This is a genomic window from Lysinibacillus sp. 10T31 (assembly GCF_056394365.1).
Genome location: NZ_JBFTHS010000001.1, coordinates 1 through 57671 on the forward strand (window position 1 = coordinate 1; position 57671 = coordinate 57671).

The 57671-nt window shown below is 37.1% G+C and carries 57 protein-coding genes, 4 tRNA genes and 1 pseudogene (1 of these 62 running past the window's edge); 14 read left to right on the plus strand and 48 right to left on the minus strand.

The window, feature by feature from the left end; translation table 11 throughout:
* Positions 1–214: 214 nt before the first annotated feature.
* The 17 genes from AC1DCY_RS00005 to acpS form a co-directional block, all read right to left on the minus strand.
* Positions 215–288, minus strand: a tRNA-Gly gene (locus AC1DCY_RS00005).
* Positions 289–310: 22 nt separating this feature from the next.
* Positions 311–387: transfer RNA gene (locus AC1DCY_RS00010), tRNA-Arg, on the minus strand.
* A gap of 26 nt (positions 388–413) precedes the next feature.
* Positions 414–499: transfer RNA gene (locus AC1DCY_RS00015), tRNA-Leu, on the minus strand.
* Positions 500–565: 66 nt separating this feature from the next.
* A tRNA-Lys gene (locus AC1DCY_RS00020) sits at positions 566–638 on the minus strand.
* Positions 639–833: 195 nt separating this feature from the next.
* Positions 834–1295, minus strand: a complete 462-nt coding sequence (locus AC1DCY_RS00025) for a SprT family protein (RefSeq protein WP_477346306.1) — start codon at positions 1293–1295, stop codon at positions 834–836.
* Positions 1296–1634: 339 nt separating this feature from the next.
* Positions 1635–3809 carry a Tex family protein gene (locus AC1DCY_RS00030; protein ID WP_477346308.1) on the minus strand — a complete coding sequence of 725 codons (2175 nt, stop codon included), beginning with the start codon at positions 3807–3809 and terminating at the stop codon, positions 1635–1637.
* A 148-nt stretch (positions 3810–3957) separates the two neighbouring features.
* Positions 3958–4743, minus strand: coding sequence for an RNA polymerase sigma factor SigB (gene sigB / locus AC1DCY_RS00035; protein ID WP_477346310.1), 786 nt, complete (start codon positions 4741–4743; stop codon positions 3958–3960).
* On the minus strand, positions 4721–5191 hold the full coding sequence (gene rsbW, locus AC1DCY_RS00040) for an anti-sigma B factor RsbW (protein ID WP_477346312.1): 471 nt from the start codon (positions 5189–5191) through the stop codon (positions 4721–4723). The genes sigB and rsbW overlap by 23 nt, the downstream gene beginning before the upstream one ends.
* Positions 5188–5523 (minus strand): anti-sigma factor antagonist, encoded by a 336-nt coding sequence (locus AC1DCY_RS00045; protein WP_477346314.1) that lies wholly within the window; start codon positions 5521–5523, stop codon positions 5188–5190. The genes rsbW and AC1DCY_RS00045 overlap by 4 nt, the downstream gene beginning before the upstream one ends.
* 65 nt (positions 5524–5588) lie before the next feature.
* On the minus strand, positions 5589–6584 hold the full coding sequence (locus AC1DCY_RS00050) for a SpoIIE family protein phosphatase (RefSeq protein ID WP_477346315.1): 996 nt from the start codon (positions 6582–6584) through the stop codon (positions 5589–5591).
* 12 nt (positions 6585–6596) lie between these two features.
* Positions 6597–6998: an anti-sigma regulatory factor gene (locus AC1DCY_RS00055; RefSeq protein ID WP_477346317.1), complete on the minus strand. Its 402-nt coding sequence runs from the start codon at positions 6996–6998 to the stop codon at positions 6597–6599.
* 218 nt (positions 6999–7216) lie between these two features.
* Positions 7217–7549: a hypothetical protein gene (locus AC1DCY_RS00060; RefSeq protein ID WP_477346319.1), complete on the minus strand. Its 333-nt coding sequence runs from the start codon at positions 7547–7549 to the stop codon at positions 7217–7219.
* 27 nt (positions 7550–7576) lie between these two features.
* Entirely contained in the window at positions 7577–7927 is a 351-nt protein-coding gene (locus AC1DCY_RS00065; RefSeq protein ID WP_049663446.1) for a type II toxin-antitoxin system PemK/MazF family toxin, read from the minus strand.
* Positions 7928–7931: 4 nt separating this feature from the next.
* Complete coding sequence (locus AC1DCY_RS00070; RefSeq protein ID WP_477346321.1) at positions 7932–8195, minus strand: hypothetical protein; 264 nt, start codon at positions 8193–8195, stop codon at positions 7932–7934.
* 596 nt (positions 8196–8791) lie between these two features.
* Positions 8792–9913, minus strand: a complete 1122-nt coding sequence (gene alr / locus AC1DCY_RS00075) for an alanine racemase (protein ID WP_477346323.1) — start codon at positions 9911–9913, stop codon at positions 8792–8794.
* A 220-nt stretch (positions 9914–10133) separates the two neighbouring features.
* Entirely contained in the window at positions 10134–11234 is a 1101-nt protein-coding gene (locus tag AC1DCY_RS00080) for a LolA family protein (RefSeq protein WP_477346325.1), read from the minus strand.
* A 373-nt stretch (positions 11235–11607) separates the two neighbouring features.
* Complete coding sequence (gene acpS, locus AC1DCY_RS00085) at positions 11608–11961, minus strand: holo-ACP synthase (protein WP_477346327.1); 354 nt, start codon at positions 11959–11961, stop codon at positions 11608–11610.
* Between the two features lie 64 nt (positions 11962–12025).
* Here acpS and AC1DCY_RS00090 point away from each other — a divergent pair, with 64 nt between their 5' ends.
* Positions 12026–12646 (plus strand): rhomboid family intramembrane serine protease, encoded by a 621-nt coding sequence (locus AC1DCY_RS00090; protein WP_477346329.1) that lies wholly within the window; start codon positions 12026–12028, stop codon positions 12644–12646.
* A 97-nt stretch (positions 12647–12743) separates the two neighbouring features.
* Here AC1DCY_RS00090 and AC1DCY_RS00095 read toward each other — a convergent pair whose 3' ends face one another.
* The 7 genes from AC1DCY_RS00095 to AC1DCY_RS00125 form a co-directional block, all read right to left on the minus strand.
* The gene (locus tag AC1DCY_RS00095; RefSeq protein WP_477346331.1) at positions 12744–13319 is read right to left on the minus strand and encodes a GNAT family N-acetyltransferase; all 576 of its coding nucleotides are present in this window, start codon (positions 13317–13319) and stop codon (positions 12744–12746) included.
* A 114-nt stretch (positions 13320–13433) separates the two neighbouring features.
* Entirely contained in the window at positions 13434–14900 is a 1467-nt protein-coding gene (locus AC1DCY_RS00100; protein WP_477346333.1) for a PH domain-containing protein, read from the minus strand.
* The gene (locus tag AC1DCY_RS00105; protein ID WP_477346335.1) at positions 14893–15372 is read right to left on the minus strand and encodes a PH domain-containing protein; all 480 of its coding nucleotides are present in this window, start codon (positions 15370–15372) and stop codon (positions 14893–14895) included. Before AC1DCY_RS00105 ends, AC1DCY_RS00100 begins: the two co-directional genes overlap by 8 nt.
* A 468-nt stretch (positions 15373–15840) precedes the next feature.
* On the minus strand, positions 15841–17367 hold the full coding sequence (gene cshA, locus AC1DCY_RS00110) for a degradosome RNA helicase CshA (protein ID WP_477346337.1): 1527 nt from the start codon (positions 17365–17367) through the stop codon (positions 15841–15843).
* Between the two features lie 351 nt (positions 17368–17718).
* Positions 17719–18411, minus strand: a complete 693-nt coding sequence (locus tag AC1DCY_RS00115) for an alpha/beta hydrolase (RefSeq protein ID WP_460014077.1) — start codon at positions 18409–18411, stop codon at positions 17719–17721.
* Positions 18412–18497: 86 nt separating this feature from the next.
* Complete coding sequence (locus AC1DCY_RS00120) at positions 18498–19865, minus strand: UDP-N-acetylmuramoyl-tripeptide--D-alanyl-D-alanine ligase (RefSeq protein ID WP_477346340.1); 1368 nt, start codon at positions 19863–19865, stop codon at positions 18498–18500.
* A gap of 11 nt (positions 19866–19876) precedes the next feature.
* Complete coding sequence (locus AC1DCY_RS00125; protein ID WP_477346342.1) at positions 19877–20956, minus strand: D-alanine--D-alanine ligase; 1080 nt, start codon at positions 20954–20956, stop codon at positions 19877–19879.
* Positions 20957–21353: 397 nt separating this feature from the next.
* Between AC1DCY_RS00125 and AC1DCY_RS00130 the strand changes: the two genes are divergently transcribed.
* Positions 21354–21521, plus strand: a complete 168-nt coding sequence (locus AC1DCY_RS00130) for a hypothetical protein (protein ID WP_477346343.1) — start codon at positions 21354–21356, stop codon at positions 21519–21521.
* On the opposite strand, the gene AC1DCY_RS00135 is transcribed toward AC1DCY_RS00130, so the two are convergent.
* Complete coding sequence (locus AC1DCY_RS00135; RefSeq protein WP_477346345.1) at positions 21518–22270, minus strand: hypothetical protein; 753 nt, start codon at positions 22268–22270, stop codon at positions 21518–21520. The genes AC1DCY_RS00130 and AC1DCY_RS00135 overlap by 4 nt on opposite strands.
* A 392-nt stretch (positions 22271–22662) precedes the next feature.
* On the opposite strand from AC1DCY_RS00135, the gene AC1DCY_RS00140 reads away from it, so the two are divergent.
* Positions 22663–23850 carry an FtsW/RodA/SpoVE family cell cycle protein gene (locus tag AC1DCY_RS00140; protein ID WP_477346347.1) on the plus strand — a complete coding sequence of 396 codons (1188 nt, stop codon included), beginning with the start codon at positions 22663–22665 and terminating at the stop codon, positions 23848–23850.
* Positions 23851–23913: 63 nt separating this feature from the next.
* Here the strand turns inward: AC1DCY_RS00140 and AC1DCY_RS00145 are convergent, their stop codons facing one another.
* On the minus strand, positions 23914–24051 hold the full coding sequence (locus AC1DCY_RS00145) for an Lmo0850 family protein (RefSeq protein ID WP_166672133.1): 138 nt from the start codon (positions 24049–24051) through the stop codon (positions 23914–23916).
* Between the two features lie 736 nt (positions 24052–24787).
* Here AC1DCY_RS00145 and AC1DCY_RS00150 point away from each other — a divergent pair.
* The 3 genes from AC1DCY_RS00150 to cls all read left to right on the plus strand — a co-directional run bounded on the left by AC1DCY_RS00150 (position 24788) and on the right by cls (position 28459).
* A complete protein-coding gene (locus AC1DCY_RS00150) occupies positions 24788–25948 on the plus strand; it encodes an MFS transporter (protein WP_477346349.1) in 1161 nt (386 codons plus the stop codon).
* Between the two features lie 89 nt (positions 25949–26037).
* Positions 26038–26829, plus strand: a complete 792-nt coding sequence (locus AC1DCY_RS00155; RefSeq protein WP_477346351.1) for a YwqG family protein — start codon at positions 26038–26040, stop codon at positions 26827–26829.
* 172 nt (positions 26830–27001) lie between these two features.
* Positions 27002–28459 (plus strand): cardiolipin synthase, encoded by a 1458-nt coding sequence (gene cls, locus AC1DCY_RS00160; protein WP_477346353.1) that lies wholly within the window; start codon positions 27002–27004, stop codon positions 28457–28459.
* Positions 28460–28516: 57 nt separating this feature from the next.
* Here the strand turns inward: cls and AC1DCY_RS00165 are convergent, their stop codons facing one another.
* Positions 28517–29293 (minus strand): M15 family metallopeptidase, encoded by a 777-nt coding sequence (locus AC1DCY_RS00165; protein ID WP_477346355.1) that lies wholly within the window; start codon positions 29291–29293, stop codon positions 28517–28519.
* 192 nt (positions 29294–29485) lie between these two features.
* Between AC1DCY_RS00165 and AC1DCY_RS00170 the strand changes: the two genes are divergently transcribed.
* Positions 29486–29827, plus strand: coding sequence for a hypothetical protein (locus tag AC1DCY_RS00170; RefSeq protein ID WP_477346357.1), 342 nt, complete (start codon positions 29486–29488; stop codon positions 29825–29827).
* A gap of 87 nt (positions 29828–29914) precedes the next feature.
* Here AC1DCY_RS00170 and AC1DCY_RS00175 read toward each other — a convergent pair whose 3' ends face one another.
* From AC1DCY_RS00175 to AC1DCY_RS00185, 3 genes are all read right to left on the minus strand, one after another.
* The gene (locus AC1DCY_RS00175; RefSeq protein WP_477346359.1) at positions 29915–30163 is read right to left on the minus strand and encodes a hypothetical protein; all 249 of its coding nucleotides are present in this window, start codon (positions 30161–30163) and stop codon (positions 29915–29917) included.
* Between the two features lie 55 nt (positions 30164–30218).
* Positions 30219–30980 (minus strand): membrane protein insertase YidC, encoded by a 762-nt coding sequence (gene yidC / locus AC1DCY_RS00180; RefSeq protein ID WP_477346360.1) that lies wholly within the window; start codon positions 30978–30980, stop codon positions 30219–30221.
* 189 nt (positions 30981–31169) lie between these two features.
* A complete protein-coding gene (locus AC1DCY_RS00185) occupies positions 31170–31964 on the minus strand; it encodes a helix-turn-helix transcriptional regulator (protein WP_477346362.1) in 795 nt (264 codons plus the stop codon).
* A 504-nt stretch (positions 31965–32468) separates the two neighbouring features.
* On the opposite strand from AC1DCY_RS00185, the gene AC1DCY_RS00190 reads away from it, so the two are divergent.
* The 3 genes from AC1DCY_RS00190 to AC1DCY_RS00200 all read left to right on the plus strand — a co-directional run bounded on the left by AC1DCY_RS00190 (position 32469) and on the right by AC1DCY_RS00200 (position 36303).
* Positions 32469–33119 carry a LytTR family DNA-binding domain-containing protein gene (locus AC1DCY_RS00190; protein WP_132361594.1) on the plus strand — a complete coding sequence of 217 codons (651 nt, stop codon included), beginning with the start codon at positions 32469–32471 and terminating at the stop codon, positions 33117–33119.
* A 398-nt stretch (positions 33120–33517) separates the two neighbouring features.
* The gene (locus AC1DCY_RS00195) at positions 33518–35038 is read left to right on the plus strand and encodes a succinate CoA transferase (RefSeq protein WP_477346364.1); all 1521 of its coding nucleotides are present in this window, start codon (positions 33518–33520) and stop codon (positions 35036–35038) included.
* Positions 35039–35157: 119 nt separating this feature from the next.
* A complete protein-coding gene (locus AC1DCY_RS00200) occupies positions 35158–36303 on the plus strand; it encodes an MFS transporter (protein ID WP_477346366.1) in 1146 nt (381 codons plus the stop codon).
* A gap of 13 nt (positions 36304–36316) precedes the next feature.
* Here AC1DCY_RS00200 and AC1DCY_RS00205 read toward each other — a convergent pair whose 3' ends face one another.
* From AC1DCY_RS00205 to mntR, 6 genes are all read right to left on the minus strand, one after another.
* Positions 36317–36625, minus strand: a complete 309-nt coding sequence (locus tag AC1DCY_RS00205) for a hypothetical protein (RefSeq protein WP_477346368.1) — start codon at positions 36623–36625, stop codon at positions 36317–36319.
* 856 nt (positions 36626–37481) lie between these two features.
* A complete protein-coding gene (locus AC1DCY_RS00210) occupies positions 37482–37769 on the minus strand; it encodes a GNAT family N-acetyltransferase (RefSeq protein WP_477346370.1) in 288 nt (95 codons plus the stop codon).
* 136 nt (positions 37770–37905) lie between these two features.
* The gene (locus tag AC1DCY_RS00215) at positions 37906–38820 is read right to left on the minus strand and encodes a DUF1002 domain-containing protein (protein ID WP_477346372.1); all 915 of its coding nucleotides are present in this window, start codon (positions 38818–38820) and stop codon (positions 37906–37908) included.
* A gap of 424 nt (positions 38821–39244) precedes the next feature.
* Entirely contained in the window at positions 39245–39433 is a 189-nt protein-coding gene (locus tag AC1DCY_RS00220; RefSeq protein ID WP_477346374.1) for a hypothetical protein, read from the minus strand.
* Complete coding sequence (locus tag AC1DCY_RS00225) at positions 39415–40272, minus strand: CvfB family protein (RefSeq protein WP_477346376.1); 858 nt, start codon at positions 40270–40272, stop codon at positions 39415–39417. Before AC1DCY_RS00225 ends, AC1DCY_RS00220 begins: the two co-directional genes overlap by 19 nt.
* Positions 40273–40456: 184 nt before the next feature.
* The gene (gene mntR / locus AC1DCY_RS00230; RefSeq protein WP_477346378.1) at positions 40457–40876 is read right to left on the minus strand and encodes a transcriptional regulator MntR; all 420 of its coding nucleotides are present in this window, start codon (positions 40874–40876) and stop codon (positions 40457–40459) included.
* A 252-nt stretch (positions 40877–41128) separates the two neighbouring features.
* Here mntR and AC1DCY_RS00235 point away from each other — a divergent pair, with 252 nt between their 5' ends.
* Positions 41129–41368: a hypothetical protein gene (locus tag AC1DCY_RS00235; protein WP_477346380.1), complete on the plus strand. Its 240-nt coding sequence runs from the start codon at positions 41129–41131 to the stop codon at positions 41366–41368.
* Between the two features lie 92 nt (positions 41369–41460).
* Here AC1DCY_RS00235 and AC1DCY_RS00240 read toward each other — a convergent pair whose 3' ends face one another.
* The 8 genes from AC1DCY_RS00240 to AC1DCY_RS00275 form a co-directional block, all read right to left on the minus strand.
* Positions 41461–41760, minus strand: a complete 300-nt coding sequence (locus AC1DCY_RS00240) for a late competence development ComFB family protein (protein WP_477346717.1) — start codon at positions 41758–41760, stop codon at positions 41461–41463.
* Between the two features lie 169 nt (positions 41761–41929).
* Complete coding sequence (locus AC1DCY_RS00245) at positions 41930–44056, minus strand: heavy metal translocating P-type ATPase (RefSeq protein ID WP_477346382.1); 2127 nt, start codon at positions 44054–44056, stop codon at positions 41930–41932.
* Positions 44037–44408, minus strand: a complete 372-nt coding sequence (locus AC1DCY_RS00250; protein WP_477346384.1) for an ArsR/SmtB family transcription factor — start codon at positions 44406–44408, stop codon at positions 44037–44039. The genes AC1DCY_RS00245 and AC1DCY_RS00250 overlap by 20 nt, the downstream gene beginning before the upstream one ends.
* A gap of 407 nt (positions 44409–44815) precedes the next feature.
* Positions 44816–47179, minus strand: a complete 2364-nt coding sequence (locus tag AC1DCY_RS00255) for a penicillin acylase family protein (RefSeq protein WP_477346386.1) — start codon at positions 47177–47179, stop codon at positions 44816–44818.
* Between the two features lie 158 nt (positions 47180–47337).
* On the minus strand, positions 47338–47586 hold the full coding sequence (locus AC1DCY_RS00260; protein WP_477346388.1) for a hypothetical protein: 249 nt from the start codon (positions 47584–47586) through the stop codon (positions 47338–47340).
* Between the two features lie 106 nt (positions 47587–47692).
* Positions 47693–48448 (minus strand): exodeoxyribonuclease III, encoded by a 756-nt coding sequence (locus tag AC1DCY_RS00265; protein WP_477346390.1) that lies wholly within the window; start codon positions 48446–48448, stop codon positions 47693–47695.
* A 55-nt stretch (positions 48449–48503) separates the two neighbouring features.
* Complete coding sequence (gene murB / locus AC1DCY_RS00270; RefSeq protein ID WP_477346392.1) at positions 48504–49418, minus strand: UDP-N-acetylmuramate dehydrogenase; 915 nt, start codon at positions 49416–49418, stop codon at positions 48504–48506.
* 221 nt (positions 49419–49639) lie between these two features.
* Positions 49640–49945 (minus strand): winged helix-turn-helix transcriptional regulator, encoded by a 306-nt coding sequence (locus AC1DCY_RS00275; protein WP_142508525.1) that lies wholly within the window; start codon positions 49943–49945, stop codon positions 49640–49642.
* A 733-nt stretch (positions 49946–50678) separates the two neighbouring features.
* Here AC1DCY_RS00275 and AC1DCY_RS00280 point away from each other — a divergent pair.
* Together AC1DCY_RS00280 and AC1DCY_RS00285 are read left to right on the plus strand one after the other, a co-directional pair.
* Positions 50679–50765: pseudogene (locus tag AC1DCY_RS00280) on the plus strand (YceI family protein); the annotation flags it as partial.
* Between the two features lie 120 nt (positions 50766–50885).
* The gene (locus AC1DCY_RS00285; protein ID WP_477346394.1) at positions 50886–51158 is read left to right on the plus strand and encodes a DUF2500 domain-containing protein; all 273 of its coding nucleotides are present in this window, start codon (positions 50886–50888) and stop codon (positions 51156–51158) included.
* A gap of 257 nt (positions 51159–51415) precedes the next feature.
* Here the strand turns inward: AC1DCY_RS00285 and AC1DCY_RS00290 are convergent, their stop codons facing one another.
* The 3 genes from AC1DCY_RS00290 to AC1DCY_RS00300 form a co-directional block, all read right to left on the minus strand.
* Entirely contained in the window at positions 51416–53776 is a 2361-nt protein-coding gene (locus AC1DCY_RS00290) for a bifunctional 2',3'-cyclic-nucleotide 2'-phosphodiesterase/3'-nucleotidase (RefSeq protein ID WP_477346396.1), read from the minus strand.
* A gap of 306 nt (positions 53777–54082) precedes the next feature.
* The gene (locus AC1DCY_RS00295) at positions 54083–54706 is read right to left on the minus strand and encodes an FMN-dependent NADH-azoreductase (RefSeq protein ID WP_477346398.1); all 624 of its coding nucleotides are present in this window, start codon (positions 54704–54706) and stop codon (positions 54083–54085) included.
* 438 nt (positions 54707–55144) lie between these two features.
* The gene (locus AC1DCY_RS00300) at positions 55145–55852 is read right to left on the minus strand and encodes a DsbA family oxidoreductase (RefSeq protein ID WP_477346400.1); all 708 of its coding nucleotides are present in this window, start codon (positions 55850–55852) and stop codon (positions 55145–55147) included.
* 126 nt (positions 55853–55978) lie between these two features.
* Between AC1DCY_RS00300 and AC1DCY_RS00305 the strand changes: the two genes are divergently transcribed.
* Positions 55979–57358, plus strand: a complete 1380-nt coding sequence (locus AC1DCY_RS00305; RefSeq protein ID WP_477346402.1) for an FAD-dependent oxidoreductase — start codon at positions 55979–55981, stop codon at positions 57356–57358.
* Between the two features lie 37 nt (positions 57359–57395).
* Here AC1DCY_RS00305 and AC1DCY_RS00310 read toward each other — a convergent pair whose 3' ends face one another.
* Positions 57396–57671, minus strand: partial view of a manganese-dependent inorganic pyrophosphatase gene (locus AC1DCY_RS00310; protein WP_477346403.1) — the 3' portion only. Its footprint extends 651 nt past the window's final position; 276 of the gene's 927 nt are visible here — the last part of the coding sequence; the start codon falls outside the window, past its right edge — the gene reads right to left on this strand; its stop codon occupies positions 57396–57398.

Below are 57671 nucleotides of genomic sequence, written 5' to 3' on the forward strand. Positions count from 1 at the left end.
AACTCTCCATAAAAGAAATTTGATTAGCTCAAATTGTTTTGCTGGCATCATGTTTGATGTCCAAAATTTTGTTTCGTTCACTAACTCAAGGTTAGCTACTAAAAACTTTATTGATTACGTTTTGCTTGTTCAGTTTTCAAGGTTCATTTTGTCACTTTAAAGCGACGACTTCTACATCATATTACATAAAAATATGAATGTCAATAAGTTTTTTTGGAGCGGGTGATGAGAATCGAACTCACGACATCAGCTTGGAAGGCTGAGGTTTTACCATTAAACTACACCCGCGAAAAATAATATTTATTTAAAATGGCGCGCCCGACAGGAGTCGAACCCATAACCTTCTGATCCGTAGTCAGACGCTCTATCCAATTGAGCTACGGGCGCATGTTATATATAGTCGTAAATTGACTTGGTGCGGCCGAGAGGACTTGAACCTCCACGGGGTTGCCCCCACTAGGCCCTCAACCTAGCGCGTCTGCCGTTCCGCCACGACCGCATTCAATTAGGAACTTTCTTATTATACTATGACAATTCGAAAAGTCAACCTTTTTTCTTGAAATGATGAGCCATGAAGGACTCGAACCTTCGACCCTCTGATTAAAAGTCAGATGCTCTACCAACTGAGCTAATGGCTCATATTAAGAAATGAATGGCTGGGGTACTAGGATTCGAACCTAGGCATGACGGAATCAAAATCCGTTGCCTTATCAGGTGCTACTACCAACTGAGCTACTTCGGAATAATTCATATATTTTGTCGTCGTTATCTTGTCGACTTTTACTATTATAGAGACAACTATAATGAACGTCAACCCTTTTTTATTATTTTTTTTACTCCACTAGTTTTAAACGCCCTAAACACTTGCTACAACGGTATTTCTCCACATTCATTCTAATTTTTCTTACATATAACTGTTGGCATTTTAGACATGTATATGTATAAAGTCGACGTTGCTTTTTTTGAGATGTTTTAGGGATTTGTAATACTGAGCAAAAACGAGGAGCATTCACTTCTACTAAAAGCTCTCGAAAATCTTTATCTCGATGCTGATACCCTTTGCCTTCCAAATGTAAATGATAATGACATAATTCGTGTCGAACTATACCTTCTACCTCGCTAATACCATACAATTCATAAGCCTTAGGATTAACTTCAATATTGTGCGATTGTAAAAGATAACGTCCACCTGTTGAACGTAACCTTGAATTAAAATATGCTCGATGCATAAATGGCTTCTGGAAACTTTCTAATGATATTCGAATAACGAGATTTTGTAGTTCCTCATTGTTCATATCTATATCACCTCTAACAACAAGAATACCACACTGCTTAGTATAGACAATGTGGTATTAATTTATCCTGCATTAACAGACAGTAATTTATCAAGCGAAGCGATAGCAACAAATGTTTTCTGTGCGATAGCGAAGCGATAGCAACAAATGTTTTCTGTGCGATAGCGAAGCGATAGCGAAGCGATAGCGAAGCGATAGCGAAGCGATAGCGAAGCGATAGCGAAGCGATAGCGAAGCGATAGCGAAGCGATAGCGAAGCGATAGCGAAGCGATAGCAACAAATGTTTTCTGTGCGATAGCGAAGCGACAGCAACAACAATTGCGCCAAGGCGAAATTGATTACGCTTCGATAGTTTGATCTTTAGGAGGTAGCATTGTTAATGAAATGCGCCCTTTATTGACATCTATTTGTTCTACCCAAACCATCACAATGTCACCGAGAGCAACAACCTCTAATGGATGTTTAATACGTCTTTTTTGTAATTTTGAAATATGCACAAGACCGTCCTGCTTCACTCCAATATCTACAAATGCTCCGAAATCAACTACGTTTCTCACTGTACCTTGCAATTCCATCCCAACTTGTAAATCTTCCATTTTTAATACATCTGTTTTCAACAGAGGCTGAGGGAATGCATCACGTGGATCTCGACTTGGTTTCATTAATGTATCCACAATATCCTGTATTGTGACAACTCCAATATCTAAAACTCCACTTAATTTTTCTACATCTAGTTTTGCAATGGCCTCCTCGGCCTTTTGCGTCCCAAGCTCTTTTTTATCAATTTGCGCTACCTCTAAAATCTGCTCGGCTGCATTATAGCTTTCAGGGTGAATACCCGTAGTGTCAAATGCATTTTTTGCTCCTGGAACACGTAAGAAACCAATAGCTTGTTCATACGTTTTAGCACCAAGTCGTGGAATTTTCTTTAGTTGAGCACGTGTAGTAAATTGTCCAGCTTCCTCTCGTACCTTCACAATATTCTCCGCAACTGTTTTAGATAATCCAGAAACGTATTGTAATAGCGAAGCTGAAGCAGTATTAACATCAACACCAACTTGGTTAACAGCTGTCTCTACTATAAATGTTAAGGACTCCGTCAATTTCTTTTGAGAGACATCATGCTGATACTGACCTACTCCAACTGCTTTTGGCTCAATTTTTACTAACTCCGACAATGGATCTTGCAAACGACGCGCAATAGAAACAGCACTACGCTGTTCTACCTGTAATTCAGGAAACTCTGTACGGGCAATTTCAGACGCTGAATAAACAGATGCCCCTGCTTCATTGACAATTACATAGGCCGTATCAGTTTCAAGCTCATTCAATACATCTGCTATAAACTGTTCTGTTTCGCGTGAGGCAGTACCATTACCAATAGCAATTATAGTTATTGGGTATTTTGCCAAAATCTTTTTCACAACTGCTTTTGATTTTGCTACATCTGGCTTTGGTGGATGCGGATAAATGGCTGTAACCTCTAGCATTTTCCCAGTTTCATCTACAACAGCTAACTTACAACCTGTACGGTACGCCGGATCAACACCCAATACATACTTCCCTTTCATTGGAGGCTGTAATAAAAGATTACGTAAATTCTCAGAGAAAATGTGGATAGCTTGCGTCTCTGCCTTTTCTGTAAGTTCATTTCGTAACTCTCGTTCTATAGAAGGCTGAATTAAACGCTTGTACGAGTCCTCTATCGCTAGCTTCACTTCGGCAATTGCTGGTGAAGAACCTGTAGCAGGAATCCATTCCTTCCACATAATCATCAACACTCGATCTATCGGTACTTGAATTGCCACTTTTAAGATTTCTTCTTTCTCACCACGATTTACAGCTAAAATACGGTGTGGGACAATACGATTTACAGGCTCTTCATATTCGTAATACATTTCGAAAACGTTTTTTTCATCTGACTCTGCATTCTTGACACTTGTTACGAGTACTCCATCTTTCCAAGAATACGTACGAATTTTTTCACGAATTGCCGCTTCATCAGCAAAGCGCTCTGCTAAAATATCTCGAGCACCAGCTAACGCATCCTCTACATTGGCAACTTTCTCCTCATCTACGAAAGCCATTGCTAATTGTTCTAAAGCATCACTACGATACTCTAATAGAAGATCCGCAAGAGGCTCTAACCCTTTTTCTTTCGCTATAGTCGCCTTTGTTCGTCGTTTTTGTTTATAAGGTCGATATAAATCCTCTACACGCTGTAAAACAGTTGCTGCTTGAATAGCTTGTTCTAATTCAGGTGTTAGTTTATCTTGTTCCTGAATTAATCGTATAACTTCTTCTTTGCGTTGTTCAAGCTGCTGTATGTAGTGATAACGATCCTCTACAGCTTTAATCTGTACCTCATCAAGGGATCCAGTAGCCTCTTTTCGATAACGTGCAATGAATGGCACGGTGTTTCCTTCTTCTAATAATTTAATAACAGCATCAGCTTGACCTGGCTTAATAGCTACATCCTTTGCAATAAGCTGTAACATTTGCTTTTGTTCCACATCATCACTACCTTTTTTCTTTTCATTTTACCATTACACTTTACTAAAATTGCAAAAAAATAGTCTACTCTGAAAGAAGAGTAAACTATTTGAATCAATTATGTCTCGGCATAATTAATTCCAGAACGGCCCCCTCTCTCCCAAAATTTCAGAGCGAAACACCACCACTTACTAGGATAGATTCCTGTAACTTTTTTATTGCCTTCCTTTGTATTCTTGATACATGCATTTGAGAAATCCCTAATCGTTCCCCAACTTCTTTTTGAGTGAGTTGTTCTAAATATGTAAGCTGAATTATTTCTCTTTCTCTCTCATCTAAAATACTCATAGCGTCAGATACAATCATTCTTTTATTGGTCATTTCAAAGCCGTCATCTTCTTTACCCATAATATCAAATAACGTTACTGTGCTGCCGTCAGAATCTGACTCTACTGAATGATCCATTGAAAGAGCGTGATAACTACGGCTCATCTCCATAGCCTCTAATACTTCTTCTTCTTCCACTTCTAATTGATCCGCAATTTCCTTAATAGATGGCGAACGCTGCAACTCAATTGTCAACGCTTCCACTGTTGTTTTAATGCGGGGCCCTAATTCTTTTATCCGTCTTGGTACATGAACATCCCAAGTTTTATCACGTAAAAAGCGCTTAATTTCCCCAACAATCGTTGGTACAGCAAATGCTTCAAAGCTCCGCCCAACATTTGGATTAAAACGTCTAATTGCACCTAACAACCCTAGCATACCTACTTGAGTAATATCATCATAATGAGATTTACCATTCGAATATTTACGTGCAATGGACTCAACTAAATATCGATAATGCATCACTAGTTTTGTTTGAGCTTCATCATCCTCCGTTGATTGGTACAATGCAATCCACTTTAGTATATCTTCCTTAGACGAAGATTTATGTAGTGATTCTTTCGACATTGTTTTCCACCTGCTCTCTAGCGACATACTTTGTCATGAAAACAGTTACGCCACCATCATTATTTATCATCACCTCATCCATCAAAGTTTCCATTAAATAAAGCCCTAAACCACCTTCACGTAGGCCCGCAATACTCTCTTCAGGATGATACGGACCAACTTTCGACTTTACCTCCTCAAAATTAAAACTATTGCCGTAATCTGCAATCATCATTTCTAGTTTATTTTCATACAAAGCGCAACCAATGACGATCTCGCCTTCTTCTTCGTCCTTATATGCATGATGTACAACATTCGTTACCGCTTCACTTACAGCAATTTTTAAATCTTCAATATCATCATAATTAAACCCAACTCGACTAGCTAAGCCAGAAACCGTCAATCGAATCACACTGACAAATTGCGGTTTTGCAGGAACCCTTATCTCAATATAATCAAATTCCTTCATTTTCGTAATTCCACCTTTTTATCAGTTTCAATATCCATTAAATCGCTTAAACCAGTAATTTCAAACAACCTTTGTAATCTATTCGATAACCCGACAAGTTTAACTTTACCATTTTCACGTAACGTTCTTTTATAAAAGGCAACAAAAACACCTAACCCTGTACTGTCCATATAATTAACTTTTGATAAATTAAGCACTATTTCTAATCCTTCAGTAATTTTCACTGCCTCTAATTCCTCTTTTAGACGTGAAGCAGTATAAGTATCTATTTCACCCTCAACAAATCCGTATAATTTATTATCAAGTTCTTTAAAGTGTATCGCCATATCCATACAGCACACCTCCACCATATTTGTTAGACTGTTTTTCTATTCCCGTAATTATAAAGATTGAAACCCTATTTTTTTATAATCGCAACTGTAAAATCATCTGATAGTTTAAAATCCTGTATTTCTTCAATTCGCTTATAAAGAAGATTACATAATTGTTGAGCTGATAAATATTTATTTTCCAATATCAATGATGAAATAACCTCTCGTGAATTCATTTCATCATGTGCTCTGAATTCCGTAACACCATCTGTCATCATGATTACAATATCGTTTTCTTCTAAATCAATTTCGTTGTACGAATATTTCGTTTCTGGCAACACCCCTAGTAGTAATCCTGTCGATTCCAAAGGAAAAAATTTATTATGTTTAGCACTATAATGGAGGGCCGGCTCGTGACCTGCAGAAGCATAAGAAAAAATACTCCTTTGCATATCCAAGCAACCGTAAAACATAGAAACGAACATACTGTCGTCTACACTCTTTTCAATTACTCGATTGATGACCTCTAATACATATGAAGGATCTTTATATGCGTATTCTAACGTTTCAAGACCATATTTCACCATAGACATACATAATGCAGCGGGAACACCTTTACCTACCACATCTGTCACAGCTACACTCAAATAATCCTCTCGATTATATAAAAAATGTACATAATCTCCATTCATCTTACGGATTGGGATAGATATCATTCCTATATCAATACTTGAAAGTTGTGGTACGTCTGTTTTAAGTAATGTTTTCTGAATGTTTGTAGCGATTTTCATTTCCATTTCATACTCTGCTTGTTTTTGTAATAAACTTTGGTGCTCCCTATGAGCCATTCCATAATGCACCATAACTTCGATAAGAAAATCATATGTGAGCTGTTCTTCACTCATTCTACTTGGAAATAGTTTCTCAACTGCGTTTTTGTGAACACTTACAACATCCTCAGGAGATATATTCTTTTGAATTAACTGGCGAGTGAAATTTTGAGCAATATACAAATTCTTTTCAGTTTGATCGATCATATAATCTGACAAAATCTTTTTATATTGAGATTCTAATTGTTCCAAAAATTCCACATCCTAACGCAGCCATTTTTCAGCTCTTATCGTTGTTCCTTCTCCCATAACCGATTGAATAACCATATTGTCCATCAATCGGTTAACGCCTGGTAAACCTGCACCGAGCCCTCCTGAAGTGGAGTAGCCATCCTCCATCACTTTCCGAACATCTTCTATTCCCGGACCTTGATCAGTTGCAATAACAATTATTTTCTTCTCGGTGTCAGTCTCAACTTTTTCAATTTCAATGACACCTATACTTGCATATAAATATATATTTCGGGCTAATTCACTTATAGCTGTGGTGATTCGTGCCTGATCAACAGTGTCAAATCCAAGCGCCTTCGCTTCGTCACGCCCCAGTTGTCTTGCTGCTACTATATCCCACTCAGTAATAATTTCAACCGAAGACTTAATTGTCACTGTTGCTCCCCCAATTCCTGTCGGAGTTATACTCTTACACTTTTTTCGACCTACTTAACTAAATATTTTAAATAACTTAAATCATCTTATCAATTTTACGTTGGCGTAATTTTGCTTTCGCTACGTTTGTACTACGTTTTCGCACAGACATAACCTGTTGTGCTGAATGAAGTAAACTATATCTTCTTTAATCTCTCGATATTACTTCAAAAATCTATTCAAAGAATAAATTTTGAGTATATCTTAAATCTATTAATACCATTTTTGAATAGTGATTTCAATTTATGGTAATGCAGTATTTGAGGTACACTATCACTTTCGCATTGGCGTAATTTCCAAAAACAATTTGTTGCTGTCGCACTGAAAAGATTTGTTGCTGTCGCTTCGCTTTCGCACAGAAAAGATTTGTTGCTGCCGCTTCGCTTTCGCACAGAAAAGATTTGTTGCTGCCGCTTCGCTTTCGCACAGAAAAGATTTGTTGCTGCCGCTTCGCTTTCGCACAGAAAACATGTGCTGAATAAAGATAAAAAAGCATCGAGATGAAAATTCATCTCGATGCCACTATACACATATGTATATCAAAATTTAACAAGCCCTAAACTAATCATCAATGCACCATCAACTTTCTCCATCAACGCATGGTCAAGTTGCGTAATACGATCTGTCAATCTTGACTTATCAATCGTCCGCACTTGCTCGAGCAGAATAACCGAATCACGTTCAAAACCATACTTTTCAGCATTAATTTCAACGTGCGTCGGTAATTTTGCTTTTTGAATCTGTGCAGTGATAGCTGCGATGATGACAGTCGGACTAAATCGATTGCCAATATCATTTTGAATAATCAGCACCGGCCTAGTTCCCCCTTGCTCGGACCCAACTACCGGCGATAAATCTGCAAAAAAAACGTCACCACGTTTTACATTCAAAGTGTCATCCCCCGCTAACGAGACGCTCCACTGTATGTTGTGCTTCATATTCCGCGTGCAAGCATTCACTTGCAATACTCAGATTTATATGAGACATTTCAACATATCCTTTCATCATAGCTTCCCGTATTTGATTTGGTTGCTCCTGCATTAAACCTTTACGCGACAAAATACGCGCAAAAGATTCACTTCCAATTACTTCCTTAGTTTGTAGAAATAGTCTGTCTTGAACAGCAATTGTAGCTTCTCTTAACTTTTTCTCGTACACAGCAAGCACCTCCACGGAACCATCCACTTTTCATTACTACCCATTCTACCATTGAAAGATATCGTTGAAAAGACACGAAATGACAAAATATCTGACAATTTAAAGTCCAAGTTGTAAAAATATGTAGGTTGTCGAAGGTATATGCCGATTCATTCACCTTGCAATTTGTTACAAATTATGAATGACTTAGCTTCTTAGTAAATCTAACATGTTCTTCTATAGTTGTTATTCACCAAGTTGTTTAGTGCTTTAATATAGTATTCATTTGTCCAAAGTTAATGTAAGTCTACAAAATCAATTATGCCTCGGTATGATTGCGTCCGGAATCGGCTGGTAATGCCACAGGAAATGGCGTTTTTACCGATGTAGGTCAGTTAGCCGTTATCGCATGGATGCGATGATTTTGGTTAACATCCTTTAAGAACTCCTTTATGATTCCGTGACATCCGCCGGAGGATCAAATTTCTTTCAGCGGATGTTTGGACACCCGCAAAAGCGACTTAAACCGCATTCATTTCACCACCTATAGAGGTGGGAGACTTCTGTACCTGTCGCTATGTTTTCGGTACAAAAAATAATTACTGAAAGAAAAGAAGTTAAATGTATAATCTAGGAACTCTCGCTGTAATAATGCATGGTATTTCATAATTAATGGTTTCAAGCTTTGTAGCCCATTCATTCATTGAAATAGCATCCTGTCCTTGACGACCAATAAGTGTTACCTTCTCACCTATAGCATATGCTTCAGGCAAGGCAACCATACATTGGTCCATGCAAATTCGTCCAACAATCGGCATTCTTTGGCCATCAATTAGTACTTCTTGTCCACCTAATTTACGAATTACTCCATCCGCATAGCCTACTGGTATCGTTCCTATCCACATATCCGAAGGGGCCACAAAAGTAGATCCATAGCCTACTGAATCACCTACTTGTAACTGTTTCACATGAACAAGTTCGCTCTCAAGCGAAAACGCTGGCTGTAAAGGGAATGGTAAAATACCTTCTACATAAGAAGATGGTGATAATCCATACATCGATATGCCATATCTAACAGCATCAAATTGTAAATGCTCATCTTTTACTAAAGATGTAGCCGTGTTTGATGCATGAACAAGTCTAGGTTTTTCAGGCAATGCCGTTACACATTTCTCAAAAAATTGTACCTGTCTCTCGAAGTATGAAGGATCCTCTTCATCCGCAGTTGCAAAATGTGTAAATATTCCATCAAACTCCACATTCACTGTATTCTGTATTGTTTGATATAGATCCAATAATTCTTGTTCTGAACGAACGCCAATTCTGCCCATTCCGCTATCTACTTTAATATGTAGTCGTAAAGGATTTGCTTCATTAGCTATGATCGGAGCAGCTTGCTGCACCCATTCACTTGCAAATGCCGTAAGAATAATGCGCTGCTGAGCAGCATATGGTGCAAATGAAATTGGAGAGGCACCCAATATTAGTATGTCTGGCTCTTCAAAATGTGCTCGAATATGTAATGCTTCATCGGGCGTTGCCACTGCAAGCATCGTTGCACCAGCCTCAAGTGCTGCTTTTGCAATGGCTACATCTCCGTGACCGTATGCATTTGCCTTTACGACAGCTATAATTTGAACATTAGGTCGAAGTAGCTTTTTCAAATTTTTTACGTTTTGTTGAATAGCTCGTAAGTCTACAACTGCTTTAGTTGGTCTAAAATATTGCTGTGTCTTCATTAGAATACCCTCTTTATTTTTTATTAAAACATTATGTATTGAATAAATTTCCTTTTCTCTACTGTTTTTATATAAGTTGTTCTATTTTAGACTAATTTTATACATAACCTTTATCATATATGACTTAACAACTTCATAACAATGTTAATTTTTACTCAAAACTGTACTATTTTACTTAACTAGCTACAGCTTTCCATATAGAAAGCTGTAGCTAGAAAAATTATTTCATACTACCTATCGTCATAGAAGTGGCTACTTGCACCATTTCTTCACGAGTCAATTTATTAGATGCTACAAAGAATTCAACGCCATCCTTTTCCCAGCTAATAGAAGTATCGGTAATAGCACCAATCGTAAAGCCTAAATCTACAGGATCACCAGGAGACGATACTGGCAACATAGCAGCCTCTTTCGTAACTGGTTGTTGCATGACCGTAAATGGCTTATCACCATCGAATGTTAAGATGACACGGTCCATTCCACCCTCTCGCATGACTTTCTCTTCCACCATCTTCGTATTTTCTAAATTTACAACAGGGTAGTGTGTTTGGAACTCTTTATTTTCGGCTTCTGCACTTACTGCCTGTTTCCCTTCACTTCCATTCGGGTTATTGTTGCTCTCCTTACCATCTTTGTTATCTTTTTTATCTTTTTCTGATGGTGTAGCTTGTTCACCTTTTGTTTCATCCGATTCTGTAAATTGATCAACCGCATACTCTTTAGCCGCGTGTTGAACACCTAGTTTAATATTTTTAAATGTGATACGAATTTGTTCTTCTTTTACATCATTCATAATTACTACGGAAGTTGGAAGCATTGTTTTCTTATCAACTGTTATAACCTGATGAGGCATACTATTTTTATAGCTATTTCTAGTAGCCGCTTCAAATATATATGCTTTGTCCTCTTCTTTCATGACTAAATTTTTATCTTGAGCTAAATCTTCTGCTAGTGCACCTATTAAATACGCTTGACTATTTTTCTTTGGCCAATCACTTTGGAATTTATACATTTTGTTTAATGTAGGTGTAACAACAAAAACTCCATCTGCGTTGCGCACTATCATTTGTGAAACATCTTTCCCACTTTCTACTACTTCTACTCGATAGAAATCAGGTTTCGTATGCCAAACTGTTACATCATATTTTTTCGGATCTCCACCAGATTTAATCTCCATCGTAGCATTCAATTCATAACCATTTGCCTCTGCCCATTTCCCATTTACTTTCTTCAACACTTTTTCCTGTGAGTCTGTACCACATGCCGATAAAAGTAATATCGTACAAAATAAGACGAGCCATTTAACTATACGGTTGCCCACGCTTTCACCCTTTCCTTCTTTCAAATCCACTACGACAATATATGAACCGTATTTGTCAGTTATGTCATTTGAATAAGGGCAATATATTTATCTTCACTCAGAAATTTATTTACTTTTAACTTCTTTCAGTGAGTGTTTGGACAACTGCTGAAAAAGAGGAACTCAGTCTAAGAACGCCAAGTCCTGTGGCAACGACTGAGTGACCAACTTCGTGTTGGCCTAAAGCCTCCGGCGGATGTCACGGAATCAGAAAGGCGTTCATCCAGTCTTCACTCCAATTATCTAAAGGGCATACATTTTAAAAACGTCATCCAAACTTTTGGTGATGAGCCTTTTTAATGTTTTATATGGGGAAAGCTTTGTTTATCATTTTTTATTGTAATAATATTACTTGTGCCGCTGCGTATTGCTTAGAATGCGTTATACTTACAAATCCATTTACAAGCTGTCCTTTGAAATATAAAACCGGATTTCCAGCATCCCCTCTTAAAACTTCAATATCATGGAGCTTACATTCTTCACCAATACCAGTTCCTAATGCCTTTGAAAATGCTTCTTTTGAAGCGAATCTTCCAGCTAAAAATTCTATTTTACGAGTTTCTGAATGTGCCTCAAACAAAATTCTTTCTTTTTCAGTTAAAATGCGATCTTTAAATTTATTTGTTCTTCTCATTGCTTTAGCAATACGGTCAATTTCTACAATGTCGAGACCAATTCCTTTAATCATTTGAACTTCTCCTTTTCCTATTTCTATAAAGCCATGTATAATAATTGTAAATTGAGGTGGAGTTATGTTTAGTAGAACAGAAAATTTTAAGCAATATACAAAGTATTATCCTATTGTTTCAACATTAATAGCGGTTAATTTAATTGTTTATGTACTAACTATTTTACCTGGAGTAGGAGAAAATGTATTGAATTACGGAGTTCAATCGAACTTCCTTATACGATCTGGTGAATGGTGGCGTGTTTTTACTGCCATGTTTTTACATGCTGGCTTTTCGCACGTTTTCTTTAATATGTTTTCACTGTATTTATTCGGACCAGAGCTTGAAAGAATTGCTGGCAAGATACGTTTTACTACAATTTATTTAATGTCTGGTATTGTAGGCAACATGGCAACCTATTTACTTTATGATAGTAGCTATGTAAGTCTTGGTGCAAGTGGAGCTGTTTTCGGAATATTCGGTGCTTTCGGAGCGCTTGTCTACTATACACGTCGTACAATGCCGATGCTTCGTAAACTTATTTTGCCCATCATTGTGATCAGTGTTATCATGACTTTCCTACAGTCAAATGTCAATGTCTATGCTCACTTAGGCGGCTTAGTAACAGGTTTCCTTCTTGGACTCGTTTACTTACATCCAAAAAGAATTTTAAGCTGGCGTAAACAAAAGATGGCGGGTAAATAATAGGTACAAGAGGAGCAATCCTCCGTGATAAGGCTATCATCGCGGATTGCTCCTCTTATTTTTATACTAGAGTGATAGGCAATTCGTCAATTTTATTTCAAAGTGCGACCGTATCCTCTTTCGCCGCCTTTATTTTTTTCCATTCAACTGCTGTTAAGCCATAGACAACTTGGTCTACATGATGATCATAAAGCCACTCAGCATCTCTTAAACGTCCCTCTTCATGAAAACCTAACACTTTTGGAATTGTGCGACTTCGAATATTTCCTACCGCCACTCGCACTTCAATACGATTTAACTTTAAATAGCAAAAGGCATAATCAATAAATGCTTTCATAGCATTTGTCACTAAGCCCTTACCAACAAATTCGTCCCCTAGCCAATATCCGATACTTGTCCATTTATGCTGCCAGTTCACTTGGTGATAGCCAATCACTCCCGCAAGCTTCCCCTCATAATATATCCCCGCTTGTAGGCCATTATTATCCGCGTATTGTTGCATCGCATCTCTTACAAATCGCTCTGTATCCTCTACTGTTTTCACATCATCCACAAAAGGTAACCATTCTCGCAACGTATTTCTCGAACGATCCGTCAACGCGAATAATTCATCTACGTCACTTAAATCCAACAATTTTAAATACGTGTTCTTATTAATATCATACTTAAACAAAATTACCACCCCTTTTGTTTGATTTATTCTATTATAAACAGAATTTTTACATAATTATAGTTAAAAAAGGCTAATCCTCCCTATTAATTGCAAGGATTAGCCAAATCATTACTTTCAATGTTCATACCAAGATAATATTGTTTCAGCATCTTGCTGCTCTAAGCTTCGTACATTCCCAGCCATACCGGCCATGCCTGACATGACCGTTGCTTTTACAGACATAACATTTTTTCTTTTTTGGAAATAGGTTTGAGTAGTCCCAATAGATTGTATGCGTTTTTTCTCCATAAAGAATGTAGTACGACTGAACACACGATATTGCATAGTTAGTTGCTTTCCATCGATCATATAACTAGCTGATTTATGTTGCCAAGCACCAATTACGATCGTTAATGGAATTAATAATAACGAAAGCAACCCATACGGATAAAAGAAATAACTACATGCACCAATTATAGGTATGAGCCAAACAAAATCAATTCGGTAAAAAGATGGACGAGCTCGTTTTGGTGAATAAATAAATTCTGGTCGCCAATTTATATCTGGAAAAAGTTGCTCTAGTGTTTCCAAACAATCTTTTTTCTGAATAAGTGGGAACAGAGTAATTTTTTTATCATTTCCCTCTCCACCATTTCCTCCAGCACTCTCAACAACAACTGTTGCATAGCCAAATAATTGACGCACTGGATTCTCTACAATACGAATCGCCTGAATTCTATTTAACGGTAAAGTAATTCGTTTTTTCTCAATTAGCCCTTTTGTAATAATAAGCTTTTCATCTTCAATTCGAACTTTATATTCATAATAATTGATCAGCGTAATAACAAATGACACAAACCATGCCACAATTAGGCTGAATATCACTGTTAGTGCAACTAAAAATGCACCAATTTTCGCAAAATCAGCTAGCTCATTAAAGATTTCCTCATATGGGATTATATCCGAAAACTGAGAGATGATTGCTGCTACCCCGGACAGAACGACCCCAATTCCACCTGAAGTTATGGCCAATATAAGCAAATCACGTATCGACATATGATAAATAGTAGGAACTGATACTTCCTCTATTAGCGACTGTTCATCATTAATCTTTTCAATTACTTGATTCTTTGCACGACGCATTTCCAGCTCTATAACATCTGCCGCCGCCTTACGTATAGCCGTTAACTCTACTTCAGGTTTTCTATCCTTACTCCCCGCAGTTTCAACCTGAACTTTTACTAAGCCAAATATTCTATGAAGAATACCCTCATTGTAATTTAAGCTCTGAATACGTTCAAATGGGATATAACGTTTCTTTTTAACGAACAAACCGTACTTTACACGCAATTCTCCATCTTCAAACCAATATACAAAGGTACTCCATTTAACAATGCCACTAACAAGCGCAAGTATGGCCCCTACTCCCCAAATACCGAATAAGAACATCGTCCGCCAAAAATTATCACTATGGAAATTAAAGGAGAAGTGAAAACCATTGGTTATAATAATAACAACTAACGGGAAAATCATACTTTTTAATGCTTTTGCACTCGCAATAACAGCCGATATCGGGTGTAAACGATTAATTTCCTTAGACATCATCTTCCGCCACCCTTGCTAATTCCGAAATCCGTGCTCGAAGTCCATCAGCCTCTTCCATCACAAGCGCAGGAATTGTATGTACAGTTGCCGCTGTAGATATTGAAATATTACCTAAACCATATTTTTTTAATATCGGCCCTTGCGTCGTATCAACATGCTGTACGCGCACCATTGGAATGAGTGTACGTTTAACAACGAATAAACCATGTTGCACCTCAATCTCATTATCACGCACCTCATAGCGCCAGCGTTCCCATCTTATCTTTGGAAATAGATAAGTAGATAGGACAGCACTCAGTATGACTACAGCAACTGCAATGAAATAAATAAATGATGGCCATTCAAAATAATAAGTGCCGTAACATGCAAACGCCGATACAATCAAAAGTAATAACGTTTGCAATACTCCATATAAACGCCAAACCGTTAACCCTTTCCTAGAAATTTTATGCATTGGTTCTGTTCTCAAAGTCGTTCCCTCTCTTTCTTTAACTACGTATACGTAATCAATTATCTTTTTGTTTCATTTTATATCAATTTCGCCTTGGCGTAATTGCGTCTGGATTTTGAATTGTGCCCAGGCCAGCAGATGTTTTTTTGCGCGAAAGCGTAGCGGCAGCGGCACGATGTTTTTTGTGCGAAAGCGCAGTTCTAACGTAGCGACAGCGGCAAGATGTTTTTTGCGCGAAAGCGTAGCGGCAGCACAGATAAATTGCCACAGGACATGGCGTTTTTATCGATGCAGGTCAGTTAGCCGTTATCGCATGGATGCGATGATTTTAGGCTAACATCCTATATTGAACTCCTTTCCGATTCTGTGACATCCGCCGAAGGTTTTAACTTCTTTCAGCGGGTGCTTGGACACCCGCTGAAAGAAGTTAAAAAAAACCTTACAGTACTTTGACTGTAAGGTTTAATCATGTTAATAAAGATAAAGTTAGTCTTCGTGACGACGTGGTGCGCGTGAACGACCTTGTCCACCTTCACGGCGACCTCCCTCACGGCGTCCGCCTTCACGACGATTTCCACCGCTTCCTCCACGACGATCTCCGCCACGTCCGCCTTCTCGACGTCCGTTAAAGCTACGGTTACCGCCACGTCCACGATCTCCACCGCCACGGTTGTTAGAACGCTCACGACGCATTGGTAATGGTCGTTCTTCAGTAATTGTTACTGGCGAGTCATCTGGCTCTTTTGTTAATGAACGAATTGCAGCAGCTACAACATCGATTGCATCATGGTTTTCAAGTAATTCTGTCGCAAGTGTACGATAATCACCTAAATCGTTGTTCGCAATAAGACCTTCTAGTGTTTCCATAGATAGACGTTGTTGACCCACTAGAGCTTCGTCAGATGTTGGTGGACGAAGTGGTGTCATACGTTTTTTCGTTGTTTCTTCTACAATACGTAAGTAACCCATTTCGCGTGGTGTTACAAATGTTACTGCAAGACCTGATTTACCTGCACGACCTGTACGACCAATACGGTGAACATAAGACTCAGGATCTTGAGGAATATCAAAGTTATAAACATGTGTTACACCAGAAATATCAAGCCCACGAGCAGCTACATCTGTTGCCACAAGAATATCAATTTTATTTTCTTTAAATTGACGTAACACAGAAATACGTTTCGCTTGGCTTAAATCACCATGGATTCCTTCAGCAAGATAACCACGAATTGATAACGCTTGTGCAAGCTCATCCACGCGACGTTTTGTACGTCCAAAGATGATCGCAAGTTCTGGTTGGTGAACGTTTAATAAACGAGATAAAATATCGAATTTTTCACGCTCAGCAGACTTCACAAAATATTGATCGATGTTATCAACTGTTAGTTCTTTCGCTTTAATTTTTACGATTTCTGGATCACGCATAAATGTCTCAGCAATTTTACGGATTGCTGGTGGCATTGTTGCTGAGAACAATAATGTTTGACGTTCAGAAGGCACATTTTCTAAGATTGAATTAATATCATCGATAAAGCCCATGTTTAACATTTCATCAGCTTCATCAAGTACCAATGTTTGAACATCTTCTAATTTTAAAGTACGACGATTAATATGGTCAATTATACGACCAGGTGTACCTACGATAATTTGAGGTTTATTTTTCAGTGCACGGATTTGACGGCCGATTTCTTGACCACCGTAAACTGATAATAATTTTACACGTTTATCATAACCAATTTTATATAGCTCTTCTGAAACTTGAATCGCTAATTCACGAGTTGGTGCAATTACTAATGCTTGGATATTAGGGTTTTTTGGGTCGATTTTTTCGATAAGTGGAATCCCGAAAGCGGCAGTTTTACCTGTACCTGTTTGCGCTTGACCTAATACGTCACGGCCTTCAATTGCAAAACGAATAGTACCTTCTTGGATTGGTGTTGCTTCTTCAAATCCCATACGCTTTACTGAGCGTAATGTAGATTCGCTAATATTTAATTCTGAAAAATTTGTCAAACTTCTCAATCTCCTTTTTCTGCTTTTAAGTTGACAAATGGTTACATTTTCAGATGAAGTTGTCGGCAAATTCGAGCCTGTGTTTTGGAACGTTTCCGTTACTTAAAATTTTTCTCTATATGATGGTCACATAGAGCTCTCTTATATGAAAAGGAAAGCCCGGTCTTTACCGAGCGGTTTGATTCTGTCGTAATTATTCACTTTAGAATAAAACCGTTGTGTTCAAAAAAAAGTACTCTTCAATCAAATATGAAGAGTCTTCGCACAAAATGTATCCATTGCTTACACTAGTCTAACATGGGATTAAAACGTATGCAACGATAACGCATGAGTCGTAATAATCTGACTACTTTACGCACTCATTAAAAACGACAAAACGTAGGAAAACCATTCAGAGCAATCTTCATCATAACATATATGATGCTTCCCTTTATCAGAAAAATACAAAGTTTTATCGTTTGAGGTTATTTGATCATATAAAAATTGAGCCGTGTGATATGGTACTATTCCGTCTAATTTTCCTTGTACAATATACACCGGAATTTTAATATCTTTATAATACGGCTCCACCATTCGAACTAGCTTCATGAATTCTATCGTTGACGATAGTGGCACATGATTAAACTTATGCCGGTATCGTAAATACAATTCATTACTAGACAGATTACGATGATACGCCTCAGTGGCAAGCATTTTAAAATCTTTGACTAGTTGCTTCGGACTCACATACTTGGCAGCCGCGCTTAGTAATACAAGCTTTTTCACTTTATAACGTTTAGCTAAATAGAGCGCTATAATGCCACCCATTGAAAACCCAACTACTATTACTTCATCTACTTTTTTAGCAAGCGCACGAAAGGCAAGCTCGGCATCCATTAACCAATGCTTAGCGGTGAAACCACGCATTTGTAATTCCTCCCCATGCCCTGACAAAGTAGGTTCTTCAATCAGCCAATTTGTATGCGTACGTAAATAGGTAGTAAAAGGTTCTACTTCATAAGGTCCGCCTGAAAATCCATGTATACATAACACACCTACTGACATTATTTTCACCTCTAAATGTGTAACTCATTTAAATCAAGAATTTAAAGAATCGGTGAGAGAATTTCCCACCGATTCCTTGTTTCATTTTATGACGTAAATGCACGTAAGATTGTTTCTAATTTCATACCACGAGAGCCTTTAAGTAAAACGATAGACTCCTCGTTAGCTTGCTGTAGTTTTTCGATAATTGGCGTATAATCATCCTCAATATATAGCAAATGTTCCTCATCAAAACGCTCTTTTAAGACTTCATTTAAATAAGCCATTCGTGGGCCAAATAAACATACATAAGCGATTTCTTCTGCATGAATATCCTTCGATAAATCTTCATGGAAATGCTTTTCATTTGGGCCAAGTTCAAGCATATCACCTAACACAAGCCATTTTTCTGGGCGAATCGTTGTCGATGCTACAAATTGAATAGCCGCCTTCATAGAGGTCGGTGCAGCATTGTATGCATCATTAATAAATAATGCCCCATTTGATCCATTCACTTGTTGCATGCGCATATCCGTTAGAGCTACTTGTTTTAAGGATGTACGAATTTGGTCATCGTTTAAACCTAGCTTTTGAGAAATTAACATGGCGACTAATGTATTTTTCACTTGGTGCTTCCCGAGAACGGAAATAAAGAAATCTCCTTCAATCACACCATGTGTAGAGAAACCACTACCATCAGAAGTTGCTTCAATATTGTCTGCATACAATAGATTGCCATGCTCTAAACCAAATGCCACTGCATTTAACTGTTGCTCTTTCGCAACTAGTTCTTGAAGCAGCGGTTCATCCCCATCATAAAATAGCACTCCATCTGGTTGCATTCCTTGAATTATTTCAAACTTGGCTTTAGCGATTCCAGCACGTGAGCCTAAATCTTGCATATGAGCCTCACCAATGTTTGTAATCACTGTCATATGCGGACGAGCAAGTTTCGTTAAAAATTCTATTTCACCAAAACCACTCATTCCCATTTCAAGTACAGCGACATCAGTATCTTCATCTAGCTGTAAAACCGTAATAGGCAAACCTAGTTCATTATTAAAATTCCCAATTGTCTTTTGTACTTTAAAAAATGGTGTTAGCGTTCCTGCTAAAATATCTTTCGTTGATGTTTTACCGTTTGAACCAGTAATGCCAATAAATTTCGCTTTATGCTCACTACGATAGGCACGAGCCATTTGCTGAAGCGCTAATTCTGGATCATCTACAAAGAGTAATGGTACATCTTGTGGTGGATTTGGTTCATCTTTCTGCCAAAGAGAAGCACCTGCTCCTTTTTCAAAGGCCTGCAGAACAAATTTATGTCCATTGGCCGTCTCACCACGAAATGGTACAAACAGATCCCCTTGTTGAATTGTACGTGTATCAATGGAAATTCCTGATACAACCGTATCACCAAAAGCTGGCACATCTTCATTTAACCATGTAGCTAACTGCTTTAATGTTTTTTTCACAATAATCCCACTCAGTCTTTTTTATAGTGAAGCTGTTGTTTTTCTTCAAAACGCTCAATTGCTAGTGTAATCAGACGATTAATAAGCTCAGGGTAGCTTACATTTGTATGCTGCCATAGAAGAGGATACATGCTAACAGGTGTAAAACCTGGCATTGTATTCACTTCGTTAATATAAATGCTGTTATCGGCCGTCACAAAAAAGTCCGCACGAACTAAACCGCTTCCATCAATAGCTTTGAACGCACGCTTTGCTAGATCCTGTAAGCTTGATACAGTATCTTTAGGAACCTCTGCTGGAATAATAAGGGCTGTTGAGCCATCTTTATATTTAGAGTCATAATCATAAAATTCAGTTACTGGTTTAATTTCACCAGGTACAGAAACTTCCGGGAAGTCATTTCCTAGCACAGCTAGTTCAATTTCACGAGCGACAATACCTTGCTCAATTACAATTTTACGATCATACTGTAAGGCTATTTCGATAGCCTTTACTAATTCATCACGGTTTGTTGCCTTGTTAATTCCGACACTTGATCCCAAGTTTGCAGGTTTCACAAACATCGGCCAAGCCAACTTTTCTTCACAACGAGCAAGGATAGCCTTCTGTTCATTAGCCCATTCGCTACGAATAAAGTACGTATACGGCACTTGTGGTAAGCCGGCAATTTCAAATAATTGCTTCATGATTACTTTATCCATGCCAGTTGCTGATGCTAACACACCATTTCCTACATACGGCAAATTTAGAACCTCAAGTAAACCTTGAACAGTTCCATCTTCACCATTAGTACCATGAAGTAATGGGAAAATTACATCGAATTGTACAGATTTACCATCTTTATCCATCAAAAAATTTGTAATATTATTTTCTAAAATAGTGGCATCATCACCAAATTGTAATTCTTCAATTGTACTTGCAGGTTTATTCAGACGCTCACCGCGGCGCCATTCCCCTTCAAGTGTAATGAAAATCGGATATACTTCATACTCCTCGAAATTCAAAGCTCCAGTGACTGCACGTGCTGTCGACAACGACACCTCATGCTCTGCTGACTTCCCACCGTATAATAAACCGATTCTTTTTTTCATTTTTGTGCCCTCCACATACTTCTTGAGTACTATTAGTTTATCATGAAACGTCTTGACAAATGACATCAATTTCACCTTGGCGTAATTACGTCCAGATTTTGAGTGGATGTGAAGTTTTTAGCCTGAGATCCTCTATTTCAATAGATGTTTGGATACCCTCTGAAAAAGTACCACATCCACATTCAACTCACCAACTTTAAAGGTGAGAGTCTTGTGTAGCTGACGCTTCGCTTTCGCTACACAAAACAATTACTGAATGAAGATAAAAATCTCACCGTAATTTTGACGGTGAGATTTAGAGTATATTCATTCTACGTACAAATGAATAGATCAATTATGCCTAGGCATAATTGCGTCAGGAATCAGCTTTGTGCTTGCTTAGGCCAGCAGATGTTTTTTGTGCGAAAGCGAAGCGACAGCAACAACACAGCATGATATTGGTCACTCAGTCGTTACCACAGGATGTGGCGTTCTTAGACTGAGTTCCTCTATTTCAGCGGGTGTTTGGATACCTGTAGCTGACGTTGCACTTTCGCTACAAAGAACATTCGCTGAAAGAAGTTAAATAATATAAATCAATTCATCGTGCTCATTTTTCAAAATTGTATTTAAATCATCCCATACCTCATCGGGGAAGGAGTATTCTGACAGATTGCGAATTTCGATACCGTAAGCTACTTTAGGCTTTTCAATACGATACAGTGATAACAGTGCTCCGTCTTTAGTAAAAGAACGATAGGCACGCAAAAATTCAGGTGAAATAGAAGGAATACTCGATTTCACTTTCCGTCGCCAAAAACCAGTACTACGTTCCTTTTCACGAATCAAACTGTTTAAAACATTCGCAATAAGTAAATCAGAATCACTTAAATGGCGAAAATAAATTTTAGTCATTTTCTCTAAGTCTGAAGAATAGTAGACAAATCGATTTTGCAATTTATTAAAAAATGGTGAAGTAATCGGTTCCTTTTTATGACTTATGTAAAGCAATTCTCCTTGTTCCATTGGTGTTAGTTGGTCTAGCCTCTTCTCATCCATAAAGTCTATCCAACACAATTCTTTGGATTCAGTAGCTTTCTTTACAAACCGAGGTACTTCCTCTTCTGGTATATAATCAAACTGTGTATGCATATTAAAGGAACCATCTTCATAGGAATGTTTCAATAACAGTAAGTGATGCAGTGGTTCAAGTGCAGCCACAAATTGCGAGAATTTAAGCCCGCTAAAAATAACAAATTTATCGACATCATTCATATGAACATAAATATGATACATAAAATCTTCTGCTGACTTCAATTTTTTAGCCACAACCATCACCCCATTCTTCACTACATTATAAAACTAAACATGAATTTTTTGAAACATTTTATGCTAATAATCGTCATAACAATATTCACAGGCGTAAAAATGTTTTTTACGGTATAATATGAATGTTAAAGATGCTATTGTATATCTGTTTTTAACCACTCTGAATGAACAAATTTTAAAAAATATAATTCTATTCATTTTTTACAAATATCTGCGAGGATTCTAATCTAAAAGTAAGCATGGAGCTTCCTCGTTAACACACTTACTTCGGCATCAATATTTACCTCTTGACCTAAGGTGAATACTCCTATTAAATATATTGGGTAGAATATTGAATTGGAATTAATTTGAATCAAATTTACTCATGAAGAGATACTATATTAATTTAGGTGGCTTGTATGGAAAATAAACGAAATTTCGCGAATCGTTTTGACTGGACGCTCGCTTTAATACTTTTAACCTTCCTAGTCATAAGTTTGTTAGCCATTTCGTCGGCGCAAACATCAGGTCAGTATGGCGTTAACTATGTTCCTAAACAATTGCAATGGTACATCATTTGTTCAGTAATTATTGGAGTAGTTATGTTTTTTGAACCTGACCAATATAAAAAAATGGCTTGGTACATGTACGGTGCAGGAATTGCCTTATTAGTCCTGCTTATCTTCATGCCAGAAGGTACAGGACAAATCGGTGAAAAAATTAATGGTGCAAAAAGCTGGTATCATACACCTCTAGGGAATATTCAACCCTCTGAGTTTATGAAAACCTTTTATATTCTAGCACTTGCTCGACTTATTAGTAAGCACAACGAAGTTTATTCTTTTAGATCACTAAAAACAGACTTTATATTGCTAGGTAAAATCGCTGCTACACTATTACTACCATTAGCTCTTATTATGAAACAGCCTGACCTTGGTTCGGCATTAGTATTCTTTGCCATTACAGCTGCTATCGTCATCGTAGCTGGTATATCATGGAAGATCATTTTACCAACTTTACTAGGTGGCGCTTTAGTAGGTGGCTCCCTTTTATGGATGGCACTCTATATGCAGGGTTTTTTAGAGAAAACATTCGGCTTTAAACCATATCAGTTCGCCCGAATCTATTCTTGGTTAGACCCATATTCATATTCTTCTAGTGATGGATACCATTTAATTACTTCCTTAAATGCCATTGGTTCAGGTGAAATTTTCGGTAAAGGTTTCAAAGGTCGTGAAGTTTACGTTGCCGAAAATCATACCGATTTTATTTTTACGGTTATCGGAGAAGAATGGGGTTTTATTGGTGCTAGTATCGTTATTTGTATTTTCTTTTTATTAATCTATCATTTAACAAAAACTACACTATTATTGAAAGATCCATTCTCAACATATGTATGTGCCGGTATAATTGCAATGATTACATTCCACGTATTTGAAAATATCGGTATGACTATTCAGCTATTACCTATTACGGGTATTCCCCTACCATTTATCAGTTATGGGGGAAGTTCATTGATGGGGAACTCGCTAGCCGTCGGTCTTGTTTTCAGTATGCGTTTCCACTATCGCACTTACATGTTTACTACTCACGATGATGATGATTAATTATGGAAATAAAAAATGGGTAGTCTCAATTACGAGACTACCCATTTTTATTTGTTAAACGAGTTAAGCTTGAACTTGCGGTGTTTGCGTTGGTGGTGTGAGCACTTTTAAAAGTTCAAGTCGAGACTTTGTTACAGTGGCTGTTACACCCAACTTAGATAAATTCGAAACGATCTTTTTCAAATCTACTTCTTTTTTCATACATTCCACCTCAATCTTTCCTCGAATTTTATAACGTTTTATTTCCAAAAAAGTTTCATTTTTGCAACTGTATGATGTCTGACGAGTTAATCTCTTTCTATCATACCATTTAACTCTGCTTTTAAATTTTTCAATTCTGTTACAATGTAAATTTTTCCTTCACTTAACTATTTAATGGCTTTTCATCAAAGCGTAGGATGATATTTTATTAAAACATATCCCATGTAAATGTTTTATCTGTGCGAAAGCGAAGCGTCAGCAACAAAGCGCCCAGTCGGAACGGAAATCAACCACACGTTATGGTGACGAACCATTTTTTCTTCATTTACCACTAAATAGCAAAAAATAAACACAAAAAATTAAAATACCGATATACCCTCTAGTAGTATACCCCAGAGATAATTTAATACACTATGCGACAATCGATACAAAAAATTAAAAATGGAATGAGTCCATTTAGTTACTTCAAGTTCGTTATTAATTTTTAATATCAATACAATTCCATTATTAACATTCTGCAGTTTTTTATACATTGTTTTAGCCTCGTTTATCTACTTTACTGCATTGGCCCAAAGAGATCACCCAGTCTTCTCTCTAATCATTTATATACATAGCATGTGCTTTAACAATTGTCATCCCCTACTTTTAAATTGTTTTGTCTTCCCTCTCCTTGTAATAACAATAACAAGAGAGGTAGAATATACATACTAAAATACGTATGAAAGCAGGGTACTATATGAAAAAGGCAATTTTCTTATTAATGTCAGTTCAATTCCTCGTCTACCTAGGATTTGGAATTATTATACCTGTCTTACCTGAGGTTGTAGTTCAGCAAAATTGGGACAATTTACACGTAGGTGGTCTACTTACAGTGTACTCGCTTGCAAGTTTTTTCACTGCACCATTTTGGGGTATGCTGTCCGATAAGGTAGGTCGTAAGCAACTTATATTAATAGGCCTAGTTGGTTTTAGCTTAAGCTTTATTATTTTCTCTTTATTTATTGATAATTTAGCAATGTTGTACTTCTCACGTGTTGTGGGTGGTTTATTCTCGGGCGCACTATACACAGCTGTGACAGGCTTTGTAGGAGATATGTCGAGTGAAGAGGATCGCAATAAATATATGGGTCTCATGGGCATGTCCATCGGGCTCGGTTTTATTTTCGGTCCTGCAATCGGCGGTATGCTCGGACACTATAGCCTGCAACTGCCATTTATCGCTTCTGCAACACTAATTGCACTATTATTTATTTATGCAAGTTTCGTTTTAAAAGAACCTACAAAACGAAAAGATACAAATAAACGTGCCATTGTGCCAAAGGGTGCGACTAAAATGCTGCAATACCGTGTGCGTTATTTATTTATGTTCTCATTTTTAGTGACTTTTATGCTGGCTGGAGTAGAAGCAACGTTCCAGTTATTCCAAATTGACCGAATTCAAATTACACCATTACAAATTGGTTATTTGTTTATGTTTAGTGGCTTTGTAGATGCAGCTATTCAAGGTGGTGTTGTTAGACGTATTAAAAATGGAAGCGAGACAACTTGGTTAATAGGTGCACAAATCGTCACAGCTATGGGTATGCTTTTATTTACTTTAACAGCTAACTTATTCATGGCAGGTTTTGCCCTTTGTGTTTTCACAGCAGGAAATGCGCTCGCAAGAACATGCGTCGTATCTCTTTCAACTAAAGAATCTGGTGGCCAATACGGGACTGCTGCAGGTCTTTCCTATTCAATGGATAACCTAGGACGCATTCTAGGTCCACTATTCTTCACTTGGCTATTTACAATGCAATCTAGTTTAGGCTATTATACTTCAGCAGCAATAGCCGTCGTTTCAATAAGTTTAATATTTATTTTTAAAGCATCAAATAAATCTTTACGACTTGAATAATTTGTTGATAAAAAGCCGTAACTTAATAGTAATTCGAAGTTTATAGAACACAGCAAGGGATATTGGAGCGGAATATCGGGGGGCTCTGCATGAACAAAATAACAAATCTTTTACTTCCAAAAGAGCTAGAATCGTTTCGTTTTGAAATTGAAAATACACTACTTTCAGCAATGATTATCACGCCGTATAAACGTTCAACTACAGTAATGGAAAGTAAATTTGCTGGGGAACCTTATTTACCTTGTCACCAAACATATCCGAAAGATATTACAGGTGAACCTATGCGGTTATTAGCTCAAATTAACTTTGCAGAAATGCCATCACTAAAGGATTTCCCATCTCAGGGTATTTTGCAATTCTTTATTTCATCTAATATTTTCGTAAATGCTGATCATTATCACGAGGATATTTTCCAGCAATTTTATAAAATACGTTTTTACCCTACCGCAAATTTTGAAGCGACGGTCCCTAGTCAGGAGTTTTTAGCACAAACAGCAGATGATCGGTTCCCTATTCACCAGGAGTTAGCATTACAATTTCAACCGATCCAAGAACCTGTATCTGCTTTTGATTATCGCGCGGTACATTATTTGCCAAACTTAATTCCTTCATCAGAGGATGTTGATTTACGTGAGATTTATTTACAACACTTTTTAGGGGCTGGAGCTAAAATTGGTGGGTATGCCTATTTTTTAGAGGAAGATATCCGTCACGAATCGCAGCTCCTTAAACGATATGATGTATTGCTACTCCAAATAGACTCAAATGATGAAATCGGTATTATGTGGGCAGATAGCGGCGTTGGGAAGTTTTTTATTAACCGAGAAAAGCTTCTTCATAGGGATTTTTCTGATATTTTATTTCAATGGGAGCATTATTAATCAGTAATCTTTATTCGACAAATGTGCTAAGGCAAAATTGTTTTTGGATTACCTCGTTAGTTTTTGAGGTAATCCTTTTCCATGCTTACTAACAAATTTCTTATCTTCTTTCCACATATAAAGTAAGCTATACTAGATATATTGCGAAAATATAGTAAAGGCAGGTGTAGGAATGAGTATTTTTACAGACTTAGGATTTCTAGTATCTTTAATTATGTTTGTCAATATTTTAGCAGCATTGGTCATAATTTTTTTAGAGCGTAAAGATGCCACTTCTACATGGGCATGGATTCTCGTACTATTTTTCATTCCATTAGGTGGGTTTATTTTATACTTGCTATTCGGACGACAATTACGGAGAAAACATTTATTCCGTTGGGAAGGACGCAAGGATATTGGTATCGATAACCTCATTAGCTATCAGACAGAAGCGATCCGAGATGATACGTTCGAGTTTCGTATAGAAAATGCGGAAAATTATAAAGAAATGATTTATATGCATCTTAAAACAAATAATGCTGTATTAACGCAGGACAACCACATTGATATTTTTGATGATGGTGCAAATAAATTTGAGCAACTTCTGAAAGATATTGAGGTAGCAAAAGATCATATTCACATTCAATATTATATTTTCCGTCTAGATGACTTAGGTACACGCATTATTGATAAGCTTATAAAAAAAGCAAAGCAAGGGGTGAAGGTAAGAATCTTATATGATGAAATGGGCTCACGCAACGTTAAAAAGCGCCATTTCAAGGAATTGCTTAATTCAGGCGGTGAAGTCGAAGTATTTTTCCCATCTATTTTCCCACTTATAAATCCTCGTTTAAATTTTAGAAATCACCGAAAAATCGTTGTAATTGATGGCCGTATTGGTTACATCGGTGGCTTTAATGTCGGGGATGAGTACCTTGGTCTGCAAAAGAAGTTTGGCTATTGGAGAGATACACATTTACGTATTGAGGGTAGTGCAGTACATCCTTTACAAACACGCTTTTTACTTGATTGGAATCAAGCTAGCGAGCAAAAGAAAATGGGTTATTCGGACCGTTACTTCCCGGCTATTCCGAAAAAAGGCGATGTAGGCTTACAAATCGTTTCTAGCGGCCCTGACTCTGAATGGGAACAAATTAAAATTGGTTATTTAAAGCTTATCAATATGGCAAAAAAATATATATATATTCAAACCCCATATTTCATACCTGATGTTAGTTTTTTAGATGCTATTAAAATCGCAACGCTTTCAGGCATTGATGTAAGGATCATGATTCCGAATAAGCCTGATCATATGTTTGTTTATTGGGCTACATACTCATACGTAGGACAATTATTGCGTGCAGGAGCAAAAGTTTATATTTATGAGAAGGGCTTTATTCATGCTAAAGCAATTATTATTGACGATGAAGCATCTACAGTCGGAACTGCAAATCTTGACGTACGAAGTTTCAGTTTAAATTTTGAAGTAAATGCCTTTATTTATGACTCAACGATTTCACATCAGCTTGCTGAGCTGTTTGAAAAGGATATTTTTGATTGTACTGAATTAACTTGGGAAATGTACAAAAATCGTTCTACACTGATTAAATTTAAAGAATCTGTTTCACGTTTATTAACACCTATCTTGTAGAATGTAGAAAAGGAAGAGAGCTAGTTCATTAATGATGAACAACTCTCTTCCCTTTTTTTATTTCACACCTAAATATTCTTCTAGCGTAATATTTTGTTTTTTAATATCTTTTGCTATGTCTACACCAACATAACGATAGTGCCATGACTCATACATATAACCTGTAATGTCTTCTTTATTTTGGGGGAATCGTAAAATAAAGCCGTAGTCTTGAGCATGCGTAAATAACCATTGTCCAGCTGGTGTTTCACCGAACTCTTCAGTTAGCCATAAACTATCTTTGCCGCTTTCCCCTATATCAAAGGCCAAACCTGTTTGATGCTCTGAATAACCTGGTCGAGCACTATAGCGATCAGCCGCAGCTTGCCCATCACGTTTAGCGTAGTTATTATATAATGTTGTTTGATAGTCAAAAGATCGATAACCGCTAAATGCAACTAAATCAAAACCTTGTTGTTTTGCTGCTACAAACATTTTGTTTAGAGCTTGACGTGCCTCAGGATTTTCTTCAGGCGCAAAGGTAGATGGTAGCGGATATATTTTATTCGCTAATAAAATACCCTTAATATATGTCGGCTCAGTTGGTAATGTTTGATTTGGTACATAGCCATTTTCATCTGTCTTCTGTTCTGGCTTCACAGGATTATCTGCTGTTTTTTTCGGCTCTTCTTTTGCAGGTGAATCTTTTTTAGTTGGTTCTGAAGCTTGTTGTTCATGTTCATCTGATGCATTACTTACCTGTTTATTTTTATAGTTATAAACTACGAAAATAGATACAATAAGTGCCACTGAAATTAAAGCACCTAGGATGAGTGGTAAACGTTTCTTTTTCACTATTTTTTACCCCTTTTAAAGTTATCCAGTACTACATAGTAAGTATCCTCTTTTAAAGAATTTAGAAAGAACAGTCCTAGTAAGTACCGATACTATTTTGTACTATATTAGTTCACCACCCAAAGTTATGGATACGTTTGTTAAAACGTCTACTATGTGAATAAGTTGATTTTCGTTCCGACTGGCGACTCCTTGGGGATTAGCAATAGAGGAACGAAGGCTAAAACCATCACGTCCTGTGATAACGCCTTCGTGACCAACATCCTGCTGTCGCTGTCGCTGCGCTTTCGCACAAACAAAACCCTCTGCTGCCGCTACGTTGCACTACGCTTTCGCGCAAAAAACATCTGTTGCCCCAAGCGGCTCATCGGACGCCCCCAGGAAGCTCTGCTCTGTGCGAAAGCGAAGCGGCAGCAACAATTGTTTTATCTGTGCGAAAGCGAAGCGGCAGCAACAATTGTTTTATCTGCGCGAAAGCGAAGCGGCAGCGGCAAAGCCCCAGTCGGAACGGAAATTAACCACACGTTTTGGTGATGATCCACTATATTGGTATAGTCTCATTTTAGCACTGTTCACAATTTAGGGTGTAGATTTTCACCAACGATTTTTAAAATTAGTCTGTTAGTCTGTGAGAATAATAATAAACACTACTATAGAAGCAATTGAGAAAAAGATTGCCATGTATTTCATCCATTTTGCCTCTTTTACATACCCTTGCTCTTTAAAACTTTTTGCCCTAAAACTATTCGATACGGCAAACATAATAGTCATTGCCAATACCGCAAAATTAAAATTACCCATGATAGTAAATACGATAGCCGCAATACTAAAAATCGCGACTAGAATAGATGATAACCACTTTATGTTCATCTTGCTGTCCTCCTAAAAAAATCGAGGCTACATAGGCGCCTCGACATAAATTATTTTATGAGTTTACTTTTTCCGGATGCTCCGAATAAAATTTTCGACCGATATATGTTTGAATAATCAACAATGCACCGCTGACTGACCAGTAAAGTGGTAGGGCTGCCATAGATGACATCGAGATAAAGACAATCATAATTGGTGAAATATAAATAAACATTTTCATTTGTGCTTTTTGTTGCTCTGGTACTGTCCATAATGATACACGTGCTTGAACTAAATATACAAGGCCTGCGACAATTGTCATAGCGATATCTGGTGAGCCTAAGCTAAACCATAAAAACTCGTGTGCTTTCACATCTGTAGAATATAAAATGGAGAAATAAAGACCCATGATAATTGGCATTTGAATTAACATTGGTAGACATCCCATGTTGAGTGGATTGATACCATGTTTTTGATATAATGCCATCATTTCTTGTTGATACTGCGTTTGTTCTTCTTTTGTCTTTGCTTCCTTCATCTTTTTCTGAACAGCTTCCATTTCAGGCTTAAACGCATCCATCTTCATTTTCATCTTTTGTTGCGAACGATAATTTTTTAACATAATCGGCATTAAAATTAAACGAATAAGAACCGTAATAGCAATGATTGCTAAACCATAGCTACCTGAAAACATAGTGTTACCGAAAAATTCTAATAAAAATTCCATTGGTTTTACAAAGATACTATAGAAAAAACCTTCTTTGTTTTGCACAGCTTGACAGCCACTAAGAACAAAAACGGCGAGCCCAAGCATTGAGAATAGCTTCAAATTTTTCATTTTTCCACCTACTATTATTTATCAACTAAATTGAAGTATACATTATCGGGTCTATCTTTATCAAATAGCAAGTGCTACTAATTCCATAGTATAAAAAAAGATGCGAGCTTTAGCATCGCTAATACGTCCGCATCTATTTATTAATATATTTATAACCCATTGTGAATATTACCACGTATACTTCTGGCTTTAGACGTTTTGAAACTCTGATTCCGCCATCTCAAAACGATAAAACTCGTGATGTAGTTCATCTCGAAAATGTTTGGGCGTTACTCCAGTATATTTTTTAAAGATGCGGGTAAAATAGCTTTGGTTACAGAAATGGAATTGATCCGAAATAGAAGTAATACTTTTATTAGTATGTCTAAGGTAGTACTGTGACTCTTCTACTCGACGAACATTTAGATATTCAACTAGTGTAATACCAACATGTTCTCTAAAAATACGCGATAAGTGACTAGTACTAATATGGAAGTTATTTGCGATGCTTTCCACTGTTAAGTCATTTTCCAATTCATCATTTATATACATAATTACTTTATTAACTGTCTGATGACGGAAAGTCGGTTGCTTGCGATCTGCAATAAAATAGACAAAGAAATCAATTAAATCATCAGCGAATTGTAAAAATTCTGCGTCTTTCATCTGATTTTCGATCATATCATTACAAGCAATGTTAAACGCAAATGCTTTCTTCGAAGGAACTTGATTGTCTAGCAATTTACGAGCAACAATTGACGACAAAACAGAAAAATAACTTCGAACAATTTTAATGACTTGTTTGCCAAAACGTATTGAAAGAATATCAATTAATTCATGCAAAGATTTCTTAGCCTTTGCAGATTCTAAATGGTAAATTTCAAATATTAATTTCGACTCAATATTAAAAAATTCTTCTATACCGATGTATTGGTTAATGCTATCGATTTCTTGAAAGTATCTTTTGGATATCGTTTCTGACATAGAATGTTGATGTAGTTGCATAATCTTCCCCATCTTTCCTCAGATTGCACGAATTGCTTTTACAAATTTTTACATCTATCTATTTCATATAAGAAAATAGTATTTCCTTAATAATTGTATGAATTGAGTCTTATTTCACAATTATATAATTGAATATAACTTAAAAATAACCCAACTAAACCACCAGTTACAAAAAAAAAATAGACTATACAGTGAATTTTACCATATTCTGCGATTTCCTTTCAACCACATTTTGTCTTCATCACTAGTTCTAATTTATCATATATACATAGTAGAAACCTCGTAAACTTATTTATCTGTATTTAGATTTTACCATATACATATCAAAATAAATTAGTAATTATTTAAAATTTGTTACAAATTATGTAATGTGTTTTACAACTTTATATTTCATCAATCGACATTTCTCTTTTTTATTCCGAAATCTTCTCTATATAATTTATACGAATATGTAGTAAAATAGATGATAATACTATTTTTAAAAGTTTAGACGAGGTGTTAATAGTGGAACCAAAACAAATAGAAGAAATTATGGAAATTATTAAGGAATTCTTCCCTGAGAATACTTCCATTGCAATTTCCGATACAAACGAATACTTGTACTACCAACCGAGCAAAAAAGTTGATTTAAAAATCAAACCTGGTGACCCAATTAAAGAAGGGTCTGCAGCTCATAAAGCGTTAAACTACGGACAAAAGATTAGCTCTTATATTGAGCCTGATGTATTTGGAGTAGCATATTACGGCATGAGCATTCCTTTAATGGAGGAAGGTGAAACTAAGGGTGCTATCACTGCTATCTTCCCACAAAAGCCGTCAGCATTTTTAACGAACTACATTACAATCAAAATTGATGATTGTTGGTACCCAATCAAACATGATCAGGTCATTTATCTTGAAACACAGCTCCGAAAAACATTTGTTAAAACAATGAGTCGTGAAGGATATCACCGCTTAAATCTAAGTGATCTTGAGCTATTTTTAGCGCCTGACTCATTTATACGTTGTCACCGCTCTTATATCGTTAACATTGACTACATTGATGAAATTCAACCAGATTCACATTCAACGTTTTTATTAATCATGAAAGACGGTACTCGTATTCCTGTTAGCCAACGCTACGCAAGTTACTTCCGTCGTTCTTTAGGTTTCTAATTTTGATAAGTACAGCGAGCATTTTTTAATGTTCGCTGTACTTTTTTATTTTCTGCTCATCACCAACAGTTTGGGATGGCATTGGTTAAAGCTCTGTGCACCAAGAAAGCCCACGAACGGAAATCAACCCCTCATTATATCGTTTAATCTCTTATTTTTAGAAAATTTCCTCTGTAGCTCTACATTAAAACGTTTTCTCTGTCGAAAATTCGGTTTTATGCTCATTTTTCCTCTTTTTACTCAATTTAATGCTATTTCTAAAGTTTTTGTGACAATTTGGTGATAGTATTATTCAAATGGTTGGAGTCATACTACAACTGAATAAACAGAAAATTCTTACACGTTTTTTCTAGTTTTGTAATCGGTTTCCATCAAACTTTTTAGGGGAGGATTTTTTTATGGATGCAAATATTCAAAAACGCCTAGGCTTAAAAGAACTTGAAAGCAAAGTTGTTACTGCTGAAGAAGCTGCAGCACTGATCTCTGACGGTGATGTAGTTGGTATGAGTGGATTCACTCGTGCGGGGGATGCGAAAGTTGTTCCTATGGCTTTAGTAGAGCGCGCTAAAAACGAAAAATTCAAAATTGATGTATATACAGGAGCTTCTTTAGGACCTGAAGTTGATAAATACTTAGCTGATGCTGGTGTTATCCGCAAACGTGGACCATTCCAAGGAGATGCAACGATCCGTAATTTAATTAACTCTGGTGATGTCCTATATGTAGACGCGCATCTTTCACATAACGCTGAATTAGTTCGTCAAGGAATTATTGGACCAATTAAATATTTAATTCTTGAAGCTGTTGCTATTACAGAAGATGGACTTATTATCCCAACAAACTCTGTAGGTAACTCACCAATCTTCGCTGATTACGCTGAAAATATTATTGTCGAATTAAATATCTCTCATCCAGAAGCTTTAATAGGTATCCACGATATCTATGTACCAGGTGAGCAAGGTCAACGTGAAGCAATCCCAATGACTGATGCTATGCAACGCATTGGTGACATCGGTATTAAAGTAGATCCAGCTAAAATTAAAGCGATTGTTATTTCTGAAGAGCCAGATGCTCCTTCATTAATCGTTCCGCCAGATGAAGAAACACAAACAATGGCGAACATTTTATTAGACTTCTTCAGCGATGAAATTAAAGCTGGTCGCTTAACAAAACAATTAATGCCATTACAATCTGGTGTAGGTTCTGTTGCAAACGCTGTACTTGACGGCTTCGCAAATTCAGAATTCGAAGATTTAGTTGTTGCTTCTGAAGTACTTCAAGATGCTGTATTCAACTTAATTGATGCTGGTAAAGTTAAATTTGCAGCAGCTACTTCAATTACACTGACTGAAGAATTACAGAAAAAAGTATATGGCAACCTAGAGAAATACGCTGATAAAATTTGCTTACGTCCACAAGAAATTTCTAACCACCCAGAGCTTATCCGTCGTTTGGGTCTAATCTCAATCAACACTGCTCTTGAATTAGATATCTATGGCAACGTAAACTCAACACACGTATCTGGTACTCGTATGATGAACGGTATCGGTGGTTCAGGTGACTTTGCACGTAACGCACGTCTAGGTATTTTCGTTACTAAATCATACGCAAAAGGCGGCGCTATCTCTTCAATCGTGCCAATGGTTTCTCACGTAGACCACACTGAACATGATGTTGATGTAATCGTAACTGAGCAAGGTATTGCTGACTTACGTGGTCTTGCACCACAAGAGCGTGTACCTTTAATTATCGAAAACTGTGCACACCCAGATTACAAAGAACAACTTTGGGATTACTATAACCGCGCTCTAGAAGCAACTGGCGGCCATCAAACACCTCATATTTTAGAGGAAGCACTTTCTTGGCACGTAAATCTTGCTAAAAACAAAACAATGAAAAAAGAAGTTGCTAAAGCTTAATTTTCATATTTCAGGAACGCTTCATAAGTTGAAAAACTTATGAGACGTTCTTTTTTTGTTGAAAATGGTATAATAATAGTGATATTCATTCTCACTTACAATTTTCCATCGGAGGAACTATGAAGAAACTTATTTATTTGATTATATTCTTTTCATTTTTCGACTTATTTACCCAGCTTCCTGTCATGAGTACATATGCTGAATCCTTAGGGGCATCAGCCTTCATTACTGGCCTGGCTGTAGGTATGTATTCTCTTTCCAATACATTTGGTAATATTATCTCTGGTTTTTTAACGGATCGTAAAGGACCATTCGTTATTTTAATCCTAGGTCTTCTAACAACAGGTCTTTCACTTACACTTTATAATTTAGTAGAAGATCCTATTATTCTATTAGCAGTCCGCTTTGTACATGGATTAGTTGCGGGCTTAATTGTTCCTGCTGCATTCACATTTTTAGCAAATGCAACTGAACAAGAGAAGAGAGGTAAGGGTAGTGCTATCTCTGGAGCTTTTGTTGGCATTGCCGCAATAATCGGCCCCGCATTTAGTGGCATTTTAGCGAGTCGTACTAGCGTACCATTCGTTTTTAATATAACAGCAAGCTTTATGCTCTTGTTGAGTGTACTTGCCTTCTTTTTACTAAAATCAAATCAAGTAAAAAAAGAAAAATCTGCGCCAATTACAAACATCCCTATTCATGTACTTTTTACTAATACAGATACATTAAAAGCATTCTCTAGTGCATTCTTTTTAATGTTTTCTCAAGGGGTTATTGCCTATCTCCTTCCTCTAAAAGTACAATCTTTAGGCTTTGATTCACGCTTAAGTGGCACTTTGATGAGTACATTCGGAATTATTGCTGTACTCGTATTTATTTTGCCGACTAACCGTATTTTCGATAGGGTGGCACCAATTAAAACATTATCACTTGGTATAAGTTTAATGGGGATAAGTCAATTATTAATTAGTCAGGCGGATTCAAGTACGTTACTTTATATTGCAATGGCCTGCTATGGTATCGGGTTTGGCTTCTTGTTCCCATCAGTCAATTCACTTTTAATCGACTCTACGACTGCTGAAATCCGCGGAAAAGCCTATGGTTATTTTTATGCCTTCTTCTCACTAGGAGTTGTCCTAGGTTCCTCATTACTCGGATGGCTCTCACTAGGTATTGTCAGTGGCTTTATATTTACTGGAATTGTATTATTAGTATTTGCATCGATCATAATATGTACACAAAAAAGACCTTCTCACGTTAAATGAGAAGGTTTTGTTATTATTTATCTTGTTCCTGAATTGCTCCATTGTAGTAATGGATACCTGTATGTCCCCCACCTTCAGCAACCATTTCGTTTGAAGCTATTTTTGTTGGAGACGTTCCAGCTTCTGTCGCTACTTCAGTCGATATACGCTCTGATACGTCTTTGTGCATCTCCATATTCGTTGTATTCAAATAAGATGCTAATTTAGATTTTGTACTATTGAGCATACTAAATGCTTTATCACGATTTTCTTTTTTACTTAAATAAGATGCTGCTAAAGCTAACCCTGCAATTACAACACCTGTTCTTTTTCCTTTTGCCATTATAAATCCCTCCCAAAAATATAGAAACTGGCTCTATATTATATCTTTTCCTTATTATTTGAGGACTAAACATAATTTTTATATACGTTTAAGCATATATATAAAGAGAGAATGTATCTATAACCATTTTCCTCCATCATATAAACAAAATTCATAGTAAGTCTGGATTTTCCCAGACATAGATAATCATCCTCCTACTAAATTTTATTGCAGGTATCTATTTCTTACTTATCTCCAAAAATAGGAATGACATTTAAGTGCCCCATCGAAACTGAAATCAACCTCACGTTAGGGTCATAAGCATTTTTCGTAAATATTTATGATTACAAAGGACAATCAAAGGGAATTAATGTATTAATACTAGAAATTGGAGAGTGATTTTCATGAAGGATTTGGATTCAGTATATGATTGGGTAGACATGGCTTCTTTAGTAGGTGGAGCAGGCCTCTTAACACTACTAATTTATAGTATTTTACTGTAAGGAGCAGCATGGATGATTTGCAAAAACCAATTATGACTCAGCAACAACAGATGTTTTTTATATTGCCACAGTACGTAGCGTTCTTAGACTGAGTTCCTCTATTTAACCGGATGTTTTACTAAAACATTTGTAGCTGACGTTTCACTTTCGCTACAAAAACTCCTCTGAAAGAAGTTAAAAGGCAATCCGCTTTATCTAACAAGCAGATTGCCTTATTTTTTATCCCGCATTAACGGGCAGTAAGTTTCACCATAAAATTTTGCAAAATTAAAGAAATGAAATAAGATGAGATTAAAACTGCCCGTAAAATCCCGATTGGTGAAGACTAATAATCAGTGAGGATAAAAAAAATCCCCACTGATTAAAGTTTCACTTTATTGTTTTACATCATTATAATCATTAGATTTTTCAAATGCTGCAACTACATACGAGCAAACAGCTTCCATTTTAAAACCTTTCTCACGTGCATAAGCTGCAGCATGATCCAACAATTTTTTAGCCACACCTTGGCCACGGAGCTTATCTGATACATATGTGTGATCCATTACCATTACCATTACTTGACCCTGTTGTTGCCATGTAATTTCCGCTAATCTTTCCCCTTCTTGCTCATAGACAAAAGCAAGCTTATTTGCTGCTAGCTGTTGTAATTGAAATTCCATTTCTCACCACTCCTTTTTTTCATAGTAACACAGCCTTTTTAATGTAGCACTTAAAAAAGTCCATCCCTTGAAAAATAAAAGAATCTGCTACCTTCCTCTAGCAATCAAGAGAAAGTGTTGCAGATTCTTTTCTGAATTAATTAAACCATGACGCAATTGTATCCTTTAAATTTGCAAAGAAATTTTTCACACTTTCCCAGAATCCTTTATCTTCCATTAGTGATCCGAATTTATCTTTAATCGTACTGCTAATATCATCTAATTGTTTAGACCATTTACCAAAATCAATGTCTAGTTTACTAATTTTATTCATTAAATCAACTAGCAATTGACGGTCCTTGTCACTTAAATTAATTTCAAGCTTGTTTAATTGCTCTTGCACAATCTTTTCAACTTCTTCTTTAGTTGCTGGCTTCGATTCTGCAATTTGTTTTTTGATTTCTGTTAGTAATTCTGCAACCTTAGCATCGTCCACGCCTGCCGATTGCGTAAGAGTAGTTGCTACTGATAGTTCATCATTTGCAACATCTGTACGATCAGTATCTAGCTTTTCACCTGTTGTTACTTCATAAGCTTTATATATTCCCACAAGCGCTGAATGGCCTGTTACTGCCTTAGGCGCAGCCACCTGTACTGTTGCATCTTCAATACCTGCAGTTAGCATAGCATTTGCATACATTTCAGAAGTAACCTGTGTAATATTTGACGGTGTAACAATTTCAATAACTAAGCCTTCTCCTGCATTCTTGCGCGTAATTTTGGCTGAAGAATACATACGAGAGCTTGAATTACTATCTTTAATATATTTAGCTAAGTCTTGACCTGAAACTGTTATTTCTTCAACTTCAGGCTCTTCTTTAACTTTTAATGACTCTTTAACAGATTCTTTTTCAGCCTCAGATAAGTTTGCACCATATACAACGATTGGTACTCCTAATTTTTCATCAATTGCTTTAGGTGGCGTATTATCAGCTGCAAAACCTGTTGCTGGTGCCATCACGCCAAATACTAACATAGTAGCAGTTAGTATTTTTATCCACGTTTTTTTCAAATTGTGTGACCCCTTTCGTTTGAAGACTCATTTGGCCTGAATAATGTATTGTCACTCCATTATGCCAGGGCATAATAGCGTCCGGATTCGGCTTTGTACTTAGGCCTGCATGTGGGCCGATACGATGTCGGTAATTTCGATAATACACAGAACGTGGTGTTTTTACCGATTTGCAGGTCAGTTAGCCGTATCACATGGATGCGATGATATTAGGCTAACATCCTTTAATAGCGCCTTTCCGAATCTGTGACATTCGCCGGAGGCTTTATCTTCTTTCAGCGGATGTTTGGCCACACGCTAAAAGAAGTTAAGCAATAATTAGTACGAAAAAAAGACGAGAAGGTTTCAAAGTAGCTCTCGTCATTTTCTTTAATTTTATTTAGTAGTCGTACTTATGCCTCGGTATAATTGCGTCCGGAGACACTCAGTAGTGTTGTTGCTGTCGCTTCGCTTTCGCACAGATAAAACCGTGTTGTTGCTGTCGCTTCGCTTTCGCACAGATAAAACCGTGTTGTTGCTGTCGCTTCGCTTTCGCACAGATAAAACCGTGTTGTTGCTGTCGCTTTCGGTACAAAAGACATTTGCTGAAAGAAGTTAGATTTCCTCTGTCCAACCGTCCTGCTGTTTCACCTTACCAGCTTTCATAAGCGTACCTAACGCTCGTTTAAATGCACCTTTACTCATTTTAAACATTTCTTGAACTTCATCAGGTGAGGATTTATCGCCAAATGGCATTTTGCCCCCTACATCATGTAGATAATTTAAAATTCTTTGTGCATCATCTGAAAGACGCTCATGCTTACGTGGTAAAAGTGAACCATTCATTGAACCATCATCTTTTACATCAATAATACGAACATCTACGTCTTGTCCAAGACGAGGTTCTTCATTACGCTCTGACTCATGAACAAAAATACGGTACGGAGTCTCTACTCCTAGTAAAAATGAGCCAACTGGTAATAAACGATATGGACGTGCCTTAATGTTTTTATTGTGCATTTCTTCAAATGCACCTTCATACAATTCCGAAATTTTTTCTTCAGTTGCTAAACGTCCAAATAAATCACCGTTGCGATCTGTGCGTAAAGTCATAAATAAATGGTCGCCTGGTGCTGGCCAAAGCTCTTTTATTGCAGGTAAATCTTCAGCATTTACTAGCACCTCACGTGACGTACCGATATCTACAAAAGCCCCTTCACGCTCAACTACTTTTAGAACACGAGCCCAACCATATTCCCCTTGTACGAAAGATGGTATAGCTGTTGTTGCTGCTAAATCGCCACGACGATCCGCAAATAAAAATACTTCAAGGCGGTCACCTACTGCAAGTGGCTCTGTTACCTCTGAAGCATTTAAGGGTAGTTCGTCAACTCCATTTGTTAATATCCATTTCGATGCTTGTTGCTCTAATACAGTTAACGTAACAACTTCACCTGATTTTAATTCGTTCATATTGTCTTCCTTTCCCTCTTACCATCATTTTGGCAAAAAACTTATCCGCCGGAGGCTATAACTTCTGCAGCTGACACTTCGCTTCCGCTACTAAAACATCTGTACCTGTCGCTTCACTTTCGGTACAAAAGACATCTGTACCTGTCGCTTCACTTTCGGTACAAAAGCCATCTGCTGAAAGAAATTAAAAGTTATGATGTGTTTTCGATGCCTCTAGTTTTTTTGCGATGTCCGGATTTTCTTCCATTACCTGCACAAGATCCGCAATTCGATCGATTGAATTCCAACTTAAATGATGTTCAATTCCTTCTACATCATCGTAAATTCGCTCTTCATCTACACCAATGATTCGCAAAAATTGCTCTAGAAGTTCATGGCGCTGTACAAGACGTTTTCCAAGCTTTTCTCCTTTAGGCGTCAATGTAAGACCACGGTATTTTTCATAAACTAAATAACCATCTTTATCTAATTTTTGAACCATTTTTGTAACAGAAGAAGGAAGAACAGATAATGCTTCAGCAATGTCAGACACACGAGCATACCCTTTATTAGTGATTAATAAATATATTTGTTCGATATGGTCCTCCATACTAGGTGTTGGCATATCCTATTCCCTCTCTTTCCTTTTCTTACTCTCTAGTTTACTACAAGCTTGCCTTAAAAGTTAACTGAAAATACATTTGCCAGAAAAACAATACATGCGCAACATAAAAAGAACCAACTTCATTTGTTGGCTCCCTTGTAGTTGAAAAATTTGTGTCAATGAAATTAAGATATCATTTTAAATAAAGTATTGTCTTTGGCAAAGCGAGGGGTTGATTTCCGTTCCGACTGGGCGCTTTCCTGGGGGCGTCCGATGAGCCGCTTCACTAGCGTTGCTCGCTCCAGGGTCTCGGGCCAACAGATGTTTTTTGCGCGAAAGCGAAGCTTCAGCGGCAAATGTTTTATCTGTGCGAAAGCGAAGCGGCAGCAACAAATGTTTTATCTGTGCGAAAGCGAAGCGGCAGCAACAAATGTTTTATCTGTGCGAAAGCGAAGCGTCAGCAACAAATGTTTTATCTGTGCGAAAGCGAAGCGTCAGCAACAAAGCGAGTAGCCTGGAACGGAAATCACCCTCATATAATGCATCACATCATTCACTAAGATTTCCTTGACCATTTTGTTTTTCAAAAATATGAAGAGCCGACTTCATATAGAAGTTGGCTCTTCCTTATGTCGAGGATTCTTATTTACCACATGTAATGCATGAATAATCTCTTTATTGATTCGTTCGATATTTTCAGGAGTATTCATCATTCTAAATGCTTCATCTCGGGTTTCCATAGATGTAACATACTTGCTAGGCAATGCATTTAGTATAAGTGCCACTGCGTCAAGTTCACAGATTTCACATTTACAAAATGTTTGATATTCCGGTCCTCGTAGTAGAAAACTTACTAAACCACGCACAATTTCCTCTGTAACATTTACTAAAATAGGATCTGACATATTCAAACCTTCGCCTCATTTATATTTAATTGTTACATTATTCCTGAAACCATAATAACGTTAACAAAGCATTTTTTCAAGAATCGCTAGTAGCAACTATATCAACACATATCACTAGCTCCTTAGAATGATTAAATTTCCTACACACTTCCTCCATATTATTTCTTATTCACCATTTCTTAGTTTTGATTAATCGTAATGAGTTAAACACAACTAATAACGTAGCACCCATATCTGCAAAGATGGCAATCCATAATGTTAGCCATCCCGGGATAACGAGTAACAAGGCAACTAATTTTAGGGCTAAGGCAAAAATAATGTTCTCTTTAATGATGCGTAATGTTTTCCTACTTAAGCCGATCGTATAAGGAAGCTTCGTTAAATCATCACCCATTAATGCGATATCCGCAGTTTCTAGTGCTGCATCAGTGCCAGCACCTCCCATTGCAATACCAACATTAGCTGAGGCAAGTGCAGGTGCATCATTGACACCATCTCCTACCATCGCTACTGCACCAAACTGTGCACGTAAATCTTTAATGGCCATTAATTTTTCTGCTGGTAATAAACTTGCTCTCACATCTGTCATATTTAAAGAAGTTGCAATTGCCTGTGCTGTTGGCTCTGCATCACCTGTTAGCATAACTTTATGCTTCACTTTTAAATCATTTAATTTATTCAAGACATCTTTACTTTCTTGACGTAATTGATCAGCAATACCAAGCATCCCTATAAACTGATCATTACTAACAGCTGCTACAACTGTTTTACCCTGTTGTTGAAGTTTTTTAACCTGTTCTTTTATCATTTCATCAACAGTCACTAATGTAGCAATCCATTTTAAGCTCCCTACATAGATTATTTGACCGTCTACCGTTGCATAGGCTCCCTTGCCTGTTACGGATTGAAAGTCTGTCGGTATAAGCTCTGTTAAATTTTTTTCATGCAATGACTGTAAAATAGCTTTAGCTAATGGATGCTGTGATTGCTTTTCAACAGCCGCTACTAGCTGTAAAACATAATCCTCAGACATCTCATGCGATGTAAAAATATCCGTTACAGCAGGTTGACCTTTTGTAAGTGTTCCTGTCTTATCAAATGCTATTGCTTCAATATGACCAAGCTGCTCTAAATGAATTCCGCCTTTAATAAGAACACCTTGTCTAGCAGCATTCCCAATTGCCGTAACAATAGCGACTGGTGTAGAAACGACTAACGCACATGGACAGCCTACAACAAGTACAGCTAATCCTTGGTAAATCCAATGTTGCCAATCACCTATAAATAAAGGAGGGATAACCGCTACAAGTAAAGCAATAATCATAATTGCAGGCGTGTAGTATTTCGCAAAGCGATCAACGAACTGTTGCGAAGGTGCTTTTTCTGCCTGTGCTTCTTCAACAAGATGAATGATTTTTGCAATTGTTGTGTCCTCTACTCGCTTTGTCACGCGAACCTCTAGGGCACCTTCTTCATTCAGAGTTCCTGCAAATACTTCGTCGTCGACTGTCTTACCGACCGGAATAGATTCACCTGTAATCGCTGCCTGATTCACTGCCGACAATCCATTAACTACAATTCCGTCCATAGCAATCTTCTGACCAGGTTTAACGATTAAAATGTCGCCAATTTCAATCTCCTCTGTCGGCAGCTCCATTTCATGAAAATGCTCGCCATGCGCTCGCTTTATCGTCGCTGTCGGTGGAGCTATATCCATGAGCTGACGAATTGATTGACGCGCCTTATCCATTGAATACGCTTCAAGTGCTTCACTTACAGCGAATAAAAAGACAACAACGGCCGCTTCTTCCCATTCTCCAATAATGGCTGCACCGATTACTGCAATGGTCATTAGCGTCTTCATATCAAATTCAAAGCGTGCTAGATTGCGGAAACCTGTTTTAAAAATACCAATTCCCCCAACTAGAATCGCGATAATAAACATTCCAATAGTTAGTGGCTCTGATTCACTACGCATTGCCCCAAACATATATCCAAGTACTATGAATAGCAAGGAGATTCCAGCTAATATATTTTCTGTTTTCCGATAAAAAGGTATTGATTTTTCAATTGTTCTTGCTGTTGATTGTGATACTTTTATGCCATCGAAGGCACCTGCTTCTTCAAGCTGATCAACGTCAATATTACCAATAACCATTATTTTAGAAGCACCAAAATTCACTTGTGCATCCTGGACCTCTGGAATAGCCTTCACGTTTTTTTCGAATTTTGCTGCACAGCTGGCACAGGATAAGTTTTGTAGCCTGTATTCTTGTTTAGTTGGTGTCGCTACCATTTGCAATCCCCTCTTTCACATGTTCGTAGGCAATCGTTACAATTTGATACACATGCTCATCAGCTAAAGAGTAGTACATTTGCTTTCCTTTACGATATGATTTCGCTAAATTATTATCTTTCAAATAACGTAAATGATGCGATGCTGTTGCTACTGAAGATCCGATAATGGAAGCGACATCGCAAACACATAATTCATCTTTGACCGTTAAGGCATACGCAATTTTAAGTCTTCTTTCATCAGATAATGCCTTTAAAAATTTTGCTACTCCTGATAGATCTGGCATTTGCTGTTGTACCTTAATGACAGCTTCTTCATGAACAAGTGTTATCTCACATACTTCTTTTGGCATTTCCTCACCTCATTCAAATATTCGTTTGATTGTGTTCACTATAACATAATATTCCATCATATTCAAACGGATATTTGAATGTAAATGATTTATATCACAGATATAAAAATGTCTTTATTTAAATTGTTAACTTATAAATATAAAGCAAAAAAGCTATCACTTCAATGTGATAACTTTGCATGTTGTTGTGATAATGAAATTATGGTGACATATTAAACAAAGTGGAGATAAATATGGCATGCTAAGAGGTTGATTGGAGTGGAGACTGAGCGACTCCTCGGGGATCAGCGATAGGGGTACGAAGGCTAAAACCATCACGTCCTGTGATAACGCCTTCGTCCACTCGTTTTGCTGAGAAACCATGTTGTCTTAATATAAAAACCTATAGATTCTTATAGCCTCTCATCCTATTGTGCTTTTAATCGCAACGTTTTACCTTTAATATCTTCTTTGCTCACAAACGTTTGATGATAATCTCCATTAGCCCAATCCATTACTTGATCTTGATACCAAGTAGATTTTACATGTCCACTCTGTCCGGGACCAACAATATGATAGGCTGAGCTTAAATCACCAACATCTACAACAAAGCGCCATGATGCTCCATGATTAACATTTCCAGCTAAGTCATTATCAGCAGCCTGAACAGTAACCTTTGAACCACCAATAGGAACCTTTTTAGCATTAAAATATGCTGCAAGAATCGGCGAAGCTTTACCTAATGTATGGTCAAAGGTAAGTTGATGGAAGTTACCCCATTTCCATTTCGATACGTTTTTTCCGAATTGATCTTCTATTTGTGCAACAGTGAGCTCTAACGCCTTGTAAACTGTTGCATCTACTCCACCCTGCTCATCAATCCATACGCTCTTCTTACCGGCATAAGCTGTACGTAAAAGCTGGTCTGTAATATTAAATTTTCCATACATTAATTCATACATATCTTCTGGCATCTGATCCTTAAATAACACTTCCTGTAACTTTTCCATTAATGTATGGAACACTAATGGCGCCCCTGAATCCTTTGCATCCACCATGTCCCAATCCTCTAATAATTTAATAACATCTTTATATTTCCCACCCTGATCTTGTGCTTTTATTGATGTTAATAAATATGGTAAAAACTCACGAGCATATAGGTTATGCTGATCCATTTGTAAATTCATCATGTCTTCCACTGTTAAAGAGTCATTCGCCGCTAAAACTTCCTTAATCCGTTCAAAACGATAAGGCTGTGCCCAAAAATCTGTTATATGATAAGGATATTCTTCCCCAATAACTTCATTATTCGCTGTTGCAATAAAGCCTTCATCTGGGTTTACTACAGTCGGAAGCTCATCCCACGGGATAAAGCCCTCCCACCCATAGTCACTAGAATCACCCGGTACCGGCAATTGCCCATCCCCTTGTTTTCGAATCGGAATTTGACCATTCGCTTTATAAGCAATTGTGCCATCCTTTGATGCAAAAACAAAATTTTGAGCTGGTGCCTTAAAATCCTCTAATGCTTTTTCAAATTCACTCCAGGATTTTGACTTATTAAAACCTATCACTGCACGTAGTTCTGCCGTTGGTTGCAGTGCCGTCCACTGCATCGAAAATTGTGCTGTAGGCTCAGTATCTTTAAAAGCTAAATCTGTCATGATTGGACCGTGACGTGTGACAACGACATTAAAATCTACCGTTTCTCCGTCCTTTACCTTTATCGGTTCATTACGCACCTCTGCTTGTTCCCACTTGCCATCATAGCGGAACTGTGTTGGATTATTCGGATTTGGTATTTCAATATATAGATCCTGTACATCAGGTCCAACATTTGTTACACCCCATGCAATGTTATCGTTGTGACCTAAAATAATGCCCGGAACACCCGCAAAGATTACGCCACTCACATTTTGCTCAGGAGATTGCAGATGCATTTGATACCAAATAGATGGTGTACTCAATCCTAAATGTGGATCATCTGCTAAAATTGGTGTACCGTTTTTGGTTTTCTTCCCCGATACAACCCAGTTATTACTGCCGTTAAATTCATTTGGCAACAGTTCGGTCTTAAAATGCCCTGCCACGGCTACTGGATTTTCTTTATTTGCCTTGATAATGGATGAAGCGTTTTCAGGGTATTTTATAAATAATTCTTTAGCTTTTTCTTCACCAAAGTTTTGTAAAGCCCAATGACGGAATGCAAGCGTATTCCAATTACCCCCTAAGTCATAGGCCATATATTTACCTATAGTAAGAGAGTCTACAACGGACCATTCCTCTGGTTCGTAGCCTAGTAATGCAAATTCATAGCTTAATGTATTATTTTTCTTAGCCTGTGCAATAAAAGCATTGACGCCATCTGCAAACCACTCAAGTACCTGTCTACTTTCTGCATCATAGGTAGATAATGATTTTTCAGCTGCATCACGCAAGCTAAACGTTCGGAAATGTTTGTCAGTATCAATAGTTGCCTCACCGATTATTTCCGACAAACGACCACTAGCTTGTCTTCGCGCTAAATCCATTTGAAACAGTCGGTCTTGTGCTTGAACATAGCCTTGTGCACGATACAAATCTGCATCTGTCTTAGCAAAAATATGAGGGATTCCCTTGTCATCCCTTGTGACAGTTACATCCTGATCTAGCACGCTCACTGAAAGCTCTCCATCAATTACTGGTTTTGATTTATTCATAAACCATGTAAATCCGATAAATGCAACAAGAGCTACTATGGCTAAAAATCCTGCAATAGCTAGAACCCACTTTTTCCATGTAAACTTTCTCATATCTCAACCCCCTTTTTGCAATATATTCTTTTACTAGCTTTCAAATCCTTTTAAAAGGTTTGAAATTTAACTTCTTTCAGCGAATGTTCTTTGTAGCGAAAGTGCAACGTCAGCTACAAAGAACATTCGCTGAAATAGAGGAACTCAGGCTAAGAACTTCACATCCTGTGAAAACGCCTGAGTGACCAACATCGTGCTGTGTTGTGCTGTCGCACAGATAAAACAATTGCTGTCGCTTCGCTTTCGCACAGACAAAAACACGTTGCTGACGCTACGTTAGCACTACGCTTTCGCGCAAAAAACATTTGTTGTTGCTGTCGCTTCGCTTTCACACAGACAAAAAACACATTGCTGTCGCTACGTTTGCACTGCACTTTCGCGCAAAAAACATCCGCAGGCCTAAGCACAAAGCCGATTCCAGACACAACTGTGCCGAGGCATAATTGATTATTAATTGTGTCGCAGTATAAAAAAAATCGTATTTCCTTTTAGAAATACGATTTTTCATAAAAACTAGTTATTTAGCTGTAATTCAATTGGGCAATGATCACTGCCCATAATATGTGAATGAATGCTAGCCTCATTTATGTTGTTCTTTAGTCTCTCAGAAACAATAAAGTAGTCAATACGCCATCCGATATTACGCTCGCGTACTTTATTCATATAAGACCACCATGTATAGTGGTCTGTTGTATCTGGATGCATGTAGCGGAATGAATCTACAAAACCACTTGCCAATAGCTCCGTCATTTTTGCACGTTCTTCATATGTAAAACCTGAATTACCAACATTAGACTTCGCATTTTTCAAATCAATGTCCATATGTGCGACATTTAAATCACCGCAGTAGACTATAGGTTTCTTAGAATCTAACTCTTTTAAATATAACGCTAATCGATCCTCCCATTCTAAACGAAGAGGTAGTCTAGCTAAATCACGCTGTGAATTCGGGGTATAAACATTCACTAAGTAAAAATCTTCATACTCTAGTGTAATAATTCTCCCCTCTTCCTGCGATTCATCGTCACCCACACCATAACGTACTGCAAGTGGGGTATGTTTTGTAAAGATGGCTGTACCTGAATAACCTTTCTTCTCTGCATAATTCCAATATTGCTCATATCCCTCAAGAGAAATCTCCACTTGTTCAGCCTGACACTTTGTTTCTTGAATACAGAAAAAATCTGCATCAACATGATTGAAGAAATCTAAAAACCCTTTACCTAAACAGGCTCTAATTCCATTAACATTCCATGATATAAACTTCATTTTCTGTTTCACTCCTCAAAAAACGCCCTCCACCATTAGCGAAGGGCGTAGTATCCTATAATTCGTCACCAACGATTTTTACTTCTGTTTCTAAGTCGATGCCAAACTTTTCTTTAACTACTCGTTGTACCATTTGGATTGTTGCAATATAGTCAGTAGCTGTTGCATTACCTTTATTAACAATAAAGCCTGCATGCTTCGTTGATACTTCTGCATCACCTACGCCTTTTCCTTGTAAGCCACTATCTTGAATAAGCTTGCCAGCAAAGTGACCTGGTGGGCGCTTAAAAACACTTCCTGCAGATGGGTATTCTAACGGCTGTTTAGATTCTCGCTGAAACGTTAAATCAGCAATTTTTGCATCAATTTCTTCCTGTACACCTTTTGCTAATTGAAATTCGGATGATAATACATAATGCCCCTTCTTAGCAATGATACTTTGACGATAACTAAGTTCAAGTTCATCTTTCGATAATATTAAAATTTCGCCTTCTTTTGTTAATACTTTCGAAGAAATAATAATATCCTTAATTTCACCGCCATATGCACCTGCATTCATTGCCATAGCTCCTCCAACTGAGCCAGGGATACCACATGCAAATTCAAAACCTGTTAAAGATGCTGCCGCAGCTAGTTTCGATACATCCTTTATAAGTGCACCGCTTTGCGCGTAAACATGGTCACCATTAATGCGAATCTCATCTAAAAATGAAAATGTAACAACGATCCCTCGATGACCGCCATCACGAACGACCATATTAGATCCATTACCTAACATTAATAAAGGTATATTATTCTTATGGGCATAGCGAATAACCGTTGCTGCTTCTTCCTCTGTTTCAACGAGAACGAAAACATCCGCTTTACCGCCTAATTTTGTCATAGTATATTGCTGTAATGATTCATCTAACTTAATATTGGCTGGATTAACGCTCTGTGCTAAATCCGCCACCCATTGTTCTTTTGTCATGAGAGCTATTTCCTTTCTAACGTCCTTCTTACTCTACACTAGTATGGATTTAGAACCCTAATTTGACAAGTAAAATGAAGGTTATTTTTTATCTCGCCTTAACGGGTAGCGAGAGCCCCTGCAGAGATGATGAATATGATAAAGAAAATTCATGGTCATTAGTATTACATATGTCCAATGTTTATCTATCCATCAGAAATTTCGAGATAGACTTAACAATTTCAAAGCCAACTCGATGCCCATGATTCGATATTGCGGATTGCTCCTTCTAATGCCCAACCTTTATCCGTCAAAGAATACTCAACACGCACTGGTACCTCTGAATATACTTTTCGTTCAACAAGTCCTTCTTTTTCTAGTTCTTTTAAACGTTCTGATAATAAACGACCACTTACAGGTAATGAAGATTCTATCTCATTGAAGCGCTGTGGTCCGTCTAATAATTGATATAAAATTAGCCCTGTCCAGCGTTTCCCAATTAAATCCATTGCTTTAGCTAAACGAGGACATAAATTTGACTCATTCATTTTTTTCACCTCTTATGTACTCTATTGTAACGATTATTTTTAAAAAAGTAAATTTGAAGTAACTTATTTACTAACAATAATTTATTTACTTTTTTTTATTTAATTACTAAATGTAACTTATGGATATTTTATCATTTTGGGATTTGCTTTGCAGGTAACTACTACCTTATCTAACTCTGTCCTTATAGATATAGTTTTTAGTACTTATATAAAAACTAATGGTGCCATAGAAATTAGCCATGACCGTTCGATTAGAGGAGAGTCATGGTCGTTTAATATCTGTATTGAAAATGGCAACTTACTTCTATATAGATGCGCATGATTTTATTATTATGACTCCTTCCATTGTTGTTTCCTTTGTAAAAGAAAAGATAACGTACGGTTATGACGTTATGTTGACAAAACTGTCTTACAGAATAGACTTTTTATAATCATTTTAAACATTCACAAAATGAACTTTTATCAATGTAATATTCTCTCATTTTCTCTAAAAACCCATTGAATATCCGAATTGTTTATTTTATCATTCATGTAAGATATTGGTTCAAGGGGCTTTTCCAACGAAAAAGTATGCGATGATTTTAGTCATTCAACTACTGGCGTTTCTGTACGACATATGATGATATCAAAAATATATGGTGTTTTTGAATCGTACAATGCAGAAATAGCTTTTTCAAACATTGAACAAATGGAGGGTAGCTGTCGCTAGTGTTTCTACAAAAACTCTGATCGTGATGTGCATCTTGTATCTCCCAATTTTTTTGACGCTGACATTTATCCAAAAATTTCATTTACTTCTACATATATTGAAAAACTAGAAGACAAGAAATTTGCTATACCCGGAATCGGCTTTGTGCTTAATTCCTTTCCGATTTCTGTAACATCCGCCTATATAACGACTTCAAGCACAATATTTCATAGATTGGAGGCCTTCTCTTTTATGGTTGGGTTTGATGAATTCTCTTTTGTACCCATTTTTATTTCAATAATATTTTTTATCGTGTTCGGTATTATCGCATTTACTATTATTAAAGGTATCTTTCAATGGTCGAAAAACAACAATGAACCACTATTAACAGTACCCGCTAAAGTCGTAACAAAACGTTCGAACACTAGTGGAGGTTCTGGTAACTCTAGTGCCCATACATCGTACTATGTCACGTTCGAAGTACAAAGTGGTGATCGTCTAGAAATCAATTATGCCTCGGCATAATTGCGTCCGGAATCGGCTTTGTGCTTGCACAAAGAACTCCTTTCCGATTCCGTGACATCCGCCGGAGGCTTTAACTTCTTTCAGCGGATGTTTGGACAACCGCTGAAAGAAGTTAAAAATGAATGGTCGTGATTATGGACAGCTTGCAGATGGTGACTATGGCTTATTAACATTTCAAGGAACACGTTATCATACATTTGAGCGACACAAAAAGGAGAGCAGCGTTTAACAACGCACTCTCCTTTTAACATTCATTATTACTTAATTAAATATTTACCAAAGCCGCCTTCTGTATCGCCTAAATATTCGATATTGCTACCTGCAGGAATGACTTTTTGTGCATCTTTAGCAGAGTTGTAAATAATTTTTGTATTTGCTGGGAACGGTACAAATGACCAGTTGTTATCCGCAGCAGGATTAATTGTTTTGTTTTCTATAATGTAATCAATTACAGCTTGACGATTTTCATAAGCATAGTTTGTTATGTTAGAGCCATCTGTATTTTTAAATGTGGCACCATAAGAACCACCTACGCGGTAATTGTTTGTAATAATTATAAACTCCTGATTTAAATCAATTGGTTTACCGTTGTATTGCACGTTTTTAATACGATTTGCTTTTCCGTCTACTAGAATGCCTCGACTATCATATTTTGCTGGTGACGTAACATCGATTTGATATGTTAAGCCATCTAATACGTCAAAATTGTAAGAACGTGCCTCTGGGTCAATAATATTTTGTTCTTCAGTTTTATTTGGATCAACTGTTGCAAAAATACCAGCAGCCATCTCTAACCATTCAATTGCTTGTGCACCTGTTACTTTAATCGTTGCAACTGTATTATCGTAAACATAGATATCTGCCATATTTTTAATTGCAAGCGGACCTACAGGAATATTTGTGTAATCTGTAGGGTTATTACGAGAGCCTGCCTTGAAAGGGGCACCAGCAGAAAGTATTGGTGTTTTTTCATCAGCCGTACCTTTTAATTCTTTTTCAATAAACCATTTTTGAGCTTGTGTCACAATTTGAATAGAAGGATCATCTTGAACCATCGAGAAGTAGCTATGGATTGGTGCAGTTGTCTCACCAACAGGCTGACGAATATACTTTAACGTACCTTCGTGCGCTTCTTTAATTGCATTTAAAACTGTTTTAGATGGTTGTAAGCCTTCTTGTTTAATAGAACGGATAGAACCTTTTCCATCCACCACAACCCATTTAGAGCCTTGTTGTTCTAGTTTTAAATCAATGACTCCTAGATAACTACCATAGCTTCCTGCCATTACAGTAGGTACTCCGTTAATCGTCCCTTTTTCTTGATCAACGTTTTTAAGATTTTTATAGTCACCTGGGAATGTTAAATGAGAGTGACCTGTAATTAAAGCGTCTACCCCTTCAATCTCAGAGATTTGGTATCCAACGTTTTCGGCACCTTTTACGTAAGTATCTTCACCAATACCGGAGTGTGAAAGTACTACAATTACGTCTGCGCCTGCTTTTTGCATTTCTGGTACAACTTCTTTCACCGCTTCAACTGGTTCCTGCATTTCTACTTTGCCTGCTAAATGGATAGCATCCCATTCAACAATTTTCGTAGGTACGATACCTGTAACACCAACTTTAAGCGTGTGCTTCTTACCTGTATTGTCTACAACCTCTTTATCAATAATTACATAAGGAGTGTACAAATGTTTTTTTGTTTTAGCGTCGTATGCATTGGCATTTAATACCGGATATTTTGCATCATTTATTACTTCATCTAAAAACTCTAAACCGAAGTTGAATTCATGATTCCCTAGATTCCCACCATCATATTTCAGTGCATTAAGTGCTGCAATAGCTGGATGAACCTCACCTGGCTTTAAAACATTTTCTAATGCTTTATAAGAGCCTAATGGCGTTCCTTGAATTAAATCGCCATTATCAAATAATAATGTGTTTGGATTCTTAGCACGGGCTTGTTCAATTAATGTTGCTGTGTTTGCTAAACCTATATCAGCTGATTCTTTATCTAAGAAATAATTATAATTTGCAAGGTTTGTATGAATATCTGTTGTTCCTAAAATTTGAAGATCTACTTTAGTTGTAGATGTAGGTAATTTGTATTCGGCTACAAAGCGTTCAATAATACTTTGCATTTGCTTAGTTGTTACATAGTCACGAGGGCGAATTGTGTTATCCGCAAAGCCTTGTAATATATTTGCAGCAACGGCATTTGCTAAATCTTGCTTATGTGTTGTTGCAACTTGATCTACATCTTTAAACTTATCTAATACAGAAAGTGGAGCGTTTTCTTTGACTAATCCACGAGCAGAAATGACAAATGCTTGTTGACGTGTCAATTTATCATTTGGACCAAACAATGTCGCAGTTTTACCTTTAATAAGCTTCAATTCCACTGCTTTTTCTACATACGGGGCTAAATCCTTAGAGACGTCAGTGAAGGCAATTTTGGAACCATCACCTAGCTCTACATTTAAGCCTTCTACTAATTCTTTCACATAATCCCCACGTGTTACATCGTTTGATGCAGCATTTGCGGATAGTCCAAATGGTAAGACCGTGAATAGAACAAGTAATACCGCTAAGAATTTAGTTATTATTTTCTTATTCATGAAACACCCTCCTTATAAATCTAATATTTTCCTACGATTTCTATTATATTATACTAATTGCTTTATTAACTGAACAAATAGTCCTAATTGTATGTATTTTTAACCAAATAGCAAAACACTTTAATCAAAAAAAATAGATTAATATCATATTATATTTACTTCACACAATATGATGTTATTAAATGTAAATCAAAAACATGCGCATTATACCAATATTTTAGACCTCTTCACCATTACCATACCTCTATGAAAGAAATAAAAAAAGTTCTCTCGAATTAGAGAGAACTTTTATTAAAAAATAATTTATTATGCGTTTACAGTTTGTAAAGATTGAGCTACATTTTTAACCGCTTCTAGGCCATTTGCAATAATTTCTTGTGCTTTATCTTGAGACGCGTTATGACCTTCAATGATAACCTCTTCGATAATTTCCATACCGAACATGCCAACAACGTTTTTGATATAGTTAACTGACATTTCCATTGGTTGTGCTTCAGGTGCAGAGTAGTAACCACCACGAGCATTTAAGATAACAACTTTTTTGTCACCCATTAAGCCTTCTAATTGACCGTTTTCATTATATTTAAATGTATAACCAGCTTGGAATACATAGTCGATGAAAGTTTGTAATTTCGCTGGGATTGTTAAGTTCCAAAGTGGGAAAGCAAATACAACAACATCTGCTGCAGTTAAAGCATCCATAGCTTTTTGTTTTGCTGCTAAAAGACGTGATTCAACGTCAGTTAACGCTTCACCGTTTTGAACTTTACCAAAAGCATTGAAAAGATCTTGACCGAAATAAGGCATATCTTCTGCGAATACGTCAAAAGTCGTTACATCTACACCTTGTACATTTTCCATAAATGTGTCATACATTTTTGTTGAAATACCATCTGGTCGGTTGTTAGCTTTTACTACTAATACATTCATTATATAAATTCTCCCTTAAAAACAAAGTTTAATATCTCGAATTCAAGATATATAAGTATATTAAAAAAATTAGAGGGAAAAGTCAACGCTAGTAGACTCAGACTTTTGACTGAAATGTGGTTGATTCAAAATATTTACATCATAAAGTAAGGTTACTTTCCGTTCCGACTGGGCGCTTTCCTAGGGGCGTCCAGTCTCCATTCCAATCAACTTTGCCACATGATACTGCGATTCCATCCCCTTTTGTTAATGAGCTATTAAAGCATATGTGTTAGGTTGCTTGGAGTGTGAAATGAACTTACCAGAGCTTCTTCGTGTTTCGAGAGTTGTAAGGGAACCCGACCTTTTCGAGGTCCTTACCCGAATGTTGTAATAGTCAGATCAGCTTCCTGCCCAAAGTGATCAGGTTCTATTATTTCTTACCTTTCTCTATCAGAATTAAAATTTACAGCTATCATCAGTACAAACTCCACCATTTTCAGAGCCTGCCATCTTTAATCCTGGTTGTAAGCCTTCTTCCTCTGCAACTTTACGTAAAGTTTCTTCAAATACTTCTTGAGGTTGTGCCCCAGAAATACCGTACTTACGATTTAGCACAAAGAACGGAACCCCTCGTACACCAAGCTGTAATCCTTCCTGTATATCAGTCTCTACTTCTGTTTTAAAATCATCGATAGAAAGAACCTTTGCAACTTCTTCACGATCCAGACCAACTTGCTCAGCAATATCGATTAATACATCGTCCTGGCCAATTCGCTTTGCTTCAATAAAATAACTATATAATAGTGCTTCAACAAGCGCTGAAACATCCCCTTGTTGCTCCGCCCATTTTACTAGACGATGCGCTTTTAATGTATTTTCCTCCATTAAATTATCAAAGTTATAATCTAAACCAACTTCTTTAGCTCGAGCAGCAACACCTTGCGTCATTTCCTTCGCTTTTTCTAGTGACATTCCATACTTTTTCGCCAATGCTTCATATGTAGACACATTTGTTTCCACAGGTGTTGTTGGGTCAAGTTGATAGCTTTTATAAACAAGCTCTACCTGTCCTTCAAAACCCGTATCCTGAATCGCCTGCTCTAGTTGCTTTTTACCAATATAACAAAATGGACATACATAATCTGACCAGATTTCAATTTTCATAGGTAATCACGCTCCTTTTGCTACATTGTAGCGATAGTAATTACAGTAAGGCAATCTTTATGCTTCATTGCATAAATTTTCAAATCAATCTACATACTGAACGTAAAAACAATGTGAGGGTTATGTATGACACAATCTCTTTGGCTCGGTACAATTGATCCCGTTTCTCTGCCGTCGCTTCCAGCATCAACAACTTGTGATGTATGTATAGTCGGTGGAGGCTTGACGGGACTATATACAGCATATGTCTTAGCAAAATCAGGTGTAGATGTGGTCTTACTTGAGGCAAATTCCCATATCGGTCATGGTACGACTGGTAATTCAACAGGAAAATTAACTGCACAGCATAGCTTAGTTTATGCCAACCTTATTGAAAAGCTTTCTGTAAATGAGGCACGACTCTATTATCAGCTCAATCAAATAGCAGTTGAAAAAGCATTACAGTTACTCCCTAAAGAAAGCATTCAACAAGTAGATTCCTTGCTTTATTGCCAAACAAAAGAAGGCTATGCCCAATTATTAAAAGAATGGAATGCCTATAAAGTATTAAATATTAAGGCGAAACTCACTTCTGAAACAGAGCTTCCCTTCCCAGTTACAAAAGCACTTAGCATGTCCCAGCAGGCTCAAATACATCCTGTAGAAGTTTGTAATTTCCTTGTAAAAGAAGCATTATCAATGGGTGCAAAAATCTACACAAATACCCGTGTTCAGCAATTAAACATACCACAAAATAACTTACATACCGTAAATGATATGTCGGTTCAATACAACAAACTTATTTTGTGCACACATTATCCAATCGAAGCATTTAGAGGACTTCAGCTTTTTAAACTTTCTAACAGTCGCTCCTATATGGTTGCTAGCAAAATTACGGATACACTACAAGGTCAATATTTATGTGTAGATAATCCTACTCGCTCTATTCGGACGGCTACCATTAACGGCGAGCACTATTTAGTATTAGGTGGAGCTAATCATATCGCAGGTGAAACAACTAATACGGAGCCCTATTATGAGGCTATTCAAAATGAAATGAAAGCGCATTTCGATCAGGATCCAATCTTTCGCTGGTCAGCGCAGGACATTGAGACACCTGATATGGTCCCGTATGTTGGCAGGATTACACCGTCCTTGCCTAATGTTTTCATTGCAACTGGCTATAGAAAATGGGGGATTTCCAATTCTTTTGTAGCGGGAGATATATTATCATCACTTATAACAGGAGCAGGGAATGAAGATGGTGCAATTCCTCTTTATTCGCCAGCGCGTACGAAGTTCGGGGCTCAGTTTATGCAGATGCTAAAGGTAGGCGGCTTCGTAGCTAAGGAGTTCGTGACAGGTTATGTTAAACACGCCAATACACCAACTTGCACACATTTAGGCTGTAAAACAAAATGGAATGAAGCCGACGAAACTTGGGATTGCCCTTGTCACGGCTCTCGCTTTAATGCCAAAGGAGAAGTTCTTGAAGGTCCTGCTGTACACCCCTTAAAACTAGAATAAAAAAAGAGGTTGCCTTTTTCAGGACAACCTCTTTTCATTATTTCAATGCATCAGTTAAAACTGGAACGATTTGTTTTTTACGAGATACAACACCTGGTAAAAGAATGCGATTATTCACAAGCTCTGCGCCAAAACCTTTTGCTGCAGCCTCTGCTACTTGTCCAATTGCAACGGCAGTTGAATCATTGTTTAAAATATCTGTTACAACAAAGAAGAATAAATCTAAGCCATTTTCCGCTACATTTTTATTTAATAAAATTTCTAATTCCTCTTGGCGGCCAAGCACATCGTTAATATCGACAGCGTTTACTTG

Bases quoted from the DNA above. Each gene is read 5' to 3' on its own strand.
- AC1DCY_RS00115 (WP_460014077.1), bottom strand. From the start codon at position 18,411: ATGTCAGTAGGTGTGTTATGTATACATGGATTTTCAGGCGGACCTTAT.
- AC1DCY_RS00240 (WP_477346717.1), bottom strand. From the start codon at position 41,760: ATGTCAGATCCTATTTTAGTAAATGTTACAGAGGAAATTGTGCGTGGT.
- AC1DCY_RS00185 (WP_477346362.1), bottom strand. From the start codon at position 31,964: ATGCAACTACATCAACATTCTATGTCAGAAACGATATCCAAAAGATAC.
- AC1DCY_RS00045 (WP_477346314.1), bottom strand. From the start codon at position 5,523: ATGGATATGGCGATACACTTTAAAGAACTTGATAATAAATTATACGGA.
- AC1DCY_RS00255 (WP_477346386.1), bottom strand. From the start codon at position 47,179: ATGAGAAAGTTTACATGGAAAAAGTGGGTTCTAGCTATTGCAGGATTT.
- AC1DCY_RS00290 (WP_477346396.1), bottom strand. From the start codon at position 53,776: ATGAATAAGAAAATAATAACTAAATTCTTAGCGGTATTACTTGTTCTA.
- AC1DCY_RS00150 (WP_477346349.1), top strand. From the start codon at position 24,788: ATGAAAAAGGCAATTTTCTTATTAATGTCAGTTCAATTCCTCGTCTAC.
- AC1DCY_RS00225 (WP_477346376.1), bottom strand. From the start codon at position 40,272: ATGAACGAATTAAAATCAGGTGAAGTTGTTACGTTAACTGTATTAGAG.
- AC1DCY_RS00205 (WP_477346368.1), bottom strand. From the start codon at position 36,625: ATGGCAAAAGGAAAAAGAACAGGTGTTGTAATTGCAGGGTTAGCTTTA.
- AC1DCY_RS00175 (WP_477346359.1), bottom strand. From the start codon at position 30,163: ATGAACATAAAGTGGTTATCATCTATTCTAGTCGCGATTTTTAGTATT.
- AC1DCY_RS00305 (WP_477346402.1), top strand. From the start codon at position 55,979: ATGACACAATCTCTTTGGCTCGGTACAATTGATCCCGTTTCTCTGCCG.
- sigB (WP_477346310.1), bottom strand. From the start codon at position 4,743: ATGTCGAAAGAATCACTACATAAATCTTCGTCTAAGGAAGATATACTA.
- AC1DCY_RS00265 (WP_477346390.1), bottom strand. From the start codon at position 48,448: ATGAAGTTTATATCATGGAATGTTAATGGAATTAGAGCCTGTTTAGGT.
- AC1DCY_RS00100 (WP_477346333.1), bottom strand. From the start codon at position 14,900: ATGTCTAAGGAAATTAATCGTTTACACCCGATATCGGCTGTTATTGCG.
- AC1DCY_RS00090 (WP_477346329.1), top strand. From the start codon at position 12,026: ATGTTTAGTAGAACAGAAAATTTTAAGCAATATACAAAGTATTATCCT.
- AC1DCY_RS00295 (WP_477346398.1), bottom strand. From the start codon at position 54,706: ATGAATGTATTAGTAGTAAAAGCTAACAACCGACCAGATGGTATTTCA.
- cls (WP_477346353.1), top strand. From the start codon at position 27,002: ATGAGTATTTTTACAGACTTAGGATTTCTAGTATCTTTAATTATGTTT.
- AC1DCY_RS00025 (WP_477346306.1), bottom strand. From the start codon at position 1,295: ATGAACAATGAGGAACTACAAAATCTCGTTATTCGAATATCATTAGAA.
- AC1DCY_RS00250 (WP_477346384.1), bottom strand. From the start codon at position 44,408: ATGCCAAAAGAAGTATGTGAGATAACACTTGTTCATGAAGAAGCTGTC.
- AC1DCY_RS00060 (WP_477346319.1), bottom strand. From the start codon at position 7,549: ATGAATTTTCATCTCGATGCTTTTTTATCTTTATTCAGCACATGTTTT.
- alr (WP_477346323.1), bottom strand. From the start codon at position 9,913: ATGAAGACACAGCAATATTTTAGACCAACTAAAGCAGTTGTAGACTTA.
- AC1DCY_RS00300 (WP_477346400.1), bottom strand. From the start codon at position 55,852: ATGAAAATTGAAATCTGGTCAGATTATGTATGTCCATTTTGTTATATT.
- AC1DCY_RS00155 (WP_477346351.1), top strand. From the start codon at position 26,038: ATGAACAAAATAACAAATCTTTTACTTCCAAAAGAGCTAGAATCGTTT.
- mntR (WP_477346378.1), bottom strand. From the start codon at position 40,876: ATGCCAACACCTAGTATGGAGGACCATATCGAACAAATATATTTATTA.
- AC1DCY_RS00195 (WP_477346364.1), top strand. From the start codon at position 33,518: ATGGATGCAAATATTCAAAAACGCCTAGGCTTAAAAGAACTTGAAAGC.
- rsbW (WP_477346312.1), bottom strand. From the start codon at position 5,191: ATGAAGGAATTTGATTATATTGAGATAAGGGTTCCTGCAAAACCGCAA.
- AC1DCY_RS00275 (WP_142508525.1), bottom strand. From the start codon at position 49,945: ATGAATGAGTCAAATTTATGTCCTCGTTTAGCTAAAGCAATGGATTTA.
- AC1DCY_RS00145 (WP_166672133.1), bottom strand. From the start codon at position 24,051: ATGAAAAAAGAAGTAGATTTGAAAAAGATCGTTTCGAATTTATCTAAG.
- AC1DCY_RS00235 (WP_477346380.1), top strand. From the start codon at position 41,129: ATGAGCCGCTTCACTAGCGTTGCTCGCTCCAGGGTCTCGGGCCAACAG.
- acpS (WP_477346327.1), bottom strand. From the start codon at position 11,961: ATGATTAAAGGAATTGGTCTCGACATTGTAGAAATTGACCGTATTGCT.
- AC1DCY_RS00245 (WP_477346382.1), bottom strand. From the start codon at position 44,056: ATGGTAGCGACACCAACTAAACAAGAATACAGGCTACAAAACTTATCC.
- AC1DCY_RS00125 (WP_477346342.1), bottom strand. From the start codon at position 20,956: ATGAAAAAAAGAATCGGTTTATTATACGGTGGGAAGTCAGCAGAGCAT.
- AC1DCY_RS00285 (WP_477346394.1), top strand. From the start codon at position 50,886: ATGGTTGGGTTTGATGAATTCTCTTTTGTACCCATTTTTATTTCAATA.
- AC1DCY_RS00200 (WP_477346366.1), top strand. From the start codon at position 35,158: ATGAAGAAACTTATTTATTTGATTATATTCTTTTCATTTTTCGACTTA.
- murB (WP_477346392.1), bottom strand. From the start codon at position 49,418: ATGACAAAAGAACAATGGGTGGCGGATTTAGCACAGAGCGTTAATCCA.
- AC1DCY_RS00140 (WP_477346347.1), top strand. From the start codon at position 22,663: ATGGAAAATAAACGAAATTTCGCGAATCGTTTTGACTGGACGCTCGCT.
- AC1DCY_RS00210 (WP_477346370.1), bottom strand. From the start codon at position 37,769: ATGGAATTTCAATTACAACAGCTAGCAGCAAATAAGCTTGCTTTTGTC.
- yidC (WP_477346360.1), bottom strand. From the start codon at position 30,980: ATGAAAAATTTGAAGCTATTCTCAATGCTTGGGCTCGCCGTTTTTGTT.
- AC1DCY_RS00135 (WP_477346345.1), bottom strand. From the start codon at position 22,270: ATGGTTGTGGCTAAAAAATTGAAGTCAGCAGAAGATTTTATGTATCAT.